Genomic DNA, 53,303 nt, shown 5'->3' with positions numbered 1-53,303 from the left:
CGCGCGCCTTCCAGGACGCGGGGGCTGAATGGCTGCATCTGGTGGACCTGAACGGCGCCTTTGCCGGCCAGCCGGTGAACGGCGCCGCGGTCGAGGCGATCCTTGCCGCCACCTCGATCCCGGCGCAGCTGGGAGGCGGCATCCGCGACATGGCCACCATCGAGGGCTGGATCGCGCGCGGCATCTCGCGGGTGATCCTTGGCACCGTCGCGGTCGAGGACCCGGCGCTGGTCAGGGCCGCCGCCGCGGCCTTTCCGGAACAGATCGCGGTCGGCATCGACGCGCGCCAGGGCCGCGTCGCCACCCGCGGCTGGGCCGAGGAAACCGACGTGATGGCCACCGACCTCGCGCGGCGCTTTCAGGACGCGGGCGTGGCGGCAATCATCTATACCGACATCGACCGCGACGGCGCCATGCAGGGGCCCAATATCGCCGCGACCGCGGCGCTGGCGCGGGCGGTGAACATCCCGGTCATCGCCTCGGGCGGGGTCAGCTCGCTGGCCGATCTCGTGGCGCTGCGCGACAGCGGCGCGATTGCCGGTGCGATTTCCGGCCGGGCGCTTTATGACGGGGCGATCGATCTGGCCGCGGCGCTGCGCGCGCTGGCCTGAGGGGGGGGCGAGATGCTGAAGACAAGGGTGATCCCCTGCCTGGACGTGGCCGAGGGCCGGGTGGTCAAGGGGGTGAATTTCGTCGATCTGATCGACGCGGGCGATCCGGTCGAGGCCGCGCGCGCCTATGACGCCGCCGGCGCCGACGAGATCTGCTTTCTCGACATCCACGCCACACATGAAAACCGCGGCACCATGTTCGATCTGGTTACCCGCACCGCCGAAGCCTGTTTCGTGCCGCTGACCGTGGGCGGCGGCGTGCGCAGCCATCAGGACGTGCGCGCGCTCTTGCTGGCCGGGGCCGACAAGGTCAGCTTCAATTCGGCCGCGGTGGCGAACCCCGACGTGATCTCCGATGCCGCCGACCGGTTCGGCAGCCAGTGCATCGTCTGCGCCATCGACGCCAAGACCGTGGCGCCGGGCAGATGGGAAATCTTCACCCATGGCGGCCGCAAGCCCACCGGCATCGACGCGGTGGAGTTTGCCCGCACCGTCGCCCGGAAAGGCGCGGGCGAGATCCTGCTGACCAGCATGGACCGCGACGGCACCAGGGCCGGTTTCAACATTCCGCTGACGCGCGCGGTGGCCGATGCGGTCTCCGTCCCGGTCATCGCCTCGGGCGGGGTCGGCACGCTGGAACATCTGGCCGAGGGCGTGCTGGAGGGCCATGCCAGCGCCGTGCTGGCGGCCTCGATCTTTCACTTCGGCACCCATTCCATCCGCGAGGCCAAGGAATACATGGCCGCCGCCGGCATCCCGGTGCGCCTGACATGAGCGGGCTGGCCAGTCTGGCCGCGACCATCGCGGCACGGAAGGACGCCGACCCCGACAGCAGCTGGACCGCAAAGCTGCTGGCCAGGGGGCCGGAAAAATGCGCCGAGAAATTCGGCGAGGAGGCCGTCGAGGCGATCATCGAGGCGGTCAGGGGCGACCGCGAGCGGCTGATCGGCGAGGCCGCGGATGCGCTTTACCACCTGCTGGTGATGCTGGCGGCGCGCGACATCACCCTGGCCGATGTCGAGGCGGAACTGGACCGCCGCGAGGGCCGCTCGGGCATCGCGGAAAAGGCCTCGCGCCCGGGCTGAGCCCGCGGCTCAGGGCGCGACCTGCACCACGCGGATCGCGCCGCCCTGGGCCGAGAGCGCGATCTCGCCCCCGGCCAGGCGCAGCGCGTCGCGGCCAAAGACCTCGCCCCGCCAGCCGCTGAGCGCCGGCAGGTCGCGCAGCCCCGAGGCGATGGCGTCCAGCTCCGACGCCGAGGCGATCAGCCGCGGCGCCACGCCGGCCTCGTCGGACTTGGCCTTCAGCAGCACGCGCAGCAATTCCGCCAGCGCGCCATTGCCGGGGCGGCCCGGCTCGTCGGGGGCGGCCTTCGGCGGGTCCTGGCATTCGATCCCGGCCTTGACCGCGGCCAGGATGCCATTCGCGATCTCGCCGCGCCGCGCATCGCGCAGCAAAAGCCGCGACTTGCCCAGATCCGCTTCGCTGAGCGGCCTGGTCGAGGCCAGTTCGATCAGCGCGTCATCCTTGAACACCCGGGCGCGGGGAATGTCGCGTTCCTGCGCGAAGGTCTCGCGAAAGCGCGCCAGTTCGCGCACCACCGCCAGAAAGCGCGGTGAGCCCGAGCGGGTGCGCACCCGTTCCCAGGCGTCATCCGGGCGGGTGACATAGGTCTCGGGTGAAAGCAGCACCGCGACCTCCTCGGCCAGCCAGGGCGCGCGCCCGGTCTTTTCCAGCTGCGCCGCGAGGAATTCGTAGATGGCGCGCAGATGCGTCACATCGGCCAGGGCATATTGCGCCTGTGCATCCGACAACGGCCGCAGCGACCAGTCGGTAAAGCGCGAGGACTTGTCCAGCGGCTGGCGGGCGATCTTCTTGACCAGGGTCTCATAGCCGACCTGCTCGCCAAAGCCGCAGACCATGGCGGCGATCTGGGTGTCGAACAGCGGGTCGGGAAACACCCCGGCATCGTGAAAAAAGATCTCGAGGTCCTGGCGCGCGGCATGGAACACCTTGACCGTCGCCTTGTGGCGAAACAGCTCGTAAAGCGGCTCAAGCGACAGGCCCTCGACCAGCGGATCGATCAGCACCGCCGGCCCGCCCGCGGCCTTGCCGGTGGCGGCCGAGGGCAGCGCCGCCTGGATCAGGCACAGTTTGGAATAATAGGTGCGCTCGCGCAGGAATTCCGTATCGAGCGTGACATAGGCCTCGGCCTTGGCCAGTTCGCAGAATGCGGCCAGTTCGGCCGTGGTGGCGATGGTGCGGATCTCGGGGGCGCGGTTCGGCAGGGCGTCGGCTGGCATCGTGTTCCTTCTGGGTGGCGGGTCCTCCGCCGGGCTGGGTGGCGGGTCCTCCGCCGGGCGATTCCCTTGCGGGATTATCGAAGCCGCGGCCAAGCGCAAGGCCTTGCAGGCGATCCTAGCACGGTTCGATGTCGCCCTGTGCCCGCATTGCCGCGAACCGGGCGACGAAACCGGCCAGGTCCCCGGCCGAGATCGCCTCGCGCAGCCCCGCCATCAGTTCCTGGAAATAATGCAGGTTGTGCCAGGTCAGCAGCATCCCCGAGATCATCTCGCCGGCACGAAAGACATGGTGCAGATAGGCGCGGGAATAGCCGGTGCAGGCCGGGCAGCTGCAGTCCGCGTCCAGCGGCCGCGGGTCCTCGGCATGGCGGGCGTTCTTGATGTTGACCTGGCCGCGCCGGGTCCAGGCCTGCCCCGTCCGCCCCGAGCGCGAGGGCAGCACGCAATCCATCATGTCGACGCCGCGCAGCACCGCGCCCACGATGTCGTCGGGCTTGCCCACGCCCATCAGATAGCGCGGCTTGTCCTCGGGAAGAAAGCCGGGGGCATAATCGAGGACGCCGAACATCGCCTCCTGCCCCTCGCCCACGGCCAGGCCGCCGATGGCATAGCCCTCAAAGCCGATGGATTTCAGCGCCGCGGCGGATTCCTCGCGCAATTCGCGGGTGACGCCGCCCTGCATGATGCCAAACAGCGCATGCCCCGGCCGGTCGCCAAAGGCGTCGCGGCTTCGCCCGGCCCAGCGCATCGACATGCGCATGGATGCCGCCACCTCCGCCTCGGTCGCCGGCAGCGCCGGGCATTCGTCAAAGGCCATGACGATGTCCGAACCCAGCAGGCGCTGGATCTGCATGCTGGTCTCGGGCGACAGGAAATGTTTCGAGCCGTCGACATGGCTGGAAAACGTCACGCCCTCTTCGCTCAGCTTGCGCAAGGATGACAGCGACATCACCTGAAATCCGCCCGAATCGGTCAGGATCGGCCGGTCCCAGTTCATGAACTGGTGCAGACCCCCAAGCCGCGCGATGCGTTCGGCGCCGGGGCGCAGCATCAGGTGATAGGTATTGCCCAAGAGGATGTCGGCGCCGGTGGCGCGCACCGATTCGGGCAGCATGGCCTTGACGGTGGCGGCGGTGCCCACGGGCATGAAGGCCGGGGTGCGGACATGGCCGCGCGGCGTGTCGATCACCCCGGCGCGGGCGCGCCCGTCGGTGGCCGAGACGGTAAACTGGAATCTGTCGCTCATCCCCGGCACATAGGCGCTTTGCGCGGCCAATGCAAAGCCGCCCTACGCCCCGGCGGCGCGCAACAGCCGGGCGCGCTGCGGCGGGATCGCCGCGATCTCGAGCCCGGTAAAGACATGCAGCGTCTCAAGCTGCCGGTCCACCACCGCATGGTCGCTGACCCAGCCGCCCATGGCCAGATAGCTGCGCAGCAGCGGCGGCATGGCGGCCAGCGCCCGGCGCGGGTCGGGCCGGCGCCGGCGCAGGATGCGCGCAAAGGGAAAGACCTGCGGCGCCTTCACTCGCGGCAGCCAGCAGCGCGGCGCCAGATGGCGTTCGCCCAGCATGGCAAAGGCATCCTCATAGCCCCGCGCATCCGTGCCGGCAAAGCTGGTGCAGCCAAACAGCATGGCGATGCCCTGCGCGTCCACCTGACGCGCCAGCGCCCCCCAGGCCAGGCGCAGGATGTCGGGATCGGACCATTCTGGATGGATGCAGAAACGCCCGATCTCGGCCATGCGGCCCGGGTAGGCGCGCAGTCCGGCCAGGTCGTAATGGCGGGCGGAATAGCTTTCCTCGATGGCCGTGCCGCCGGGCAGCGTCAGCATGCGGAAACAGGCGACCAGGCCGCCGCTGGCACTGTCGCGGATCAGCACATGCGTGCAGGCGGCGTCATGCTCGTCGGCATCGCGCCGATCGCCCGGCATGGCGCAGCGGCGCCGGCCCAGAAAGCACAGCCCGCGCAGGCGCTGCGCCTCGGCGATGTCGTCGCTGCCCGCCCGCAGGCTGATCTCGTAGCGTCCCTTGCGATAGGTCATCATCACCCGCCAGCCCGCGCCGCAGCGGCCGGCCTGGCCTTGCGACCGCGCGTGTCGCCCCTATCTTGAAACAACAGCATGGCAGAGAGAAGCGCGAAGATGTCAGGCAACATGAACCGAACCGATGCCGAATGGCGTGAACTTCTGGACCCCGAGACCTATCGCGTGACCCGACAGGCCGGGACCGAGCGGCCCTTCTCGCACCCCGGCTTTCCGCAGGGGCCGGGGCATTTCGTCTGCGCCTGCTGCGGTGCGCGGCTGTTCGACGGCGAGGCGAAATTCGAAAGCCACTGCGGCTGGCCCAGCTTCTCGCGCCCGGGCGGCGCCATGGACGAGCGCCGCGACGCCAGCCACGGCATGATCCGCACCGAGGTCCGCTGCCAGCATTGCGACGCGCATCTTGGCCATGTCTTTCCCGACGGCCCGCCGCCCACGGGGCTGCGCTACTGCATCAACGGCGTGGCGCTGCGCTTTGTCCCCGAGGGCTAGGCGCCTAGTCCGCCAGCAACTCGCCCGCCGAGACACGTCCGACATTGCCCAGCAGTTGCCGGATCAGGCCAAGGCTGGTCACGCCGGTCTCGGTCACGCGCCGCGACAGCACGACGACACGGCCGCGCTCAAGGCCAAAGCGCTCGACATTGCTGACCGTGCCGGCCGGGTCAAAGCTGATCGCGACCACCTGGCGGTCGATCTCGCGCGGCTCGCGCGCGCCGTAGAACTGCCAGCGCGAGCCGACGAAATACCAGGCCGAGCCGGTCAGCAGCCCCTGCGCCGAGGGCTTGCCGATCAGCCCCTCAAGCTCGGCCTGCGTGGTCCTGCCGACCACCACCTGCGCCATCTGCTCGTCTGGCGGGACATAGCCGTGGTTGCGATAGGTGGCCTGGCAGGCGGCAAGCCCAAATGGCGCGACCAATGCGAAACCCATGAGCTGGCGCCGGGAAATCTTCATCTGAACTCTGCCCTCATACGCGCCTGTTGACGCCGCGCAACCGGCTTAGCAAACTCATGCACCGCGCTCAAGAATATCCAGACCAAGGGCGGAGCCGCCCGCGAAAGGCCCCCATGACCGACAAGACCCCGCATCCGGCCCGGTTTCGCGTGGCGCATCTGAACCCGCGCCAGGCGACGGAATTCTCTCTGGCCCCCGACGGCGCCGCGCGCGCCGCCCTGGCCGCCCGCCTGGGCATCAAAGCCCTGCCCCGGCTCAGCTTTGCCGGCCAGATCCGCGCCGTCGAGGGCGACGCCTGGCAGGTCGCGGGCCAGCTTGAGGCGCGCGTCGTGCAGCCCTGCGTGGTGACGCTGGCCCCGGTCAGCACCGATCTGCACGAAAAGATCCACCGGACTTTCTCGCCCCATGTCACCATCCCCGAAGGCGACGAGGCCGAGATGCCCGATGACGAGCATGAGCCCCTGGGCCAGTTCATCGACCTCGCCGAGATTATGGCCGAGGAACTGATCCTGGCGCTGCCGCTCTATCCCCGTGCGGATGGCGCATCGCTGGCGCCCCCCCCGGCCGAGCAAGAGACCCGCAAGCCCTTCTCGGGGTTGGCCGACCTCTTGAAGGATTCGGGAAAAAAGCCGTAACCACCTAGGGACGCTGCCTTTCCTGCCAATCCTTCTCAAGCTGCGGTGCAAGGTTCAGCGGCGCCAGCATGCCCCGGCCCAGGACGTGATCGGCGGCTTTCTCGCCGGTCATGATCGCCGGCGCGTTCAGATTGCCGTTGGTCACCCGCGGAAACACCGAACTGTCGGCGACGCGCAGCGCCTCGGCGCCGATCACCCGCAGTTCCGGATCGACCACCGCCAGCGGATCCTCGGCGCGGCCGATGCGCGCCGTGCCACAGGGGTGAAAGGCCGATTCGGCATGGTCGCGGATGAAGGCGTCGATCTGGGCATCGCTCTCCACCGCCTCGCCGGGCTGGATCTCGCGGCCCTTGTAGGGGGCAAAGGCGGGCTGGGCAAAGATCTCGCGCGTCAGGCGCACGCAGGCGCGGAACTCGGCCCAGTCCTCGGCATGGGACATATAGTTGAAGCGGATCTCGGGTGCCGCCTTCGGATCGGCGGATTTCAGCCGCACCGTGCCGCGTGACTTGGATCGCATCGGCCCGACATGGACCTGGAAGCCGTGCCCCTCGGCGGCGGCCTTGCCGTCATAGCGCACCGCAAGCGGCAGGAAATGATACTGGATGTCGGGGTATTCCACCCCGGCGGCCGAGCGGATGAAGCCGCAACTCTCGAACTGGTTCGAGGCCCCGAGCCCGGCCCCGGTCGCCATCCACTGCGCCCCGATCGAGCCCTTGCCCCAAAGGTTCCAGTGCTTGTAAAGCGTGACCGGCTGCGTGGCGGTGAACTGCATGTAGACCTCGAGATGGTCCTGCAGATTGCCGCCGACCCCCGGCCGGTCCGCCCTGACCTCGATGCCCTGCGCGCGCAGATGCGCCGCAGGTCCGATGCCCGACAGCATCAGGATCTTTGGCGTCCCAATCGGCCCGGCCGAAAGTATTACCTCACGTTCGGCGCGAAACACATTGATGCCGCGGGTGTTTTTTACCTCGACCCCGGCGGCGCGCCCATCCTCGAACACCACGCGCTGCGCCAGGCCGCGACGCAGCCGCAACAGGCCGGTCTGTTGCGCCGGGCGCAGATAGGCATTGGCCGCCGACCAGCGCCGCCCCTCCCAGATCGTGGCCTCCATGGCGCCGAACCCTTCCTGGCGGGCGCCGTTGTAATCCTCGGTGGTGGGATAGCCGGCCTCGCGCCCGGCACGGATGAAGGCATTGAACAGCGGATTCTTGCGCGAGCCGCGCGTCACATGCAGCGGCCCCTCGGTGCCGCGATATTCGCTGACCGCGCCATGCGAGGTCTCCATGCGCATGAAATAGGGCAGCACATCGGCATAGGCCCAGCCCGCCGCGCCGGCCTCGGCCCAATGGTCGAAATCGCGCGCATGGCCGCGCACGAAGACCATGCCGTTGATCGAACTCGACCCGCCCAGCACCTTGCCGCGCGGCGTGACCAGCCGGCGCCCGCCCAGATGCGGCTCGGGCTCCGAGGAAAACCCCCAGTCATAGCGGCGCATGTTCATCGGATAGCTCAGCGCCGCCGGCATCTGGATGAAGGGGCCGACATCGCTGCCGCCATATTCGATCAGATCGACGCGCCTGCCGGCCATCACCAGCCGATAGGCCAGCGCACAACCGGCGGAGCCCGCGCCGACGATCACGTAATCGGGCGTCATGCCACCTCCTCCTGCGCTGGCGACTTCTTCGTTCTCCAAATACTCATGCCGGCGCTGGCACCGGCGCGGCGCCGCTCAATAGGGTGCATCGACGCCCCCCATGCCGACATAGACCGATTTCAGCTGCGTATAATGCTCGATCGCCGCGGCCGAATTCTCGCGCCCCAGACCCGACAGCTTGACGCCGCCAAAGGGCGCCTCGACCGGCGTCAGGTTATAGGCGTTGATCCAGGTGGTGCCGGCCTGCAGCGCCGCGGCGACCCGGTGCCCGCGCGCCAGGTCGCGGGTAAAGACCCCCGCCGCCAGGCCATAGGGGCTGGCATTGGCCCGCGCCAGGACCTCGGCCTCGCTGGCAAAACCCAGCACCGACATCACCGGGCCAAAGATCTCCTCGCGCACGATCCACATGTCGTCGTGCGCCGCGGAAAACACCGTCGGCGGGATGAACGCCCCCTCGCCCGCGCCGCCGCACAAGAGCTGCGCGCCCTCGGCCAGGCCCTTCGCGATGGCGTCGCGGATGCGGCCCGCCTGCGCCGGGCTGACGATCGGGCCGTGCTGGGTCGCCTCGTCCAGGGGATCGCCAATCCTGACCGCGGCCAGCCGCTCGGCCAACCGCGCCAGGAACGCCGGGCGGATGCCGTCCTGAACAAAGACCCGCGTGCCGTTCGAGCAGATCTGCCCCGAGGAATAGAAATTCGCCAGGATCGCCGCGCCCACCGCATCCTCGAGGCTGGCGTCGTCAAAGACGATCAGCGGCGACTTGCCGCCCAGTTCCATGGTGACATGGCGCATGCCCTGCGCCGCCGCGGCATAGACCCGCTGCCCGGTGGCGACCGAGCCGGTCAGCGACACCTTGGCCACGCGCGAATCGGCTACCAGCGCCGCGCCGACCGCGCCGCGCCCCTGCACGACGTTGAAGATGCCGGCGGGCAGCCCGGCCTCGGTCAGGATCGCCGCCAGTTGCAGCGCGCCCAGCGGCGTTTCCTCGCTGGGCTTGAAGACCATGGCATTGCCCATGGCCAGCGCCGGCGCCGCCTTCCAGCAGGCGATCTGGCTGGGATAGTTCCAGGCGCCGATGCCGGCGCAGACGCCCAGGGGCTCGCGGATGGTATAGACGAAATCGCCGCCCAGCGGGATGGTCTGCCCGGTCACCGTGGGCGCCAGCCCGGCGAAATATTCCAGCGCATCCGCGCCCGAGGGCCAGTCCGCCACTCGCGTCTCCTGGATCGGCTTGCCGGTGTCCAGCGTCTCGAGCCGCGCCAGTTCCTCGCCCCGCTCGCGGATGATCCGGGCGGCGCGCATCAGCACGCGGCCGCGCTCGACCGGGCGCAGCGCGGCCCAGGCGGGCTGGGCGGCGGCGGCGGCGGCGCAGGCAGCGGCCACCTGCGCCGGGCTGGCCTCGCGCAGCCGCGCGATCACCTCGCCGCTATGGGGGTAGTGCACCGGCAGATCCGCGCCCTCGCCCTCGACCGGGGCGCCGCCGATGTGAAGGCTGGCGACGGGTTGCGCATCGGGACGGGGAAGGATGCTCATGTCAGGGCCTTTTCCAGATAATCCAGGGTCATGCGTTCGGCGGTGGCGGCGTCGAGTTCGGGCGAAAGCGCCGCGCGCAGGTAAAGCCCGTCGATCAGCGCCCCCAGGGTGCTGGCGGTAGCCTCGGCCCGCGCCCCGACCAGCGGCCGCAGCGCCACCAGCAGATTCGAGCGCAGCCTGCGGTGATAGACACGCAACAGCCGCGCCGCCTCGGCATCGACCAGCGCCAGCGCATAGAAGTTCAGCCAGGCGGCGATGGTGGCATGTTCGAAATTCGCGCCGGCGAAACTGGCGCGGACGATGGCGAAAAGCCGCGCGCGCGGGTCAGGGTCAGCGACGCCCGCCAGCGCCGCCCGCGCCGCCAGCCCATACTGGCCCAGGATGTGCCGCATCGCAGCAAGAAAGATGCGTTCCTTTGCGCCGAAATAGTGATGCGCCAGCGCCGTGGACATGCCGGCCTGGCGCGCGATCTGCGCCACCGTCACGTCGAGCGAGCCTTTTTGCCCGACCACGGCGATAGTGGCGTTGATTAACGCCGCTTTTCGGATAGGTTCTGCACCGAGTCTGGGCATGGAATGGCCCCCGCTTCACCGTTTCGTCCCCGCCGGGCGCGGACGATCCGAATCTGCAGATCTTTGATTGACTCGTCAATCGACGAAACCTTTACTTGGTCATCGGCCAAAAGCACAAGGGGAAAAAGATGGAATTTCGCCGCACCTGCACAGGAATTGCGACCGCGCTGGCCGCGACGCTGGCCCTGACCGGCAGCGCCTGGGCCGCCGAGGACGCGACCTGCCGCAAGGTCATCTTCTCGGATGTCGGCTGGACCGACATCAGCGCGACCACGGCGCTTGCCTCGACCGTGCTGCAGGCCCTTGGCTATCAGACCGAGACCAAGATCCTGTCGCTGCCCGTGACCTATACCGCCATGGCCAAGGACGATGTCGATGTGTTCCTGGGCAACTGGATGCCCAGCCAGGAAAACGACATCAAACCCTATCGCGACGCCGGCACGGTCGATGTGCTGCGCACCAACCTGACCGGGGCGAAATACACCCTGGCCACCAACCAGGCCGGCGCCGATCTGGGCATCGACGACTATTCCAAGATCGCCGCGCACAAGAAGGAACTGGGCGGCAAGATCTATGGCATCGAGCCGGGCAATGACGGCAACCGCCTGCTGCTGGAAATGGTGGCCGAGAACAAGTTCGACCTCGGCACGTTCGAGATCGTGGAAAGCAGCGAACAGGGCATGCTGGCGCAGGTCGCGCGCGCCGACGGCGCCGGCAAGCCGGTGGTCTTTCTCGGCTGGGAACCGCATCCGATGAACAGCCAGTTCAAGATGACCTACCTGGCCGGCGGCGACGAGATCTTCGGCCCCGATTTCGGCGGCGCCCGCGTCGATACCAACGTGCGCGCAGATTACGTCGAAAAATGCCCCAATGTCGGCAAGTTCCTGCAGAACCTCGAGTTCACCCTGCCGATGGAGAACGAGGTCATGGGCCTGATCCTGAACGACGGCAAGCAGCCGGCGGATGCGGCCCTGACCTGGCTGAAGGCCAATCCCGAGGCGGCCACGCCCTGGATCGCCGGCGTGACCACCGTGGACGGCGGCGACGCGGCCGCGGCGCTGGCCAAGTTCCTGGGCTGACAGGGCGGCGGCAGGGGCTGCCCCCTGCCCGCGCAGCCGCCCGGACCCATCCCGGGTCCGGGCGATCACCGAAACGGCAAGGAGCCGGTTTCCCGCCCGCCGGGGCCCGGCCATCCCGACCCAGAACGGCAGCCAAGGACGCATGGACCAGCTCACCGCATTCCTGACCGATACCAAGATCCCCGTCGGCCGCACGGCCAAGGCGATCTTCGACTGGCTGAACGCCCATGCCGCGTTCGTCTTCGATTTCATCTCGCGCATGCTCGACGGGTTGATCAACGCCATCCTGACCTTGCTGGAACTGCCCGACCCGCTGATCTTCACCCTGCTGGCGGTGGCGCTGACCTGGGCGCTGCAGCGGCGCTGGCAGACCTGCCTGCTGGTGGCGCTCAGCCTGCTGTTCATCCTCAACCAGGGCTACTGGCTGGAGACCATGCAATCGCTGACCCTGGTGCTGTCGGCCTGCGTGGTCTGCATGACCCTGGGCGTGCCGATCGGCATCGCCGCCGCGCACCGGCCGCGGCTTTACGCCTGGCTGCGGCCGGTCCTTGATCTGATGCAGACGCTGCCGACCTTCGTCTATCTGATCCCGGCCATCGTGTTCTTCGGCATCGGCATGGTGCCGGGGCTGATCGCCACGGTGATCTTCGTGCTGCCGGCGCCGATCCGGCTGACCTATCTGGGCATCGTCTCGACCCCGCCGGCGCTGGCCGAGGCCGCGACCGCCTTCGGCGCCACGCCGCGCCAGCTTTTGTGGAAGGTCGAATTGCCCAGCGCCATGCCCCAGATCATGGCCGGGCTGAACCAGACGATCATGCTGTCGCTGTCGATGGTGGTGATCGCGGCGCTGGTTGGGGCCTCGGGCCTGGGGGTGCCGGTGGTCAGGGCGCTGAACAGCGTCAACACCGCGCTGGGTTTCGAAAGCGGTTTCATCATCGTCGTGGTCGCGATCATGCTCGACCGGATGATGCGGGTGAAAGGACACGGGGATGACTGAACACAATGCCGTGGAATTCGACAATGTCAGCATCGTCTTCGGCAACCGGCCGCAGACGGCACTGCCCTTGATGGACCAGGGCCTGGATCGCGGCCCGATCAAGGCCGAGACCGGCCAGGTCCTGGGCGTGCACGACTGCTCGCTTTGCGTGCGCGAGGGCGAGATCCTGGTGCTGATGGGGCTCTCGGGCTCGGGCAAGTCGACGCTGTTGCGGGCAGTGAACGGGCTCAACCCGGTCTGCCGCGGCGAGGTCAGGGTCTGGGACGGCAGTCGCATGACCCCGGTCAGCCAGGCGCGCGTCACCGAGCTGCGGCGGCTACGCCGCGAACGCGTCGCCATGGTGTTTCAGCAGTTCGGCCTGCTGCCCTGGCGCTCGGTGCGTGAAAACGCCGGCCTCGGGCTGGAACTGGCCGGCGTGCCGGCCGACCAGCGCCGCAAGCGGGTCGATGCGCAGCTGGCGACCGTGGGCCTTGCCGACTGGGCCGAGCGCAAGGTGGGCGAGCTCTCGGGCGGCATGCAGCAGCGCGTCGGCCTTGCCCGCGCCTTCGCCACCGAGGCGCCGATCCTGCTGCTGGACGAGCCCTTCTCGGCGCTGGATCCGCTGATCCGCACCCGGCTGCAGGACGAATTGCTGGCGCTGCAGGCGCAATTGCGCCGCACGATGATCTTCGTCAGCCACGACCTCGACGAGGCCTTCCGCGTCGGCAACCGCATCGCGCTGATGGAGGGCGGGCGCATCGTCCAGGTCGGCACCGCCCGCCAGATCATCGCCAATCCGGCGAATGGCTATGTGGCGGATTTCGTCGCCCACATGAACCCGCTGGCGGTGCTGACCGCCGAGGACGTGGCCGAGGCCGGCATGGCGCCGGGTGCGCCCATCGGCCTTGACACGCCGCTGCGCGAGGTCATCCGCCTGATGGCCGAGCGCCAAAGCGAGGCGCTGCCGTTGCCCGCCGGCCGGCAGGTGACGCGCCAGGGCGTCATGTCGCGGCTCGCCACCCGCCCCGCCGCCAGCGACGAGGCCGCGCGGGCGGGCTGAGCGGCCCTCAATTCTCGCGCGTGGCGGCGGGCGAGGGGGTCAGCGGCGCCCGCCGCAGCCGCGCCTCGCGCCAGGCCATGTAGCTGATCGCGGCGACCATCATCGCCCCGCCCACCAGCACCCAGATATCCACCGGCTCGGCAAAGACCAGCGCGCCCAGCAGGCTGGCCCAGATCAGCTGCAGAAAGATCACCGGCTGCGTCACCGTCAGCGGCGCCGCGGCAAAGGCGCGCGTCATCGCGTAATGTCCCGCCGTGGCCGAGGCGGCGGTGCCCGCCAGCACCGCGCATTGCCCCAATGTGGGCGGCACCCAGACCGCCACCGCCACCGGCGCCAGACCAAGGCAGACGGTCAGCGACATCATCGCCACCACCACCGCCGCCGGCACCAGCCCCGCCAGCCGCTTGGCCACCAGATAGGACGAGCCGAACATCACCGAGGCGCCCAGCTGTGCCATGTGCCCGGGCTCGAGCGGCCGCAGGCCGGGACGCAGCACCACCATGGCGCCCGCCAGCACCACCGCAATGGCCAGGCCGCGCCGCCAGGACAGCCGCTCGCCCAGAAACAGCACCGCGCCCAGCGCCACCACGATCGGGTTCAGGAAACCGATCGCGGTCACCTCGGCCACGGTGATGCGCGCCATGGCAAAGAACCACAGGATCACTGCCAGCGTATGCAGCGCCCCGCGCAGCACGAACAGCCGCCAGATCGGCGGCGCGAACCCCTGGCGCAACGCCGGCAGCAGCGCCGGCAGCAGCAGTACAAGGCCAAAGGCAAAGCGGATGAAGGCGCCCTCGGCCGCGGGCAGCGCCAGACCCAGCCAGCGCACCGTGCCGTTCACCGCGACAAAGCACAGCCCCGCGGTCAGCATCCACAGGATGCCGGCCAGATCGCCGCGCGTGCCGGAAGGATCCTGCTCCATGGCCCGAGACTTGCCCGAGGGCCGCGGCGGGCGCAAGCCTCAGCCGCCCAGCGCCAGCCCCAGCGCGATCGCCCACATCACCAGCCCCACCAGCAGGTCCAGCACCCGCCAGGCCAGCGGCCGCGCGAACAGCGGCGTCAGCACCCGCGCCCCGTAGCCCAGCGCGAAAAAGAACAGCACCGAACCCGAGACCGCCCCCAGGACAAAGCCCGGCTTGTCCTCCCATCCGGCCGAGATCGCACCCAGCAGCACCACCGTATCCAGCCAGACATGCGGATTGAGCCAGGTCAGCGCCGCCAGCACCCCCAGCGTCGCGGCCAGGCTGCCGGCCCCCTCGCCCAGCGCCAGCACGGCGCCGCCCCGCCAGGCGGCAAGAAAGGCCCGCCCGCCATAGGCGAGCAGAAAGACCACGCCGCCCCAGCGCATCGCCTGCAAGAACCACGGCGCCCGGCCCGCGATCGCCCCCGCCCCCAGCACACCGGCGCTGATCAGCAGCGCATCCGAAATGGCGCAGAACAGGCAGGTGGCCAGCACGTGATGACGCATCAGCCCCTGCTTCAGCACGAAAGCATTCTGCGCCCCGATGGCGACAATCAGCGACAGGCTGCTGCCCAGACCGGCAAGGTAGGCACTCATGGCAGTCTCCTTTCCGCCCTCTTGCCGGCGGTCGCGCCTTCAGGCAAATTAAAATTCATCATGTTTGTTAAGCCAGACTGAATGCTCGACTATCCCGCGCTCCTGGCCCTCAGCGAGATCACTCGCCGCGGCTCCTTCGAGGCGGCGGCCTCGGCGCTCGGCGTCACCCCCTCGGCGGTGTCGCAGCGCATCAAGGGACTCGAGGAACGGCTGGGCGAGGCGCTGATCCACCGCGGCCCGCCGGCGCGCGGCACCGCGCGCGGGCTGCGGCTGATGCAGCACCTGGACCAGGTGCGGCTGCTGGAACAGGCGCTGCAGGGCGACAGCGATCCGGCGCATCTGCGCCTTGCGGTGAATGCCGACAGCCTCGCGACCTGGTTCCCGCCGGTGATGGCCGCGCTCGATGTGACTTATGATCTGGTGGTGGACGACCAGGACTTCGCCCGCGACTGGCTCAGAAAGGGCGAGGTCGCGGCGGCGATCAGCTCCGACCCGGACCCGGTGCCGGGCTGCGACGCGCAGGCGCAGGGCCGGCTGATCCCCCTGGCCCCGGACCTGCCGCTCGACATCGCGCTCTACTGGCTTGTGCAGCGCGCGCTGGCCCCGGCGCTCGCGCCGCTGACCTGCGCAATACGCGAAAGGGCCGCAGCGGAACTGCGACCCTGATTTCTCTGTTCTTCAAATACTCCCGCCGGAGGCGGAACTTACAGCTGCGCCGCGACATCCTCGGGAATGTCGAAATTGCCGGTGACGTTCTGCACGTCGTCATCCTCCTCCAGCGCGTCGATCAGCTTCATCAGCTTCTGGGCGGTCTCGAGGTCGATCTCGGTCGGAGCCTGCGGCTTCCAGATCAGCTTGGCATGTTCGGATTCGCCAAGGCTCGCCTCCAGCGCGGTCGAGACCTCGGCCAGATCGCTGTCCGAAGTATAGATCCAGTGCCCGTCCTCGTCGCTTTCCACATCCTCGGCGCCCGCCTCAAGCGCGGCCATCATCACCGTGTCAGCGTCGCCGGCGCCGGCCGGATACATGATCTCGCCCTTGCGGTCGAACATGAAGCTGACCGAGCCGGTCTGCCCCAGATCGCCGCCATGCTTGGTGAAATAGCTGCGCACGTTCGAGGCGGTGCGATTGCGGTTGTCGGTCATCGCCTCGACAATGATGGCGATGCCGTTCGGGCCGTAGCCCTCATAACGGATCTCGTCATAGTTCTCGGCGTCGCCGCCCTGCGATTTCTTGATCGCCCGGTCGATCACGTCCTTGGGGACCGAGTTCGACTTGGCTTCCTTCACCGCCAGACGCAGACGCGGGTTCTTTTCGGGATCAGGGTCGCCCATCTTCGCGGCGACGGTGATCTCTTTGGCCAGTTTCGAAAACAGCTTCGAGCGCAGCTTGTCCTGCTTGCCCTTGCGATGCTGGATATTGGCCCATTTGCTATGGCCTGCCATGGTATGTCCCGGAATTTGGATATGTGAGGCGGCTTTTAGTCAGCCGGGGCCGGCACCGCAAGCTTTACCCCCGTCCCCCGGCGATTTCCGCCAGCACATACAGGCGCAAGGCGGTGGCCAGCCCCACTTCGGGGGGGCGGGCGGCGTCGATTGCGGCAATCAGCGCCGTCGCGGTCACGCCTTGCGCGCGGGCAATGCCGCGCAGCCCGGACCAGAAGGCATCCTCAAGGCTGACAGAGGTGCGATGCCCACCGATGGTGACGGATCGTTTCACCGGTGGCGACATCGCGGGCAGGTCAATCATCGCCGGTCTCGCGCCTGTGCTGGTCCAGATGGCGGGCGGCACGGGCGGCCGCATCCGTTTCGGCCAATTTCTCGGCCTTGCTTCGGCCGAATTTCGCGGCGTTCTGGTCGCCCTGTTTGCGGGCGCTGTCACGGGCGGCGCTTTTGCGCGCCGCCCGCAGGTTGATGATCTTGCCGCTATCGGCCAAGGATCAGTCCTCGGGACCGACCATCAGCTCCGGCCGCACCACGCGGTCGAAGGTCTCGCCATCGACAAAGCCCAGGGCAATCGCCTCTTCGCGCAGCGTCGTGCCGTTCTTGTGCGCGGTCTTGGCCACCTTGGTCGCATTGTCATAGCCGATGGTCGGGGCCAGCGCCGTCACCAGCATCAGCGATTCCTTCATCAGCCTGTCGATACGGGCGATATTGGCCTCGGTGCCGACGACCATATTGTCGGTGAAGGACCCCGCCGCGTCCCCCAGCAACTGCATGGATTGCAGCACGTTATAGGACATCATCGGGTTATAGACGTTCAGCTCGAAATGGCCCTGCGAACCGGCAAAACCGATCGCCGCGTCATTGCCCATGACATGGGCGCAAACCATGGTCAGCGCCTCGGCCTGGGTCGGGTTCACTTTGCCCGGCATGATCGAGGAGCCCGGCTCGTTCTCCGGCAGGATCAGTTCGCCCAGACCGGAGCGCGGACCCGAGCCCAGGAAACGTATGTCGTTGGCGATCTTGTAGAGCGAGGCCGCGACCGTCTTGAGCGCGCCGGAAAAGAACACCATCGCGTCATGCGCGGCCAGTGCCTCGAACTTGTTGGGCGCGGTGACGAAGGGCAGGCTGGTGATTTTCGCGATCTCGGCGGCGATGGCCTTGTCCCAGCCCTTTTTCGTGTTCAGGCCGGTACCGACGGCGGTGCCGCCCTGCGCCAGCTCATAGATGTCACCCAGCGCCAGCTTCACCCGCTCGATGCCCTTGGCGACCTGATGCGCGTAACCGCCGAATTCCTGACCCAGGGTCAGGGGCGTCGCGTCCTGCGTATGGGTGCGGCCGATCTTGATGATGTCCTTGAATTCATCCGCTTTCGCGGCCAGCGCCTTGTGCAGCTTTTCCAACCCCGGCAGCAGCACGTCGCGCGCCTGCATGGCAATCGCCACATGCATCGCGGTCGGGAAGGTGTCGTTCGAGGACTGACCCATGTTCACATGGTCGTTCGGATGCACGGGTTTCTTGGAGCCCAGCTCGCCGCCCAGAATCTCGATGGCGCGGTTCGAGATCACCTCGTTCGCGTTCATGTTCGACTGCGTGCCCGAGCCGGTCTGCCAGACCACCAGCGGGAAGTTGTCGTCGAACCTGCCGGCCACGACCTCGGAGGCCGCCTGCACCATCGCCTTGCCGATGGCGGGGTCCAGCTTGCCCGAGGCCATGTTCACCTCGGCCGCGGCCTGCTTGATCACGCCCAGCGCACGCACGATGGCGACCGGCTGTCTTTCCCAGCCGATGGGAAAGTTCTGGATCGAGCGTTGCGTCTGCGCGCCCCAATACTTGTCGCCGGGGACTTCCAGCGGGCCGAAGCTGTCGGTTTCGGTGCGGGTGGTCTTGGTCATGGCATGCTCCCTCACGGTGTCGTGGGGGTTCTAGGCCGGATGCGCGGGATTCGCAATCGGTATGCGATGGTATGCCACGCGCCGCGCCTATTTGCGCCATTTGTCGAGGCTGACAACCTCGCCGCCGCCCCTGGGCGTGTCATCGCCCGGCGTGTCGTCCCCGGGGCCGCCCTCGTCGTCGTCCTCTTCTTCCCCGTCCTCCTCGTCCTCTTCGTGGTTTTCAAAGCGCAGGCCGAACTCGACCGAGGGATCGACGAAGGTGCGCAAGGCGTCGAAGGGGATATAAAGCGGCTCGGGCGAGTCGCCGAAGTTCAGCGTGATGCGGAACCCTTCGGGCGTGACCTTCAGATCGTCGAACCAGTGCTGGATGACGATGGTCATTTCCTCGGGATAGCGGTCGCGCAGCCAGTCGGCCATCTCGACGCCGGGATCGCGGGTGTCGAAGGTGATGAAGAAGTGGTGATCGCCCGGCAGGCCTTCCTGTGCCACCGCCTGCAACACCTCGGCGATCAGCCGCTGCATGGCCCGGTGCATCATTCCGCCGTAATCGATTCCGCGTGCCATGGGGATCTCCGTCCTGCCTAGGCGGTCAGCATAGGGAATTGGCACGGGTTGAAAAGCCCCCTGGCGCCTGCCACGACCCCGGCCCGGCGGCAGCATGCCAAGACGCAAAACCCCGGTCAGAGGCACGGTTTTCCCGTATCAGAGGGGTGCTTCGGGATCTGGGGAAAATGGCGCGGTTGACGGGGCTCGAACCCGCGACCCCCGGCGTGACAGGCCGGTACTCTAACCAACTGAGCTACAACCGCGCATTGCCCGAGCGTTCGTCATGGTGGTGGCGCGGTTGACGGGGCTCGAACCCGCGACCCCCGGCGTGACAGGCCGGTACTCTAACCAACTGAGCTACAACCGCGCAGACCATATCCCCGGATCGCCGTCCGGGGTGCGAGGGGGTTTACGCAGGCCGGCGGGTGGCGTCAAGCCCGAACTTGCGCAAATTCCGTGCCGGGGCCCGCGCGGGGGCGGCCCGGCACGGGCCTCATGGCGCAGGCGCCTATTTGCGCACGGTTTTCTCGTCGAAATCCGGCAGGGCCTCAAGCTCGGCCTTGGTATAGTTGGTCAGGAAGAAGGTGTGCTCGCCCAGCGTCACCAGGTGAATCGCGTCCTTGCCCAGCAGCACCTTCTTGGCGCCGATGCCCAGAAAGCCGCCGATGTCGGCGACATAGCCGACCACCATGCCGGCATCGTCCAGAACGATGTCATTGACCTTGGCGATGTCGCGCCATTCCGCCGGACGCTCGGTCACGCTTGGCGCCACCCATTCGGTGCTCGAGGGCTGGTTGGTGGTCCAGATCCGCCGGCTGGTCACCCAGGAGCTGGTGACGCCCGGCGCCGCCTCGGAGATCGCCGGCGCCTTCACGTCGGGGGCCACGACCGGCGCCGCCGGGGCGGCGGAGGGCGCGGCATCGGCGGCGGCCTTCGCGGCATCGGGGGCGGCGGCCCCGGCCTCGGCTTCGCCCTCTGCCTCGGTTGCAGCTTCGGTCACAGCTTCGGTCACCGCGGTGGTCGTGGCCTGCCCGGCCTCGCCCGCGGCCTGCTCTGCCGCCTCGATTACCCGGCTGGCGGCGTTTTCGGCCGCACCTGCGGCATCCTGGACCTGTGCGGCGGGAGGTGCAGGCGGCGGTGTCGTCGCGCCTTGTGCAAGGGCAGCGCCGGCAAGCGCCAGCGTCGCGGCGGCGAGGGCAAGGGGCTTCATGGACTCGGGTCCTTTCCGGTTTTCTTGTTGCTGGCGACCATGCGCCGCCAGATCTCCGCCCAACGTCGGCGCCGGCGCCATCGTTCCCGCCGGAACGCAACATCGCACTCAGGATGCAAGAATCCGCCGCAGCGACGCGCCGCCGCCTGCCGGCGCACTGATGCGGCCGCCGCAGACCGGGCCGGGCGCGGCGGTGGTGCCCGGCCCCGAGGTCGGCAGCCCGCGCAGCACCCGCACCGCCAGCCAGCCGAAGGCCTGCGCCTCAAGCATGTCGCCATCCAGCCCCGCCGCCTCGACCGGGGCGACGCGGGCGGGCAGGCGCTGCGCCAGTGCTGCCATCATCGCCTGGTTGTGGCGCCCGCCGCCGCAAACCAGCAGCAGTTCCGGCGACCGCGGCAGGGCCGCGACGCCCGCGGCCACCGCCGCCGCCGCCGCATGGGTCAGCGTTGCGGCGGCATCCGCATCAGGCAGCGCCGCCACATCCGCCAGCAGGTCGGGAAAGGCGTCGCGGTCCAGCGATTTCGGCAGCGGCCGGGCAAAATGGGGATGCGCCAGAAAGCGCGCGATCACCGCACCATCGGGCCGGCCCGCCGCGGCCAGCCGCCCGCCCTCGTCCCGGAGTGTGTCGCGGCGCCGGCGCATCAGGTCGTTCAGCGGCGCATTGGCCGGGCCGGTATCGAAGGCGATGCAGGCGCCGGGCGCCTCGGGGGACGGCGCGGCAAGATCGACGAAGGTCAGGTTGCCGACGCCGCCAAGATTGAGAAAGGCCAGCGGCGCCCCTGGCAAAAGCCCCTGCCCCGCCGCCCATTCGGCGCAGGCCCAGTGAAAGAACGGCGCCAGCGGCGCGCCCTCGCCGCCCTGCCGCACATCCTCGCTGCGGAAATCCCAGACCACCGGCCGGCCCAGCCTTTGTGCCAGCGCCGCCCCGTCTCCGGCCTGATGCGTGCCGCGCCCCTGGGGATCATGCGCCAGCGTCTGGCCGTGATAGCCGATCAGTTCGGCCTCGGGGAAACCTTCGGCCAGGGCCGCATGGGCGGCGACCGACAGCGCGGCGGCCGCCGCCACATCCGGCCCGCCCGGCCACTGCCCCAGCGCCGCATGGAAAACTCCGGCCTCGTTGTCGCCATAGGCGCGATAGGCGCTGCGGCCAAAGCCTGCGATGCGCCGCCCGTCGGTCTCGATCAGCGCCGCGTCCACCCCGTCCAGCGAGGTTCCCGACATCATCCCCAGCGCCCGGATCATTCGCCTGTTCCCCTTTTGCCCGCACCCCGGTATATCCGCGCCATTCGAAAGGAACAGCCCATGACCTACCGTGCCAAATCCGACTTCCTGACCGTGATGGTGGAACGCGGCTATCTGGCGGACTGCACCGACCTGCAGGCCCTGGACGAAGCCCTGACCCAGGGGCCGGTGACGGCATATATCGGTTATGACGCGACCGCCGCCAGCCTGCATGTCGGGCATCTGCTGAATATCATGATGCTGCGCTGGTTCCAGAAGACCGGCAACCGCCCGATCACCCTGATGGGCGGCGGCACCACCAAGGTGGGCGACCCGAGCTTTCGCAGCGAGGAACGCCCGCTGCTGACGCCTGCGCAGATCGGTGACAATATCGCCGGCATGCAGCAGGTCTTTGCCCGCTACCTCGATTACGGCGCGGGCAAGGCCACGATGCTCAACAACGCCGAATGGCTGGACGGGCTGAACTATCTGGATTTCCTGCGCGACATCGGCCGGCATTTTTCCGTCAACCGCATGCTGTCCTTTGAATCGGTCAAGTCGCGGCTGGACCGCGAGCAGTCGCTGTCGTTTCTTGAATTCAACTACATGATCCTGCAGGCCTATGACTTTCTGGAACTGTATCGCCGCTACGATTGCCGGCTGCAGATGGGCGGCTCGGACCAGTGGGGCAATATCGTCAACGGCATCGACCTGACGCGGCGGGTGCTCGACGGCGAGATCTGGGGCCTGACCTCGCCCCTGCTGACCACCTCGGACGGGCGCAAGATGGGCAAGTCGGCGGGCGGCGCGGTCTGGCTGCGCGGCGAGATGCTGTCGCCTTACGAATTCTGGCAGTTCTGGCGCAACACCACCGATGCCGACGTGGGCCGGTTCCTGAAACTCTACACCGACCTGCCGGTTGCTGAATGCGAACGGCTGGGCGCACTTTCCGGCTCTGAGATCAATGCCGCCAAGATCATCCTTGCCAATGAGGTGACCGGGTTGCTGCACGGTGCCGATGCCGCCGCCCGCGCCGAGGCCACGGCACGCGAGGTCTTTGAACAGGGCGGCGCCGGGGGCGATCTGGAGATCGTGACCATCGGCCCGGAGGCGCTGCCCGTCTCGGTGGTGCAGCTCCTGGCGCAGACCGGCATCGCCGCCTCGGGCAAGGAGGCCAAGCGCCTGATCGCCGAGGGGGGGCTGCGGCTGAACAATGCCGCGGTCAGCGACCCGCAGCTGGCGGTGGACGCGGCGCTGATCGGCGCGGGGTTGAAGGTCTCGGTCGGCAAGAAGAAGCACCGCATGGTGCAGCTGGGCTAGGCCGGGTCGCCGTCACAGGCATTCCGGTCACAGGCTTTCTGCGCCGTCGATGACCAGCGCATGCCCGGTCATGAATGCCGAACGCGGCGAGGCCAGATAGAGAATGGCCTCGCCGATCTCCTCGGGCGTGCCGAAACGGCCCATGGGGATGGTGTCGCGGACGTATTTCTCCAGCGCTTCGCGGCCGCCCATCTGGCGCTCGAACCCGGCGTTGAACACGGTATCGACAAAGCCCGGGCACAGCGCGTTGCAACGCACGCCGGTGGCGGCGAAATCGGCGGCGATCTGGCGCACCATGGCGATCACCGCGTGTTTGGTGGTGCAATAGGCGATCATCTCGCGGTCGTATTGCACGCCCGAGTTCGACGAGGTGACGATGATCGAGCCGCGCCCTTGCGGCGCCATCACCGCCATGGCCGCCTTGGCGGCGACGAAATGCGCCCGCACGTTCAGGCGCCAGGACAGGTCCATCTGCTCGGCTCCGATCTGGTCCAGCCGTCCAGGCACCTGCACGCCGGCATGGGAATGCAGGATGTCGAGCCTTGCGTGGCGCCCGGCCGCCTGCGCAATCGCGCCCGCCAGCGCCGCATCGTCCAGCACGTCCAGCGCCTGCGCCTCGGCGCTGCCGCCGGCATGGGCGATCTCGGCCGCCACCGCCTCGGCGCGCGTGCCGGCAAGGTCGGTCACGATCACATGCGCCCCCTCGCGCGCCAGGGCAAGCGCCCCCGCCCGCCCGATGCCCGACCCTGCTGCCGTCACCAGCGCCACGTGATCGCGAAGTTCCATGTCCGAAGGCTCCTTGAGAGGTTTCAGCGGCTGCGCCGGCGCAGGATCGCCTGCGCGGTGACCAGGCTCAGCAGCGAGGCCGCCAGCACCAGCGTGCCGATGACGTTGATTTCCGGGGTCACGCCGCGACGGATCGAGGAGAACACATAGATCGGCAGCGTGGTCTCGGAACCGGCGACGAAGAAGGCGATGATGAAATCGTCGAAGCTGAAGGTGAAGGCCAGCAGAAAGCCCGCCATCACCGCCGGCGCGATCTGCGGCAGGGTGATCTGGACAAAGCTGCGCATCGGCGGCGCACCCAGATCGGCCGCCGCCTCGAGCAGGGCGCGGTCCATGCCCTGCAGCCGCGCCCGCACGATGACGATCACCAGCGACATGGTGAACAGCCCGTGCGCGGCGATCAGCGTGCCCTTGCCCAGTGCCAGCTGCGGACCCCGGGGGCCGAACAGCGCCGCCAGCATCGGGTTCAGCGCGTCAAAGACCATGACCAGCGCGATCAGCGTCGAGATGCCGATGACGATGCCCGGCACCATCACCGCCATGTAGATCAGCGCGTCATAAAGCGTGCGCAGCCGGCCCCGCACGCCCTGCAGCGCCACCGCCGCCAGCGTGCCGAACACCGTGGCCAGCGCCGCCGAGGTCAGCGCCACGGTCAGGCTGGTCCTGAAGGCGCCGATGACGAAGGGATTGTCCAGCGCCTTGGCATACCATTGCAGCGAAAAGCCGCTGAACTGCGCCGCATGCCGCCCGGCGTTGAAGGAAAACAGCGCGATCACCCCGATGGGGAAGTAAAGAAAGACATAGGCGAGGAACACATATAGCCGCATGATTCCCCCCTACATCAGCGAGACATCGTCGCGGCCGCCGCCCAGCCTGCGGATGGCGCGCAGGTAAAGCGTGACCGTGACCAGCATCACCAGCACCAGCGTCGCCGCCAGCGCCGCGCCAAAGGGCCAGTTGCGCGACTGCAGGAACAGGTCCACCAGCGCATTGCCGACAAAGAACACCTTGCCGCCCCCCAGCAGCTGCGGGATCAGGAACTCGCCCATCAAGAGGATGAAGACCAGCATCGAGCCGGTGGCGACGCCGGCGATCGACAGCGGCAGCGTCACCTGCAGAAAGCTGCGCCAGGGCGGGCTGCCCAGATCGGCCGCCGCCTCAAGCAGGCGCCGGTCCAGCTTGTCGAGCGTGACATAGATCGGGAACACCATCAGCGGCAGATAGCCATAGACGATGCCCACCATGACCGCGAAAGGGGTGTTGATGATGCGCGGCTTGGGCAGGCCCAGTTCCGCGATCAGCCGCGGCAGGCCGTTGCCGCCCAGGATCTGGATCCAAGCATAGGACCGGATCAGGATCGAGGTCCAGAACGGCACGATCACCAGGATCAGCAGCAGGGTGCGCCAGCGCGGATCGGCCTTGATCGCCAGGAAATAGGCCAGCGGATAGGCGATCAGGATGCACAGCACCGTGCCCAGCGGCGCCATCAGGATCGTGTTGCGGATCGGCGCCCAGCGCGCGCCGAGATTGGCGAAGTTGTCCAGCGTGAAGGCCGGGACATAGCCGCCCGCGGCCCCCCTTTCGCCAAAACTGACCACGACGACCACCAGCAGCGGCAGCACCAGCATGCACAAGAGCCATGCCGTGGCCGGCGCCAGAAACAGCACCGTGCGCAGCGACGGTCGCACCCCGCCCCCCTATGCCGACTTGAACCGCGCGAGGATCTCGGCGCGTTCGGGGTTGGTCAGCGTCACCGCGGCGCCGAATTCCAGCGCGTCCAGCAGGTCCTTGGCCGGGAACAGGATCTCGCTTTCGCGCATCTCGGGCGGCAGCAGCGCGTCCACGCGGCTGTCGCCGGTGGCATAGCCGTGATACATCGCCTCCTTCGCCGCCATCTTCGGCTCGAGCAGGAAGTCGATCAGCGCATAGGCCGCGTCGCGATGCGGCGCGCTGGCCGGGACGGTGAAGAAATCCGACCAGATCTCGCCGCCCTCGCGGCCAAGGATATAGACGATCTCGGGCATGTCGCGGTGCAGCTGCGTCGCGTCCCCGGTCCAGCACATCGACATGGTGGCATCGCCCGAACGCATCGAGGGCTGGTAGTCCGAGTTGATCGCGAACAGGTGCGGCTTGGATTCGATCAGCAGCCGCTCGGCATCGGCCAGTTCCTTCGGGTCGATCGAGTTGAAGGAATAGCCGAAATATTTCAGCGCATTGCCGATGGCGGTCAGCTGGTAGTCATGCACGATCACCCGGCCCGAAAGCTGGTCGCGCGTCAGATCCCAGAATTCGCGCCAGGTGGTCGGGCGCTCGCCCTCGTAATCGGCAGTGTTCAGGCAATAGCCGGTGGTGCCGACATTGCGCGGGATGCCGAAGGTCTTGCCGTCGATCACCCCGGGCGCGGCAAAGCGCGGATCCAGCGTCGCCGCGTCGAAATTCGGCAGCCGCGACAGGTCCAGTTCCTCGATGATCCCCTCGCCGGAATAGGTCGGGATGGTATAGTTCGTGGCCACCACCACGTCCCAGCCGGTGCCGCCGGCCTGCAGCTTGGCCAGCATCTCCTCGTTCGAGCCGAAGACGTTCATGTCCACGGCGCAGCCGGTGGCGGCGCGGAAGGCCTCGAGATTGGCGGGGTCGTGATAATTGGGCCAGGTGGCGATCACCACCTTGTCGCCGATGCTGCCCTGGGCGCGGGCGCGCCGCGCCAGGCCCGGCATGGCCCCGGCCATGACCGATGTGGCCAGGCCAAGCCCGGTCACCCCCAGGAAATGCCGGCGCGAGATCGAGCCCTTGCGATAGCTTTCAAGCCGGTCGAGGAATTCCTTCGCCGGAACATGGTCGCGATGATCTGCCATCTTCTTCCTCCCTGATGTCCTGTTCATGCCCGCGCCTCAGGCGCCCGTCAGCACCAGCGCCGCGCCGTCGCGCCAGGCCACCCTGACCGCGGTGCCCGCCCCCGGATTGCCCTCGGCGATGTCGGCCGCGCGCGGCACCACCGCGACGAGATGCTCGATCGCCGCCGAGCGCAGGTGGTATTCGACATGCTCGCCCAGAAAGATGCGGTGCGTGACCCGCATCCCATGGCCCTCGCCGTCCGGCCCGTCCGGCAGCACCCGGATCTCCTCGGGGCGCAGCGACAGCGTGACCGCGGTGCCCTCGGCCACGCCGGTGCCGGCGCGCGCCAGAAAGCGCAAGCCCCCCGGCCCCTCGGCCAGCACCTGCCCGCCGCTGTGTCCCAGCGCCCGCGCGGCGATGAAATTCGAACGGCCGATGAAATCGGCGACGTAAAGGCTTTGCGGCCGGTCATACAATTCCTCGGGCGTGCCGATCTGGGCGATGCGGCCGCGGTGCATGATGCAGACCCGGTCCGACATCGACAGCGCCTCCTCCTGGTCGTGGGTGACCAGCAGGAAGGTGATGCCCAGTTCGCGCTGCAGCGACTTCAGCTCGATCTGCATGTCCGCGCGCAGCTTCTTGTCCAGCGCCGCCATCGGCTCGTCCAGCAGCAGGATCTTGGGCTCGTTGACGATGGCGCGGGCCAGGGCGACGCGCTGCTGCTGGCCACCCGACATTTCCCAGATGCGGCGCTGGGCAAAACCCTCGAGGCGCACCATCTGCAGCGCGCGCGCCACCCGCGTCTCGATCTCGGGCCGCGCCAGGCGCGGGCGGCGCTGGTTCAGCCCGTAGGCGACGTTGCGCGCCACATCCATGTGCGGAAACAGCGCATATTGCTGAAACACCATGTTCACCGGGCGCTGATGCGCCGGCACGCCGCTGACCACGCGCCCGTCGATCAGCACGTCGCCCTCGCTGGGTTGTTCAAATCCCGCGATCATGCGCAGCGCCGTGGTCTTGCCGCAGCCCGACGGCCCGAGAAAGGACAGAAACTCGCCCGGCAGGATCGCCAGGTCCAGCCCCTGCGCCGCCACCACCGCGCCAAAGCGCTTGGTGACGTTGCGAAGCTCGGCGATCGGTGGGTTTTCCATGCAGGATCGTGCCATCTATTGCTTGTCTCCGAAAAATGCTAGGAAATACCCGGTGTGCTGTATATATCGCAAAAGGCATAGAGGATAACAGGATGACGACAGCCGGGCAGGGTCAACCGGGCATTGTGCTGCTGGGCCAGGCGGTGGACGCCCTGGGCGGTGCCGGCTTCTGCCCGGCGCTGACCGCCTGGCTGCAATCGGTGACGCCCTATTCCTTCACCGTGGTCTTCGGCTATATGGGCGAGCGGCGGCCGCTTGACATCCATGACGACTTTCCGCCCTCGCGCCGGCGGGTCTTTGTCAGCGACTATCAGGAGGGGCCCTATCTGCTGGACCCGTTCTGCCTCAGCGCGCTGCGCCCGGTGCCGCCGGGGCTTTACCGGCTGAAGACGCTGGCGCCGGACCGTTTCTATCAGGGCGAATATTTCCGCACCTATTACCAGCGCACCGAGATCGCCGAGGAGATCGGCTATTTCGCGCAGATGCCCGGGGACTGCCATGTGGTGCTGTCGCTGATGCGCGAGGAAAGGGTGTTCAGCCAGCCCGAGTTCCGCCGCCTTGCCGCGCTGGCGCCGCTGGTCACCGCCCTGATGCGCCGGCAATGGGCCGGGCTGGCGCAGGATTTCGCCGCCTGCGACAGCGACCGCCCGGAACCGGCCGGCGAGGCGCTGGAACGCCTGACGCCGCGCGAGCGCGAGATCGTGGCCTATGTCCTCAAGGGCTATTCCGCCGAGGCGACCGGGCAGGCGCTGGGCATCGCCACCGGCACGGTGCGCATCCATCGCCGCAATATCTACGCGAAACTCGGCATTTCGTCACAGCGTGAACTGTTCGCGCGCTTCCTGGCCAGCATGGGATGACCCCGATGGCTCGGATGCCGGGAATGACACACCCCGGTCGACGCTCTGCCCGGCGACCTTGCGGGCGGCGCAAGATTCTCCTAAATCTTGGGAAATACGGAAAGGACCCGCCATGGCGATGGAAGCCCAGGACATAGAAGCGCTGATCCGCGCAGCCTTCCCCCAAGCCAAGATCACCATCACCGATCTTGCCGGAGACGGAAACCACTATGCCGCCGAGGTGATCGACGAAAGCTTTCGGGGCCAGAACCGTGTGCAGCAGCAACGCGCCGTCTATGCGGCGCTGCAGGGCAAGATGGCAGGGCCGAACGGGGCGCTGCACGCGCTTGCATTGACCACCAAAGCGCCCGAGTGAAGGCAACCACCGGCGCGGCAGCGACCGCGCCCCAGGAAGGAAACAGCAGAAATGACCGACACGCGCCAGCAGATCCAGGAAACCATCGATGGCAATGATGTCGTCCTGTTCATGAAGGGCACCCGGGATATGCCGCAATGCGGCTTCTCAAGCCGCATCGCGGGCGTCCTGAACTACATGAACGTGCAGTATCGCGACGTGAACGTGCTGGCCGACGAGGCCGTGCGCCAGGGCATCAAGGATTTTTCGGACTGGCCGACGATCCCGCAGCTTTACGTCAAGGGCGAATTCGTCGGCGGCTGCGACATCGTGACCGAGATGACGCTCTCGGGCGAGCTGGACCAGCTTTTCGACAAGGCCGGCGTCACCTATGACAAGGACGCGGCGAACAAGATCCGCGAAGCCAACGCCTGAGAAGCATGCACCTGACCGGCACCCCGCCCGCCCGGAGGCCACCTTCGGGCGGGCGCTAACTGCCCCGGCCGCGCAGCCGCGCGGCCAGCGTCACGCCGATGGCCAGGGCCGCGACCAGCGGTGCGAGCTTCGTGACCCGCCCGCCCACCGGGTCCGTCCCCTCTTCCGCCGATTGCACCGACTCGGGCCGAGCGCCCGCCGCACCTTCGGCAAAGGCGCTGGCCTTGCGCGGCCCGCCGCGGCCCGCCTGCGCGGCACGGCGCAGCGTCGCATCCGCGGCCTTGCCGACCGCGGCTTTGGCGGCGGTCTGCAGCCGGGCAGAAAGCTCGTCCTTCAGTTCCTGGCTGGCGGGCATGGCATGGCGCGAGTGCCGCGCCAGCGCTAGCAGCAGCAGACCGCCCAGCAGAAATGCCGCACCGATCGCCAGCGAGGCGCCCAGCGCCCCCCAGCCCAGGTGATGCGCCAGCCAGACCCACAGCGCCGCCAGCAGGAAACCGGCGCCCATGAGCAGCGCCAGCGCCGCGCCGGCGACCAGCCCGCCGCGGCGCAGCCGGTCGTTCAGCGCCAGTTGCAGATTGCGGGCATAATCCAGCATGGCTCAGCGGCGCGACATGGCCAGGCCCAGCAGAAAGCCGAGCCCGGCGGCGACGCCCAGCGCCTGCGCCGGATGGCGGCGCACCAAAGCGGAAAGGTCGTCGTAATATTCGCCGGCATGGCGCGCGGCATCGTCCAGGCGCCGCTCGCCGCGGTGATAGATCCGCTCGGCCTCGCTGCGGGCGCGCTCGGCATAGTCGCGGCCGCGTTCGCGCGCGCCCTCCAGCGCCTCGGCCGCCTCGTCGGCGGCGTGGCGGGCGTGCCGGCTCAGATCTTCGGCCAGCCCCTGGGCGCGGGCCCTGATCTCGTCGGCGGTGGTCTCGGGTTTCGCCATGGCTTGTCCTTTCGCGCGATCGGGTGGTTCACCTCAGGGCAACGGCGCGGCGGGCGATTCCGTTCCCGCCCGCCGCCGGCACGCGACCCGATGCCGCAGCCGCCCCGCCGCTACAGCACCTTGTCAAAGACCGGCTGCAGCCGCGCCAGCGTGCCCTCGACATCCTTCAGCTTGTCGAGGCCGAAAAGCCCGATGCGAAAGCTGCGAAACGCCTCGCCCTCGCCGACCTGCAGGGGCACGCCGGCGGCAATCTGCACCCCCTCGGCGAGGAACTTGCGGCCGCTTTGTACCTCGGGGTCCGGTGTGTGGCAGACGACGACGCCCGGCGCGGCAAAGCCCTCGGCCGCGACCGAGCGCAGCCCGCGCCGCGCCAGATCCGCGCGCACGGCATTGCCCAGCGCCCATTGCGCCGCGCGCGCCGCCTCAAAGCCCATGGCGCGGGTCTCGGCCATGGCGGCGTGCAGGCCCATCAGCGCATCCGTGGGCAGGGTGGCGTGATAGGCATGACCGCCGTCCTCATAGGCCTTGGCGATGGCGCGCCATTTCTTCAGGTCCAGCGCGAAGCTGTTGCTGCTCGTCGCCTCGAGCCGTTCCAGCCCGCGGGCCGAGAACATCACCATCCCCGCCGAGGGCGAGGCCGACCAGCCCTTTTGCGGCGCCGAGATCAGCACATCGACCCCCGTGGCCCGCATGTCCACCCAGACCGCACCCGAGGCGATGCAGTCAAGCACCATGATCGCGCCGACCTCATGCGCCGCCGAGGCCAGGGCGGTGATGTAATCGTCGGGCAGGATCATGCCGGATGCGGTTTCCACATGCGGGGCGAACACCGCCTCGGGACGCGTCTCGCGGATCTTCGCCACCACCTCGTCGATGGCCGCCGGGGCAAAGGGGGCGCGGGCGTCGTTGCCGGTCTGGCGCGCCAGCATCACCGTGGTCTCGCGCGTGAAACCGCCGGCGTCGAAGATCTGGCTCCAGCGAAAGCTGAAAAAACCGTTCCTGACGATCAGCGCATGGGCGTCGCGGCCGAACTGGCGCGCCACGGCCTCCATGGCGCAGGTGCCACCGCCGGGCACCAGCGCCGCCGCCTCGGCGTGATAGACCTCGCAGAGCGTGGCCAGAATCTCGCGCATGGCGGCCTGGAACTTCTGCGACATGTGGTTGAGCGAGCGATCCGTGAAGACGACCGAGAATTCCTGCAGGCCCTCGGGGTCGACGTCGGGGCGAAGTCCGGGCATGAGAGGTCCTTTCATCTGCTGTGCCAGGCGCAGCATAGCCCTGCGCCGCCGCCCCGGCCAGAGGCCGCGGGCCGCCCCCCTTGCCGGATCGGCCGCGCCCCACTAGTTTTGCAACTGGACAATCAACAGGCCATTCATGCGTATCGGCATACTCAAATGCGGCCAGTCGCCCGAAGTTCTTCGCGGCGATCTGGGCGATTATGACACCATGTTCGAACAGCTCCTTGCCGGGCGGGGCTTCGAATTCACCAGCTATCACGTCGAGGAAATGCAGTTCCCCACCGGCGTGCACGACGCCGAAGGCTGGCTTCTGACCGGCTCGCGCCACGGGGTCTATGAGGATCTCGCCTTCATCCCGCCGCTCGAGGATTTCATCCGCGCCGCCTACGCCGCGCATGTGCCGATGGTCGGCATCTGCTTTGGCCACCAGATCATCGCCCAGGCGCTGGGCGGCGAGGTGGTCAAATATCCCGAGGGCTGGGCAGTGGGCGCCCAGGACTATGATTTCGAGGGCGAGAATATGACGCTGAACGCCTGGCACCAGGACCAGGTAGTGCGCCCCCCCGCGGGCGCCCGCGTCGTCGCCAGCAACGCATTTTGCGAGAACGCCGCGCTGGTCTATGACGACCGCGCCTTCACCGTGCAGGCGCATCCCGAATTCGGCGACGCCTTCGTGGCCGGGCTGATCGGCCACCGCGCCAAGGGCAAGGTGCCCGAGCCGCTGCTTGCGGGCGCACGCGCCCGCATGGGCGGCCAGCGGCAGTCCTCGGGCATCGCCGACCGCATCGAGGCATTCTTCAAGGCGCCGCGCGCGGCCGCCGGGCAAAGGCAGGGGGTCGCATGAAACCGCACTGGATCGAAGACGCCCCGCAGGCCGCCCGCGACTATGTCGCCGGCCGCCGCCTGGACGAGGTGGAATGCATCGTCGGCGACATCGCCGGCGTGGCGCGCGGCAAGGCCATGCCGGCGTCGAAATTCGCGCATCAGGAACAGTTCTTCCTGCCGAATTCCATCTTCCTGCAGACGATCACCGGCGAATGGGCCGACAACCCCTCGGGGGCATTCACCGAGCCGGACATGATCCTGACGCCGGATTTCTCGACCGCGACCGCGGCGCCATGGAATGCGGATGTGACGCTGCAGGTGATCCACGATGTCACCGACCAATCCGGCAGGCCGGTCCCGGTCGCGCCGCGCAATGTGCTGAAACATGTGGTCGAGCTTTACCGGCAAAAGGGCTGGCGCCCGATCGTCGCGCCCGAGATGGAATTCTTTCTGGTCGCGCGCAATATCGACCCGAACCAGCCGATCGAGCCGCCGATGGGCCGCTCGGGGCGGCGCGCGGCGGCGAAACAGGCCTATTCGCTGTCGGCGGTGGACGAATACGGCAAGGTGATCGACGACATCTACGATTTCGCCGAGGCGCAGGGCTTTGAAATCGACGGCATCCTGCAGGAGGGTGGCGCCGGCCAGGTCGAGATCAATCTCGCCCATGGCGACCCGGTGCATCTGGCCGACCAGATCTTTTACTTCAAGCGCCTGATCCGCGAGGCGGCGCTGCGTCAGGACTGTTTCGCCACCTTCATGGCCAAGCCGATCGAGGGCGAGCCGGGCAGCGCCATGCACATCCACCATTCCGTGGTGGGCATCGAGGACGGCCGCAACATCTTCTCCGACGCCCGGGGCCACGAGACTCCGGCCTTCATGCATTTCATCGCCGGCATGCAGAGGCACCTGCCGGCGGCGGTGGCGCTGCTGGCGCCCTATGTCAACAGCTATCGCCGCTATGTCCCTGATTTCGCGGCGCCGATCAATCTGGAATGGGGGCGCGACAACCGCACCACCGGGCTGCGGGTTCCCATCTCGGGTCCCGAGGCGCGGCGGGTGGAAAACCGGCTGGCGGGCATGGACTGCAACCCCTATCTCGGCCTCGCCGCCAGCCTCGCCTGCGGCTATCTGGGCCTGATCGAGGGCGAAAAGCCGCGCCCGGAATGCATGGGCGACGCCTATAACATGGCCGAGGATGAATTGCCCTACAACCTTGGCGACGCGCTCGACCTGATGGACGAGAGCGAGCCCATGCGCGAGGTGCTGGGCGCCGAGTTCTTTGCCGTCTATCAGGCGGTCAAACGCAACGAATACAAGGAGTTCCTGCAGGTCATCAGCCCCTGGGAACGTGAACATCTGCTCTTGAACGTATGAATCTGCTGTTTTCGAACGACCGGCCGGGGGAATATCCCCCCAGCCTCTATGCCGCGGCCCGCGATCCCCTGCCCGCCTTTCCCGAACTGCGCGGCGAGGCGCGCGCCGATGTCGCGATCGTCGGCGCGGGCTATACCGGCCTTTCCGCCGCGCTGCATCTGGCCGAGGCCGGGCTGTCGGTCATCGTGCTCGAGGCGCATCGCGTGGGCTTTGGCGCCTCGGGGCGCAATGGCGGCCAGCTTGGCTCGGGCCAGCGGCTCGAGGTGGACGAGCTCGAACGCATGGCCGGACGCGAGGCCGCCCGCCGCCTGTGGGACATGGCCGAAGAGGCCAAGGCCCTGACCCGCGCCCTCGCCGCCCGCGCCGGTGTGCCGGTCGCGGACGGCATCGCCCATGCCTTTCGCAAGCCGGCGGAACTTGACCACGCCCGCGCAATGGGCGAACGGCTGGCGCGCGAATATGGCTACGACCGCATCGAGGCCCTGGACCGCGACGCCTTTCGCGCCCTGGTGCCCTCGGAGGCCTATGTCGCCGGGGAACTGGACCACGGCGCCGGGCATCTGCAGCCGCTGAACCTGGCGCTGGGCATGGCGCGGCTGGCTGCGGCCGCCGGCGCGGACATCCGCGAACTGAGCCATGTCCACCACATCCGCCACGCGCGCCGCGCCGGCGAGCAGACGGCGGTGCAGACCGGCAAGGGCCGGGTGCTTTGCGATCACGTCATCCTGGCCGGCAATGGCTATCTGGGCAATCTGGACGGCCATGTTGCGGCGCGCGTCATGCCGATCAACAATTTCATCGTCGCGACCGAGCCGCTGGGGGCGCGCGCCGCAGGGGTGCTGACCCGCAACATCGGCGTGCATGACACGAAATTCGTGGTGAACTACTGGCGGCTCGACCCCGAGGGGCGGCTGATCTTCGGCGGCGGCGAGAATGTCAGCTACCGCTTTCCCGCCGACATCGCCGCCAAGGTCAGAAAGCCGCTGCTGCAGATCTATCCCGGCCTTGCCGATGTGGCGCTGACGCACGCCTGGGGCGGCACGCTGGCCATCACCATGAACCGCATGCCCTGTTTCGCGCGGCCCGCGCCGAACTGCCTGTCGGCCAGCGGATTCTCAGGCCATGGCGTGGCGCTGGCGACGCTCTCGGGCAAGCTGATGGCGCAGGCGGTGCAGGGCCAGGCGGCGGGCTTCGACACCATGGCCGTCCTGCCCTCGCGCCCGTTTCCGGGCGGCGCCATGCTGCGCTGGCCGCTGCTGGTCGCCGGCATGGGCTGGTATTCGCTGCGCGACCGGCTGGGGCGCTAGCGCTTGCCGGCCAGATCGGTCTTGCGCCGCGCCCGGGCGCGGGCGATGCGTTCGGCCATCTGCCGTTCGCGGCGCCGGTGATAGGCGCGGATCAGCGGCACGGTCAGGTAATGCGCCGAGACCGCCACGATCAGCCCCGGGATGATGCCGCCGACCAGATAGGGCAGGAATATCTGCTCGTTGAACTGCCAGAGCTGTTCCCAATGCGCCTCGCGCTCGGCGCTGAGCGGCGCCAGCAGGTTGTTCCACAGCTCGCCCCCCGCGCGCGAGAACTCCTGATAGATCAGATGCGGGGTGAACTTGCCCTCGACCCCCAGCATGCGCCGCCCGAGGCCCACCGAGGTCAGGGCGATGAAGGGCGTGGTCAGCGGGTTGCCGACGAATGTGCCCAGCAGCGCCGCAAGGATATTGCCGCGGATCAGCCAGGCCAGCGCCGCCGCGCCCATGAAGTGAAAGCCGAAGAGCGGGGTGAAGGAAATGAAGATGCCGCAGGCCCAGCCCCGCGCCACGCGATGCGGCTGGTCGGGCAGCCGGCGCAACCGATGCATGACGTATTTTGTCGCCCGCCGCCAGCCCGAGCGCGGATAGAACATCTCGGTCCACATCTGGGCATAGCTCATCGGCTTGCGTCGCTTGAACATCGCGCGCGCCTCAGCTTACGTGCGCCAGCGGATCGCGGATGCGCGACACCTGCGCCACGTCGCTTTCGGCGTCCAGGGCCGTGATCAGCGTGTGCAGATGCTCGCTGTCGCGCAGCTCGACCTCGACCCGCAGGCGGTAGAAATCCGGCTTGCGGTCCATGAATTCCAGATCCGAGATATTCGCTCCCTGCTGGCCGATCAGCGTGCAGATGCGGCCCAGAACCCCGGCATCATGGCGAATGGTCAGCGAGAGCGTGGTGGAGTAGGCGGGCGGATGCTGGCCTTCGCGCCAGTGCAGATCGACCCAGCGCTCGGGGCTGCTCTCGAACTCGGCCAGCACCGGGCAGTCGATGGCATGGATGACCACGCCCTTGCCGCGATAGGTGATGCCGACGATGCGCTCGCCCGGCAGGGGGGTGCAGCAGGGGGCGCGGGTGAATTCCTGATCGGCCTCGAGGCCCGCAACGCCGCTTTTCGCGTCGATCTCGCTGCGCCTGGCGGCCAGGTCGGGATAGAGCACGCCCAGCACCTCATGGGCCGAAATCTCGGCGCTGCCGATGCGCGCCAGCAATTCGTCCGTGTCGGGCAGCGCCATGGTGCGCGCCGCCGTGCGCAGCGCCTTGTCGCTGACCTTGCGGCCGACATGTTCAAAGGCCACGCGCACCAGCTCCGATCCCAGCCGGATGAAGCGCGTGCGATCCTCTTGCCGCAGGCTGCGCCGGATCGCCGCCTTGGCACGGCCGGTCACCACGATGTCGAGCCATGTGGCCTGCGGCCGCTGCCCCGATGCGGCGATGATGTCCACCGACTGCCCGTTCTTCAGCCGCGTCCACAGGGGCACGCGGATGCCGTCCACCTTGGCGCCGACACAGGAATTGCCCAGCCGGGTGTGGATGGCATAGGCGAAATCCAAGGGCGTCGCCCCTTTCGGCAGCGGGATCACGTCGCCCTTGGGCGAAAAGCAGAAGACCTGGTCGGAATACATCTCGAGCTTGACATGCTCGAGGAACTCGTCGTGGTCCTCCTCGCCGAAACGCTCGGTCAGGCTCGCGATCCATTCGCCGGGATCGACGGCAAAGGGGTTTTCCGTGCGCACGCCGTCGCGATAGGCCCAATGCGCGGCCACGCCCGCCTCGGCCACCTCATGCATCTGCCGGGTGCGGATCTGCACCTCGACGCGCTTGCCGTCGCGCCCCGAGACGGTGGTGTGGATCGAACGATAGCCGTTGGCCTTGGGCTGGCTGATGTAATCCTTGAACCGCCCCGGCACCGCGCGCCAGCGGTGATGGATCACCCCCAGGGTGCGATAGCAATCCGCCTCGCTGCGGGTGATGATGCGAAAGCCGTAGATGTCTGACAGGCGCGAAAAGGACAGCTGCTTTTCCTGCATCTTGCGCCAGATGCTGAACGGGCGCTTGGCGCGGCCATAGACATCGGCCTCGATGCCCTCGCGTTCCAGTTCGGCGCGGATGTCGGCGGTGATCTTGGGGATCACGTCGCCCGATTCGCGCTGCAGGTTGACGAAACGGCGGATGATCGAATTGCGCGCCTCGGGGTTGATGACCTTGAAAGCCAGATCCTCAAGTTCCTCGCGCATCCATTGCATGCCCATGCGCCCGGCAAGGGGCGCAAAGATGTCCATGGTCTCGCGTGCCTTCTGCACCTGCTTTTCCGGCCGCATCGAGCGGATGGTGCGCATGTTGTGCAACCGGTCGGCCAGCTTGACCAGGATCACGCGCAGGTCGCGGGACATGGCCATGAACAGCTTGCGGAAATTCTCGGCCTGCTTGGAATGCGCGCCCGACAGTTGCAGGTTGGTCAGCTTGGTGACGCCATCGACCAGTTCCGCAATCTCGCGCCCGAAGATCTGCGAGACCTCGCCCCAGGTCGAGCGCGTGTCCTCGATCGTGTCGTGCAGCAGCGCGGTGACGATGGTGGCGTCGTCCAGCCGCATCTCGGTCAGGATGGCGGCGACGGCGACGGGATGGGTGAAATAGGGCTCGCCCGAGTGGCGGAACTGGCCCTCGTGCATGCGACGCCCATAGTCATAGGCGTCGCGGATCAGTTCGGCATTGGTGCGCGGGTTGTAGTTGCGGATCAGCGCGATCAGGTCTTCGACGTCGATCATGTTCTGCCGAAGACCCTGTGCTCAGTTCCTGCCTTGCGCTTCCATCATCATGCGCAGCATGCGCTCTTCCGATTCCTCGTCGGCGGGTTTCGGACGGTCGATCTCGGCGCCCAGAAGCAGCGCCACCGCGTCCTCTTCGGGCTCGTCGACCTCGATCTGGGTCTGGCTGGATTCGATCATCCGCTCGCGCAGGTCGTCCACCGGCTGCGTCTCGTCGGCGATCTCGCGCAGCGCCACGACGGGGTTCTTGTCGTTATCGCGGTCGATGGTCAGCGGGCTGCCCGAAGCGATCTCTCGCGCGCGATGGGCGGCCAGCATCACCAGGTCAAAACGGTTCGGAACCTTGTCGACGCAATCTTCGACTGTCACGCGGGCCATCGGTCACCTTATCGGCTGGAATCGGGGTAGCAGGGCGAAGCCGGATATTTGACCGCCTGGCGCGGGAATGTCAAGCGCTTGCCGGGCGCATGCCGGCCAGCGCCGCCGGCGGCAGCGCGCGCAGCATCTCGGCCACGCTCAGGCCAAGGCGCGGGTGCCGCCAGAGCGGCGCCACCTCGGCCAGGGGCGCCAGCACGAAGCCGCGATCCTGCAGGCGCGGATGCGGCAGGATCAGGCCCGGGGGCGCCTGCCGCGCCTGGGCCTCGGGCGGCAGGGCACGCCAGCGGTCCTGGGTCGCGGCGTCGGGCCAGACCTGATCGCCCAGCGCCAGCAGGTCAAGATCCAGCACCCGCGCCTGCCAGCGCGCGCCGTCGCGGCTGCGGCCCAGTTCCGCCTCGATGCGGTGCAGCTGGGCCAGCACTTCCGCCGCCGGCAGCCGGCACTGCAGCCGCACGGCGGCATTCAGGAACTCGGGTCCCGAGCCCGGGGGATGGGCCGGCGTGTGCCAGAACCGGCTGACGGCGGCAAGGCGCAAGCCGGGAATTTCTTGCATGCGCCGCAGGGCAAGGCGCAGACTGTCCAAAGGGATACCTGCCGAACTAGGCAGGTTTGCACCCAGCGCGACCAGGGCTAAGTTCGCATTCGCACATTCGTTTTCGGTCATATTGGGGGGTATCGTGTTTTACAAGGACGACCGGCTGGCTTTGTTCATCGACGGGTCGAATCTGTATGCCGCGGCCAAGTCGCTGGGCTTCGACATAGACTACAAGCTGCTGCGCCAGGAGTTCGAGCGCCGCGGCAAGCTGGTCCGCGCCTATTACTATACGGCGCTGCTGGAAAACGAGGATTATTCTCCGATCCGCCCCCTGGTCGACTGGCTGAACTACAACGGCTTCACCATGGTGACCAAGCCGGCACGGGAATACACCGACGGCATGGGCCGGCGCAAGGTCAAGGGCAACATGGATGTCGAACTGGTGATCAACGCCATGGAACTGGCGCCGCGCCTCGACCACGCGGTGCTGTTTTCCGGCGACGGCGACTTCCGGCCGCTGGTCGAGGCGCTGCAGCGCCAGGCGGTGCGGGTCTCGGTGGTCTCGACCATGCGCAGCCAGCCGCCGATGATCGCCGATGAATTGCGCCGCCAGGCCGACAATTTCATCGAACTGGACGCGCTGCGCGAAATCATCGGCCGCCCCCCACGCGAGACGCCGCCGCCGCCGCAGGAAGGCTGACCCCCGTCCTGACCCCCGTCCTGACCCCCATCCTGGCCCCCGTGATGGCCAGGCCGCTGCCCCTTTCCCGGTCCCGGCCGCGCCGATTTCGCGGGCCGTCCCGGCGATCCGCGTTGAAAGCCCGCGCCGCCCTGGCGTAAGAGACGCGCCAGGATGCCGCGAAAGGACCGACCGATGGGCGCCGCCCCGATGTTCAGCCCGGGCTTTCAGCCCCGTTCCGACCTGGCGGTGCTTGTCGCCGCGGACGGCCGCTATCTGCCATATGCCGCGACGCCGGCGCTGGCGCTGGCAGCGCAGCCGGGACGCGACCATGACGTGCTGATCGCCGGTCCCGAGCCCGTCCCCCTTCCCGCCGCGCTGCAAGAGGCCGGCATCAGCCATGTCGCGGCCCGCGACGCGGCGCTGCTGGACGCGCTGCCGCTGGACGCGCGCCGTTCGCTGGCGACCTACATGGCGCTGTTTCTCGGCCAGGCGCTCGCCAGGCATTACCGCCGCATCCTGGTGATCGACGCCGACATCCTGTTTCTGCGCGGCGATCCGGCGCGGCTCATGCGCGCCGACATGCTGGGTCGGGCGGTGGCGGCGGTGCGCGACAACCGGCAATGGCGCAGCCCGCTGCGCCGGGTGCAGGAATACAGGACCCTGCGCGAGCCGGCGCAGCCCTATTTCAACGCCGGCGTGGTGATGATCGACACCGCCGCCTTCCTGGCCGCGGACCTGCCGGCGCAGGCGGCGCGGATCGCCCGCCGCCACCCGGCGGCGCTGTCCAGCATGGACCAGTCGCTGCTCAACATCGCGCTCAGGGGCGACTGGGCCGAGATCAGCCCGCTGTGGAACTGGCAGTTCACCAGTGCCTCGGCGCATCTGACCAGCATGGCCGATCCCTGCCTGATCCACTTCATCGGCTCGCGCAAGCCCTGGCTGGCCAAATCGCGCGGCGTGGTGCCGATGCGCATGCGCGCCGCCTTTGCCGAGACCCTGACCCGGCATTTTCCCGACCACCCGGTGGTCCCCGAGGCCAGCCAGCGCCACTGGCCGCAGGCCGCAGCGGTGCGCAGCGCGCTGTTTCGCCAATGGCGCGCCGCCGGGGCGATGACGCGCTATCTGAACCGCTTTCCCGACGAATACACCCTGGTCGACCCCCGCGGCTGAGATCAGCGCTCGGTCAGCTTCAGCTCGATGCGGCGGTTCTGCGCCCGCGCCCCGGGCGTGTCGCCCAGGGCCACCGGCCGGGTGTCGGCAAAGCCCGCGGGCACCAGCCGGCTGGCCGGAAAGCCCAGATCCTCGACCATATAGCGCACCACCGCCAGCGCCCGCGCCTGGCTCAGCTCCCAGTTGTCGCGATAGCGCCCCTGCCCCGACAACGGCTGGCTGTCGGTATGGCCGTCGACGCGGATGATCCAGTCGATCTCGGGCGGGATCTCGGTCGCAACCTGTTCCAGCATGCCGGCGACATTGGCCAGCTCGGCCCGTCCCTCGGGCGACAGCGTGGCGTCGCCCGGCCCGAACAGCACCTCAGAGGAGAGCGCGAATCGGTCGCCCACCACCCGCACGCCTTGCCGACCGGCAAGGATCTGCGACATGCGCCCGAAGAACTCCGAGCGGTATCGCGCCAGGTCGCGGGCCTCGGCCTCGGCCTTGCGGCGCGCCGCTTCCTCAAGGCCGCGCTGCTTGCGCTCGGCCTCGGTGGCGCGCAGCAGCGCCAGGTTCAGCTGCCGGCCCAGATCCTCGGCGCGCAGATCGGCGGCCTTGCCGGCGGCGCCGGTGGCATCCAGCACCGCGCGCAGGCTGCCAAGCTGTTCGTTCAGCCGCGCGACCTGCTGGTTCAGCGCCGCGACCCGGCGCTGGTCCTCGGCCGAAAGCGCCTCTTGTTGCGAAAGTTTCTGCTGCGCCAGCGCCAGAAGCCCGGCCTGTTTCTCGGCCTCGCTCGCGGTTCTTTCGCCAAGGTCCTGGCGCGCGGCCTCGGCCGCGGCCAGCAGGGTCAGGGTCTCTTCGGCCTTCTTGCGCTGCGCCTCGAGTTGCAGCGTCGCCGCATCCAGTTCCGCGTCCGAGCGCGCCAGCCGCGCCCGCAGCGCCTCGGCGGCCGCGGCATCGGTCAGCCGCGCCGCCTCGGCCGCGTCCAGCCGGCTCTGGCGGTCGGCATCGCGCCGGCGCAGATCGGCCAGCAGCGCCTCCAGCGCCTCGCGCCGGGCGGCGGCAAGGCGCGCGGCCTCGGCCTGGGCATCGACCTCGGTGCGGGCGCCGGCCAGCGCCTGCTGCGACAGACGCAGCCGCTCGCGCAGGGTGCCAAGATCGCCTTCCAGCGCCGCGCCGCGGTCCTTCGCGGTGGACAGCGCGGTGCTGAGCTCGGCCACCCTCGCGCCCAGCTGGTCCAGCTCGCTGTCCTGGGTGGTGATCTGGTCGCGCAGCACCGACTGCACCAGCAGGAAGATGGTCAGCACGAACATCATCACCATCAGCAGCGCGGTCATCGCATCGACGAATCCCGGCCAGATCGTGGCGGAAAAGCGGTTGCCGGTGCCGCGGCTAAGCCCCATCGCCGCGCTCCAGGCTGCGGATGGCGCGGGTCAGCGCCGCCATGTCGGCGCGCAGTTCCGCCACCAGCCCGTCGCGGCCGCTGGCCGCCTCCTCAAGCAGCCGCCCAAGCTGCACGTCGATCGAGCGCAGCCGCATGCGCGCCTCGGGGTCGTCCTGGGCCCCGGGCCGGCCCTCGGCCAGTTCGACCAGCCGCGCCTGCCCGTCGGCCAGCCGGTCCAGCCCGCGCATGAGCCCCGCGGCGGCCTCGGGCCGCGGCGCGGCGGCAAGCGCGATCAGGCGCTCCTGTCCCTCGGCCAGCTGCTGCAAGGTCGCGGCCAGCCCGGGGTCGTGGCGCGGCGCCGAGAGATCCGCCAGCGCCGCCTGCAGGGACGCCAGCGCCGCGGCACTGGCACCGCGCTCGGCCTCAAGCGTGGCGCCCAGCCGGTCGCGGTCCGCGCCCAGAAGCCCGGCCAGATCCTCGACCCCGCGCGCCAGCGCCAGGGCGCGCCGGTCCGCGGCCGAGGCCTCCTCGTCGCGCAGGATGTCGCGGCGGGTGTAGAATTCCTGCAGCCCCGCCATCTGCGCCTCGATGCGCTCGGCAAATCCCGCCAGCGCCGCCTCGCCCAGGCCCGGGCCCTCGGCGCCGCCCAGGCCGATGCGGGTAAAGCCCGACATCCATTCCTCAAGCTCGCGGTAGAAGCGGTTCTGGCCATGGGTCACGAACAGTTCCAAAAGCCCCACCACCAGCGAGCCCGCCAGCCCCAGAAGCGAGCTGGAAAACGCCGTTGCCATGCCGCCCAACTGCGATTCCAGCCCGGTCATCAGCTTGTTGAACACCTCGATCCCGGTCTCGCCATCCTTGGGCGAGAGCGCGCGGATGGTGTCGACCACCGCCGGCACCGTGGTCGCCAGCCCATAGAACGTGCCCAGAAGCCCCAGAAAGATCAGCAGGTTGGCCAGATAGCGGGTGATGTCGCGCGCCTCGTCGATGCGCGTCGCCACCGATTCGAGGATCGAGCGCGAGGATTCCGTCGAGATCGCCCCGCCCGCCGGCCCGCGCTGGCCCAGAAGCGCCGCCAGGGGCGCCAAGAGCCGCGGCGCGTCGTCGGTTGCCACCTCGGCGCTGGCGTGTTCGGCGGCATGGCGGCGGCGGGCGGCGAAACGCTCGATCCAGCTGACCGATTTCACCAGTTCCGCCAGCTGCCAGAAACAGCCCAGCACGCCCATGACAAAGACCGCAAGGATCAGCCCGTTCAGCCATTCGTTCGAGGCAAAGATCGACAGGATGCGGCCATAGGCGAACCATGCCCCCGCGACGACCAGCGCCAGCACCACCAGCATGAACAGGATCTGGCGCACCGGCTGCGAGAACTGCGGCTGCGCCGGCCCGCTGCCGGCGGCGGAAGGGCCGCGCGTCGCCGCCAGCCTTGCGGCGCGACCCCTGTGGCTGCCGGTCAGGGCGGGCGGGTCACCGGGCGTTTCGTCTTCTGGCGTATCGTCTTTTGGCGTTTCGTCTTCTGGCCGGGACAATCAGCACCTCCGCTTGCCTGCGTCTGCGGCCCGACCTTAGGGCCTCGGCCCGTGGCTGCCAAGCCGTCCGCCGCATCAGGGCCGCGGCATCAGGGCCTGGACGCGGCGCACCAGTTCGGCGATGGCCCGGTCCTCGACGCCGATCTGCGCCAGATGCCGGGCGGTGTTGAACAGATATTCGGCATTGGCGCCGCGCTCGCCGCGGGCGCTGGCGATGATGCGGGCCTGGTCATCGGCGCCGATGCCGCCGGCATACTGGTCATGGTCGTGGCGGATGACATAGGCCAGCGCGCTGACCCCGCGCCCGTCGCGCAGCCGCAGCGGCAGCGCACATTCGGCATAGGCATTGGTGGTCAGTTCACGCGCGCGCAGCCCGGCCAGCACCGCCGCCCAGTCGGGCGCGGCCACGCGCAGCGCCAGCCCGTCGCAATGCGCCCCCGCCCGCGCGTCCAGCCCCAGCACCAGCCCCGGCGCCGCGCGCGTGCCGCGATAGACCACCGAGCGCAGGCAAAAGCTGCGGGCATAGCCCTGCAGCCGGGCGCCGACCGTCTCGGCCACGGCAAATCCCGGGTCCCACATCAGCGAGCCATAGGCAAAGACCCAATGCTGCGGCGCGTCCTCCATCGCCTTCCTCCGCGGCGCTTGCCACTTTCCGACGGCCCAGACTTAGGGCAGGCTTGCGCCGAGGCCAAGCCGCCAATGCCGGAGGAAATCCATGCGCCGCCTGTTTCTGCTGCTGATCCTGCCCCTGCTGGTCCTTTCGGGACTGTGGCTGGGCGCGGAAAGCCTGCTGGTGCGCGGGCTGCGCGGCGGCGTCGGGGACGAGCCGGCGCTGCAGGCCGCCGCCATCACGCCGCTGCGCGATCCGCGCCGCTTTGGCGCCCGCATCGACGACCTGCGCTGGCAGGGGCAGGACCTGGGACTGAGGTTGCCGCAGGCGACGCTCTGGGTCTCGCCGCGCCACCCGACCGAGATGCGGCTGGCACTGCCGCCGCAGGCCGGGCTGGAACTGCGCGGCAGGGCCATGGCGCTGGGGCTTGAGGATGCCGGGGCGCGGCTGCGCCTGCGGCCGCTGCAGGGGCTGGAGGTCGCCTCGGCGCATCTGCTCGCGGGCCCGCTGACGCTGGACGGCGCGCCGCTGGCCGCGGGGCTGCGCGCAGATGCGACTGCCGCCGCGCCGGGCGGGGACGCGCCGGCCGGTGCTGGTTCCGCCTATGATCTGGACATCGCCCTGACCGCGCTGGACCTGAACGCGCTGGCGCCCGGGCTGCGCCTGCCGGGGCTTCTGGACCTGGCCGCGAGCGGCCGTGCCTGGCTGGACCGCCCGCCCGCGGCCATGGGGCAGGACGGTGACCGCCCGCTGCTTGCGGGGCTGCGCATCGACGACAGCGAACTGACCCTGGGCGGGCTGCGCCTGCGCGCCAGCGGCTGGCTGCAGCCCGATGCCCAGGGCCGGCTCGAGGGGCAGATCGCGCTCTACTCGCCGGATTCGCGGCAACTGCTGGCGCTTGCCGCCAATTCGGGGCTGATCCCGCCGGGCATGGTCAGCTTTGCCGGCAACATGATGGAAAGCATCTCTTCCATGCCCATCGTCTCGGCGCGCATGCGCTTTCGCGCCCCTGCCCCGGGCGAGCTGCGCCTGCCGCTGAGCTTTGCCGAGGGTCGGGCCAGCCTTGGGCCGCTGCCGCTGGGGGCGGCGCCGATGTTCCCGCGCTAGGCGGGCTTCGCCGGTTCCGCCGCGCCGGCGCCGCGGCCGAAATCGGGCGCCGCCGTGTCCTGGCCGGCCTCGATGATGCCGCGGCGGATGGCGCGGGTGCGGGTGAAATAATCGTGCAGATGCGGCCCGTCGCCCATGCGGATGGCGCGCTGCAGCACGAAAAGCTCTTCGGTAAAGCGGCCGAGGATGTCGAGCACCGCTTCCTTGTTCTGCAGGAACACGTCGCGCCACATCGTCGGATCGGATGCGGCGATGCGGGTAAAGTCGCGAAAGCCGGCGGCGGAATACTTGATGATCTCGCTTTCCGTCACCCGCTTGAGGTGATCGGCCACCCCCACCATCGTATAGGCGATCAGATGCGGCGTGTGGCTGGTCACCGCCAGCACCATGTCGTGATGTGCGGCATCCATCTGCTCGACATTGGCGCCCATGGCGCGCACCAGCCCGGCGAGCCGCGCCACCGCCGCCTCGTCCCCGCCCTCGGGGGGGGTCAGAAGCCACCAGCGGTTGCGAAACAGCGCCGCAAAGCCCGAGCGCGGCCCGGAATGTTCGGTGCCGGCCAGCGGATGGCCGGGGATGAAATGCACCCCCGCCGGGACATGCGGCGCCACCGCCGCGATCACCGCCTGCTTGACCGAGCCCACGTCGGTCACGGTGGCCCCGGGCATCAGATGCGGGGCGATCTCGGCCGCGACAGCGCCCATGGCGCCCACCGGCACCGCCAGCACCACCAGATCGGCGCCGGCGACCGCCTCGGCCGCGGTCTCGGTGACGCGGCCAACGAGGCCGATCTCGCGCGCGGTGGCGCGGGTCTCGGGGCTGCGGGCATGGCCCACCACCTCGCCCGCCAGCCCGGCCTCGCGCATGGCGAGCGACATCGAGCCCGCGATCAGCCCCAGCCCGATCAGCGCCACGCGCTCATAGATCACGGCCATCAGCTGGCCTCCGCGCGGTCGGTCATGAAGCGGCCGATGGCATGGGCGACGCGCCGGCACGAGGCCTCGTCGCCAATGGTGATGCGCAGGCATTGCGGCAGGCCATAGCCGGCGACGCGGCGCACGATCAGCCCCTGCGCCTGCAGATGGGCGTCGCAGGCCGCGGCGGTCTCGGCATCGGCCAGGCGCGCCAGGATGAAATTGGCGCAAGACGTGTCCGAGGGCACGCCCCGTTCCGCCAGCGCCTCGGCCAGCCAGGCGCGCATGCGGGCGTTCTCGGCCTGACAGCGGGCGACATGGTCGCGGTCGCGCACCGCGGCCTCGGCAGCCTCGAGCGCGGCGGTGGACAGGTTGAACGGGCCGCGGATGCGGTTGAGCACGCCGATGACCCCGGATGCGCCATAGCCCCAGCCGACCCGCAGCCCGCCAAGGCCGTAGATCTTGGAAAACGTCCGGGTCATGAACACATTGGGCAGGCGCGTCGCCAGTTCTGCGCCGCCGTCATAGCCCTCGACATATTCGGCATAGGCGGCATCGACCACCACCAGCGCCTGCGGCACGGCGCGCGCCAGGCGCTCGATCTCGGGCAGGCCGATCATCGTGCCGGTCGGGTTGTTGGGATTGGCCAGAAACACCAGCCGCGTCGCGGGGCTCGCCCCGGCGATCAGCGCGTCGATGTCGGTCACCCGCTCGCGCTCGGCCACCTGCACCGGCGCAGCGCCGGCGGCATGGGCCGAGATGCGATACATCAGAAAGCCGTGTTCGGTGAACAGCACCTCGGTCCCCGGCCCGGCATAGGCCTGGCACAGGAAATGGATGATCTCGTCCGAGCCGACGCCGCAGATGATGCGTTCGGGGTCCAGCCCGTGCACCTCGCCGATGGCGGCGCGCAGGCTGGCGTGGTCGGTATTGGGATAGCGGTGCAGGGCATGGCTGGCGCGGATCACCGCCTCGCGCGCCCGGTCCGAGGGGCCGAAGGGGTTTTCGTTCGAGGAAAGCTTCACGGCGTTCTCGATGCCCGCGACGCTGGAGGCGCCGCCGACATAGGGCGCGATCTCCATGATGCCGGGTTGCGGGGCGATGGTCGTCTGGTTTTGCGACATGGCGGGCCTCTTGCAAGCCCGGCCGTCTTAGCGTCCGCGGCATGGCTTGGAAAGCCTCGTCGCGGCACGCAAGGGCCCCGCGGCGGCGCGCGGTGCCCTGCGGTCACGCAGCGGCGCGGCCTACTTGGCCACCGTCACCTTCAGCATGTAGTCGGGATCGATCACCGCGCCATTGGCGGCGGGATCGCCCTTCTTGATCGCGTTCAGCACGTCCCAGCCGTCGACCAGCTGGCCCACCACGGTGTAGTTGCCGTCAAGGAACTCGGCCGGGGCGAGGTCGATGAAGAACTGGCTGTTGGCGCTGTCGGGGTCCTGCGAACGCGCCATGCCGACGGTGCCGCGCTGAAAGCTCACGTCGTTGAACTCGGCCTTCAGGTCGGGCAGGTCCGAACCGCCCATGCCGGCGCGCGCGGTATCGCCGCCCTGCTTGCCGAATTGCACGTCGCCGGTCTGGGCCATGAAGCCGTCGATGACGCGGTGAAACACCACCCCGTCATAGGCGCCGTCCTGGGCCAGCGCCACCAGGCGCTCGACATGTTTGGGCGCCTTGTCGGCGTAAAGGTCCAGGACGATCTTGCCCTTGGCGGCGCCCTTGGCGTCGGCGACCTCGATCACCAGATTCGGCCCCGGTCCGTCGGTGACGCCTGCCAGCCCCTCGGCCTGGGCGGCGCCGGCGGCCAGCAGCAGCACGGGGATCAGGGCTTTACTGGACATCGGCCGCCACCTTCACCGAGATCATCCGGTCCGGGTTCGCCGGCGGCTCGCCGCGGGCGATCGCGTCCACCGCCTCCATGCCCGAGATCACCCTGCCATAGACGGTATATTGCCCGTTCAGGAAATGATTGTCCTTGAAGTTGATGAAGAACTGGCTGTTGGCGCTGTTCGGGTTCATCGACCGCGCCGCGCCCAGCGTGCCGCGGTCATGCGGCAGTCGCGAGAATTCCGCCGGCAGGTCCGGCAGGTCCGACCCGCCCGTGCCGGCGCGGCCGGGGTTGTAGTTGTTTTCCATGTTGGCGTGTTCCACATCGCCGGTCTGGGCCATGAAGCCCTCGATCACCCGGTGGAAGGCCACGTTGTCGTATTTGCCGGCGCGGGCCAGTTCCTTCATGCGCTCGGCATGTTTGGGCGCGACATCGGGCAGCAGTTCGATCACCACCGGGCCGTCCTTCAGCTCGATGATGACAGTGTTCTCGGGGTCCTTGATCTCGGCCATCGGGGCCTCCTCTCCAGTGTTTCGGCCACAGCCTTACGCATTTCGCGACCGCCGCACAACGTCGCGCTTGTCCGGGGCGGGTTTGCCGGCACAGGTTGACGGGAATGTAATCATGCGGGAAACACCGCACACGGCTGCGTGAGCCCAACAGGAAAGGATGCGACATGGCGGATTTCAACACGATCGACGACCTCGATCTTGCGGGCAAGGTTGTTCTGGTCCGCGTGGACGTGAACGTGCCGGTCGAAAACGGTCAGGTCAGCGACGCCACCCGCATCGACAAGATCGTGCCGACCGTCAAGGACATCCAGGGCCGCGGCGGCATCCCGGTGCTGCTGGCGCATTTCGACCGCCCCAAGGGCAAGCGCGTCGATGGCATGAGCCTGAAGATCGTGCTGCCCGCCCTTTCCGCCGCCCTGGGCCAGCCGGTGAAATTCGCCGATGAGGCCATCGGCGGCCCGGCCAAGCGCGCCGTGGCCGATCTGGTGCCGGGCGATGTGCTGCTGCTGGAAAACACCCGCTTCTATGCCGGAGAGGAGACGAATGACGCCACATTCGCCGCCTCGCTGGCGGCGCTGGGCCAGGTCTATGTGAATGACGCCTTCTCGGCGGCGCATCGCGCGCATGCCTCGACCGAGGGCATCGCCCGGCTGCTGCCCGCCGCCGCCGGCCGGCTGATGGAGGCCGAGCTGAACGCGCTGGACGCGGCGCTTGGCACGCCGCAGCGCCCGGTGGTCGCGGTGGTCGGCGGCGCCAAGGTCTCGACCAAGCTCGATCTGCTGGGCAACCTGATCGAGAAGGTGGACCACCTGGTGATCGGCGGCGGCATGGCCAATACCTTTCTCGTGGCCGAAGGGGTCGAGGTCGGCACCTCGCTGGCCGAGCGCGACATGGCCGAGACCGCGCGCAGCATCCTTGCCCGCGCCGGCAAGGCGGGCTGCCAGATCCATCTGCCGGCCGATGTCGTGGTGGCGCGCGAATTCAGGGCCGGCGCCGCGGCCGAGACCGTGCCGGCCAATGCCTGCCCCGGTGATGCGATGATCCTCGACGCCGGGCCGCAGACCGTGGCGGCGATCCACAAGGTCTTCGAGAGCTGCCGGACGCTGATCTGGAACGGCCCCTTGGGCGCCTTCGAGATCGCGCCCTTCGACGCCGCGACCAATGCCGCCGCGCAAGAGGCGGCGCGGCTGACGCGCGCCGGCGGGCTGATCTCGGTCGCGGGTGGCGGCGACACGGTCTCGGCGCTGAACCGCGCCGGGGTCGCGGGCGATTTCACCTTCATCTCGACCGCCGGCGGCGCCTTCCTCGAATGGATGGAGGGCAAGGAACTGCCCGGCGTCGCGGCGCTGCGCAAGCGCTGAGGCGCGTTCAGCCGGTCTGGGCCGGCTGCACCGCTGCGGGCGGGGCCGGCGGCGGGTTGCGCTCGATATCGGTCTTTTCGGTGTCGAGCGACAGCACGACAAGGAATCCGGCGATGGCCGCCACCACGGCCAGCCCCAGAACGACAAAGAACGGGCGGTTCTGGCGGACCTGTTCATGGATGGTGGCGGGATCTTCGTTTGCCATGGCAACGCCTCCCTGGATGATGCCGGGTCAACGTGCCAGGGCGCCGGCGGGTTCCCGTTAGCGCAATCCCGATTGCCCTTGTCATAGGGTCTGCTAAGCAACGCGCCAGCAGACATGGAGCCCTCGATGCAGATGACCGATACCGTTCGCAAGATCCTCGCCAATTACGAGGGCGAGACGCCCGGCGTGAAAGCCCAGCTGGCGCGCATGCTGATGACCGGCAAGCTGGCCGGCACCGGCAAGATGATCATCCTGCCCGTGGACCAGGGCTTTGAACACGGTCCGGCGCGCAGCTTTGCCCCGAATGCCGCGGGCTATGATCCGCATTATCACTACCAGCTGGCGATCGACGCCGGGCTGAACGCCTATGCCGCGCCGCTGGGCATGATCGAGGCGGGCGCCGATACCTTTGCCGGCCAGATCCCGACCATCCTCAAGGTGAACTCGGCCAATTCGCTGATGTCGAACACCGCGGGCAAGAACCAGGCGATCACAGCATCGGTGGATGACGCGCTGCGGCTGGGCTGCTCGGCCATCGGCTTCACCATCTATCCGGGTTCGGACATGGCGCTCGACATGATCGAAGAGATCGTCGAGATGCGCAAGGAAGCCGCCGCCAAGGGCGTGGCGACCGTGGTCTGGTCCTATCCGCGCGGCGAGGCGATCACCAAGGACGGCGAGACCGCCATCGACATCGCCGCCTATGCCGCGCAGATCGCGGCCCTGATCGGCGCACATGTCATCAAGATCAAGCTCTCGACCGACCATCTGATGCTGGCCGAGGCCAAGAAGGTCTACGAGGACAAGAAGATCGACATCTCGACCCAGGCAAAGCGCGTCGCGCATTGCATGCAGTCGGCCTTCAACGGCCGGCGCATCGTCGTCTTCTCGGGCGGCGCGGCCAAGGGGTCGGAAGCGGTCTATGACGACGCGCGCGCCATCCGTGACGGCGGCGGCAACGGCTCGATCATCGGCCGCAACAGCTTCCAGCGCTCGCGCGAGGATGCGCTGGCGATGCTGCAAAAGCTGGTCGACATCTATCTGGGCAAGGCCTGATCCCAAGGTTTCGTGGGGCGCTGCCCGACACCCCGGGATCTTCAAGCAAGAAAGAACGGGGCGGCCGTTTCAGGGCGCCCTTTTCCTTTTCGGGCAGATTGCCTAGGTTCTGCGCGACAGGTTGAGGGATGGGTGCATGTCGTTTTTTTCGAAACTGCGCGATCGTCTGACGCGGTCCTCGTCGAAGATCGGCGCGGGGCTGGATGACATCGTGTCTGAGGGCGCGGCCGAGGAAACACCGGCACCGACACCCGCCCCGCTCGAGCCCGCGCCGGCCCCAGTTCCGGCCTCCGAGGCCCGTCCGGGCATGCTGGGCCGGCTGTTCGGCCGCGGCACCGAAAGCGCCGAGCCCCGGCGCGAACTTGACGACGACATGCTGGAGGAGCTTGAGGAAATGCTCATCCAGTCGGACATGGGGGTCGAGACCGCGCTGCGCGTCACCGCCAATATCGCCGAGGGCCGCCTCGGCCGGCGCGTCTCGGCAAGCGAGCTCAAGGAACTGCTGGCCGATGAGGTCGCCCGCATCATGACCCCGGTGGCCAGGCCGCTGCCGATCTATCCCAGGCGCCCGCAGGTGGTGCTGGTGGTGGGCGTGAACGGCTCGGGCAAGACCACGACCATCGGCAAGCTGGCCAGCCAGTTCAAGGCCGCCGGCAAGAATGTGGTCATCGCCGCCGGCGACACTTTCCGCGCCGCCGCGGTCGAACAGCTGCAGGTCTGGGGGAGCCGCGCCGGCGTGCCGGTGATGACCGCGCCCGAGGGCAGCGACCCGGCAAGCCTTGCCTTCGACGCCATGACCCGCGCCGAGGCCGAGGGGGCGGACCTGCTGATGATCGACACCGCCGGCCGGCTGCAGAACCGCCAGGACCTGATGGAGGAACTGGCCAAGATCGTGCGCGTCATTCGCAAGAAGGACCCCTCGGCGCCGCACAACACGCTTTTGGTGCTGGACGCGACCACCGGCCAGAACGCGCTGTCGCAGGTCGAGACCTTTCGCAAGCTGGCCGATGTCTCGGGGCTGGTGATGACCAAGCTCGACGGCACGGCGCGCGGCGGGGTGCTGGTGGCGCTGGCCGACCGTTTCGGCCTGCCGATCCACGCCATCGGCGTCGGCGAACAGATCGACGATCTGGACGCGTTCGACGCCCGCGACTTTGCCCGCGCCCTGGTGGGTCTGGGCGACTGAACCCGCTTCTTCGTTCCTCAAATACTCATGCGGCCGTGCCGCCCGCGCGGCGTCGTGGTCTAGTCGCGCCAGTAGTTGTTGGCGGCGGCGACGGTCTGGAAATGCGTGGCGATCACCTGCGACGAGGCGATCAGCTGCTCGCTGTCCTGCTCATAGGCGGCGCGCAGCTTGCCGCGGATCTCGGCCGAGGGCTGCGTCGCCTTGACGCCGAGGCGGGCCAGCTTGGTGGCCAGTTCGAACCCTTCCTGCGGGGTTGCGGTCCTGAGGGTGGGAAGCCAGCTCTCGGCCATGGTCGGATCCTTTCAGCTGAGGTGAACACCAGCGCAGCTTAGCAAGGGAAATTTCCGCCGCAACCCGGGCCGTGTCCCGGGTGATGGTGTAGGAGGCCGCGCGCGGAGCCCCCGGCGTAGCGCAAGCCGCGCGGGCGGGCGCGACGCTGGCGGCCATCGTCGATCTTCGAAGCAGGTTCGGGTTGTGAGACCTGCAACCTGAACGGAGATGACGATGAACGGCGATAGAATGGCGCTGATCGAACTGGTTGGGAAGCGGGCCGATGGCGATCTCGTGTGCGAGATGCTGGCCTTCGCGGCCGAGCGGATCATGGAATTGGAAGTCGAGGCCCGGACCGGCGCGGCAAAGGGGGCACGCTCGCCCCTGCGCGAGGTGCAGCGCAACGGCTATCGCGAGCGGTCGACGGATACGTCGGCGGGACACCCGGGCGGGCAGGATCGCGCTGGAGTTCCCGAAGCTGCGCAAGGGCAGCTATCTGCCGAGCTTCCTCGAGCCGCGCCGCACGGCCAAGAAGGCGCTCGTGGCGGTGATCCGAGGCAGGCTCACGTTCAGGGCATTTTGAACCGCCCCGGGTTTACCGGAGAGTTTCTGGTTCAATGATTAGGCTGCCTTTTGGGCAGCATTCAAGGTTTCGTAGAAGGCCTCCTCTGCTTCGATTGGCGTGACATAACCGATGGCGCTGTGCAGGCGGGCATTGTTATACCAGTCAACCCATTTCGCTACGCGGACCTTCGGTTCAGGGTTTCCCACTCGACCTGGCCAACGGATTTCCAGGGACCGAGGAACTTGATGACCTCGGTCTTGAACATATGAAGGGGACCGTGGCCCCAGTGGGGCCGCGTAAGCCCCGGAATGGATGATGCTTTCCGCCAGGGCCCTCGCCATGGTCCTCGGACCGATGGCGGACCATGGCTCGATCAAAACTGTCCCCGACGCTGCCGACCGAGTTGTCGATGCCTGCCTCGGCCAAGCGCTCGGGTCACGTCCGTCAAGGTGGTGTAAATTCCTGGATGGCCTGAGGGCATGATCAGGCGGCTTTCGTGGTTATGCTGAGAGAGGAGGTGCCGGTTTCTGAGACAGGGGCATAAGGTGGATCGACCGATGAAAAGGACGATCCAGCATGAAG

The 53,303-nt window shown here is 68.5% G+C and carries 59 protein-coding genes, 2 tRNA genes and 2 pseudogenes (1 of these 63 running past the window's edge); 23 read left to right on the top strand and 40 right to left on the bottom strand.

What is annotated here, in order from left to right:
• The 3 genes in view from hisA to WMK75_RS03325 are tightly spaced (at most 12 nt apart) and all read left to right on the top strand, a layout consistent with a single transcriptional unit that may run on beyond the window.
• On the top strand, positions 1-611 hold the 3' portion of the coding sequence (hisA, locus tag WMK75_RS03335) for a 1-(5-phosphoribosyl)-5-[(5-phosphoribosylamino)methylideneamino]imidazole-4-carboxamide isomerase (RefSeq protein WP_347266235.1). Its footprint begins 106 nt before the window's first position; the window shows 611 of its 717 coding nt (coding positions 107-717); its start codon lies off the left edge, out of view; the stop codon is at positions 609-611.
• A 12-nt stretch (positions 612-623) separates the two neighbouring features.
• Entirely contained in the window at positions 624-1,385 is a 762-nt protein-coding gene (hisF, locus tag WMK75_RS03330) for an imidazole glycerol phosphate synthase subunit HisF (RefSeq protein WP_347266234.1), read from the top strand.
• A complete protein-coding gene (locus WMK75_RS03325; RefSeq protein WP_347266233.1) occupies positions 1,382-1,696 on the top strand; it encodes a phosphoribosyl-ATP diphosphatase in 315 nt (104 codons plus the stop codon). The genes hisF and WMK75_RS03325 overlap by 4 nt, the downstream gene beginning before the upstream one ends.
• 9 nt (positions 1,697-1,705) lie before the next feature.
• Here the strand turns inward: WMK75_RS03325 and rnd are convergent, their stop codons facing one another.
• The 3 genes from rnd to WMK75_RS03310 form a co-directional block, all read right to left on the bottom strand.
• On the bottom strand, positions 1,706-2,878 hold the full coding sequence (rnd, locus tag WMK75_RS03320; RefSeq protein WP_347266303.1) for a ribonuclease D: 1,173 nt from the start codon (positions 2,876-2,878) through the stop codon (positions 1,706-1,708).
• A 151-nt stretch (positions 2,879-3,029) separates the two neighbouring features.
• Entirely contained in the window at positions 3,030-4,160 is a 1,131-nt protein-coding gene (gene tgt / locus WMK75_RS03315) for a tRNA guanosine(34) transglycosylase Tgt (protein ID WP_347266232.1), read from the bottom strand.
• A gap of 42 nt (positions 4,161-4,202) precedes the next feature.
• Positions 4,203-4,958, bottom strand: coding sequence for a GNAT family N-acyltransferase (locus WMK75_RS03310; RefSeq protein WP_347266231.1), 756 nt, complete (start codon positions 4,956-4,958; stop codon positions 4,203-4,205).
• Positions 4,959-5,066: 108 nt separating this feature from the next.
• Between WMK75_RS03310 and msrB the strand changes: the two genes are divergently transcribed.
• On the top strand, positions 5,067-5,444 hold the full coding sequence (gene msrB, locus WMK75_RS03305) for a peptide-methionine (R)-S-oxide reductase MsrB (RefSeq protein WP_347266230.1): 378 nt from the start codon (positions 5,067-5,069) through the stop codon (positions 5,442-5,444).
• Positions 5,445-5,448: 4 nt separating this feature from the next.
• On the opposite strand, the gene bamE is transcribed toward msrB, so the two are convergent.
• On the bottom strand, positions 5,449-5,904 hold the full coding sequence (gene bamE, locus WMK75_RS03300) for an outer membrane protein assembly factor BamE (RefSeq protein ID WP_347266229.1): 456 nt from the start codon (positions 5,902-5,904) through the stop codon (positions 5,449-5,451).
• A gap of 113 nt (positions 5,905-6,017) precedes the next feature.
• Here bamE and WMK75_RS03295 point away from each other — a divergent pair, with 113 nt between their 5' ends.
• Positions 6,018-6,539, top strand: a complete 522-nt coding sequence (locus WMK75_RS03295) for a DUF177 domain-containing protein (protein ID WP_347266228.1) — start codon at positions 6,018-6,020, stop codon at positions 6,537-6,539.
• 4 nt (positions 6,540-6,543) lie between these two features.
• Here WMK75_RS03295 and betA read toward each other — a convergent pair whose 3' ends face one another.
• From betA to betI, 3 genes are all read right to left on the bottom strand, one after another.
• Entirely contained in the window at positions 6,544-8,193 is a 1,650-nt protein-coding gene (gene betA, locus WMK75_RS03290; RefSeq protein WP_347266227.1) for a choline dehydrogenase, read from the bottom strand.
• A gap of 75 nt (positions 8,194-8,268) precedes the next feature.
• Positions 8,269-9,726, bottom strand: a complete 1,458-nt coding sequence (betB, locus tag WMK75_RS03285; RefSeq protein WP_347266226.1) for a betaine-aldehyde dehydrogenase — start codon at positions 9,724-9,726, stop codon at positions 8,269-8,271.
• Positions 9,723-10,298: a transcriptional regulator BetI gene (betI, locus tag WMK75_RS03280; RefSeq protein WP_347266225.1), complete on the bottom strand. Its 576-nt coding sequence runs from the start codon at positions 10,296-10,298 to the stop codon at positions 9,723-9,725. The genes betB and betI overlap by 4 nt, the downstream gene beginning before the upstream one ends.
• Positions 10,299-10,426: 128 nt before the next feature.
• Between betI and choX the strand changes: the two genes are divergently transcribed.
• From choX to choV, 3 genes are all read left to right on the top strand, one after another.
• Complete coding sequence (gene choX / locus WMK75_RS03275) at positions 10,427-11,377, top strand: choline ABC transporter substrate-binding protein (RefSeq protein ID WP_347266224.1); 951 nt, start codon at positions 10,427-10,429, stop codon at positions 11,375-11,377.
• 142 nt (positions 11,378-11,519) lie between these two features.
• Positions 11,520-12,374, top strand: coding sequence for a choline ABC transporter permease subunit (gene choW, locus WMK75_RS03270; RefSeq protein WP_347266223.1), 855 nt, complete (start codon positions 11,520-11,522; stop codon positions 12,372-12,374).
• Positions 12,367-13,413, top strand: a complete 1,047-nt coding sequence (gene choV / locus WMK75_RS03265; protein WP_347266222.1) for a choline ABC transporter ATP-binding protein — start codon at positions 12,367-12,369, stop codon at positions 13,411-13,413. The genes choW and choV overlap by 8 nt, the downstream gene beginning before the upstream one ends.
• A gap of 7 nt (positions 13,414-13,420) precedes the next feature.
• Here choV and WMK75_RS03260 read toward each other — a convergent pair whose 3' ends face one another.
• Entirely contained in the window at positions 13,421-14,335 is a 915-nt protein-coding gene (locus WMK75_RS03260; protein ID WP_347266221.1) for a DMT family transporter, read from the bottom strand.
• 39 nt (positions 14,336-14,374) lie between these two features.
• Complete coding sequence (locus tag WMK75_RS03255) at positions 14,375-14,971, bottom strand: LysE/ArgO family amino acid transporter (protein ID WP_347266220.1); 597 nt, start codon at positions 14,969-14,971, stop codon at positions 14,375-14,377.
• An 81-nt stretch (positions 14,972-15,052) separates the two neighbouring features.
• On the opposite strand from WMK75_RS03255, the gene WMK75_RS03250 reads away from it, so the two are divergent.
• Positions 15,053-15,637, top strand: a complete 585-nt coding sequence (locus WMK75_RS03250; RefSeq protein WP_347266219.1) for a LysR family transcriptional regulator — start codon at positions 15,053-15,055, stop codon at positions 15,635-15,637.
• A gap of 38 nt (positions 15,638-15,675) precedes the next feature.
• Here WMK75_RS03250 and WMK75_RS03245 read toward each other — a convergent pair whose 3' ends face one another.
• The 9 genes from WMK75_RS03245 to WMK75_RS03205 all read right to left on the bottom strand — a co-directional run bounded on the left by WMK75_RS03245 (position 15,676) and on the right by WMK75_RS03205 (position 21,306).
• The gene (locus tag WMK75_RS03245; RefSeq protein WP_347266218.1) at positions 15,676-16,416 is read right to left on the bottom strand and encodes a YebC/PmpR family DNA-binding transcriptional regulator; all 741 of its coding nucleotides are present in this window, start codon (positions 16,414-16,416) and stop codon (positions 15,676-15,678) included.
• A gap of 64 nt (positions 16,417-16,480) precedes the next feature.
• The gene (locus tag WMK75_RS03240) at positions 16,481-16,720 is read right to left on the bottom strand and encodes a ribbon-helix-helix domain-containing protein (RefSeq protein ID WP_347266217.1); all 240 of its coding nucleotides are present in this window, start codon (positions 16,718-16,720) and stop codon (positions 16,481-16,483) included.
• Entirely contained in the window at positions 16,713-16,907 is a 195-nt protein-coding gene (locus WMK75_RS03235) for a DUF4169 family protein (RefSeq protein WP_347266216.1), read from the bottom strand. Before WMK75_RS03235 ends, WMK75_RS03240 begins: the two co-directional genes overlap by 8 nt.
• Before the next feature lie 3 nt (positions 16,908-16,910).
• Entirely contained in the window at positions 16,911-18,308 is a 1,398-nt protein-coding gene (gene fumC, locus WMK75_RS03230; RefSeq protein WP_347266215.1) for a class II fumarate hydratase, read from the bottom strand.
• An 87-nt stretch (positions 18,309-18,395) separates the two neighbouring features.
• Positions 18,396-18,872, bottom strand: coding sequence for a ClpXP protease specificity-enhancing factor SspB (locus WMK75_RS03225; RefSeq protein WP_347266214.1), 477 nt, complete (start codon positions 18,870-18,872; stop codon positions 18,396-18,398).
• A gap of 168 nt (positions 18,873-19,040) precedes the next feature.
• Positions 19,041-19,117, bottom strand: a tRNA-Asp gene (locus WMK75_RS03220).
• A 27-nt stretch (positions 19,118-19,144) separates the two neighbouring features.
• Positions 19,145-19,221: transfer RNA gene (locus WMK75_RS03215), tRNA-Asp, on the bottom strand.
• A 141-nt stretch (positions 19,222-19,362) separates the two neighbouring features.
• A complete protein-coding gene (locus WMK75_RS03210; RefSeq protein ID WP_347266213.1) occupies positions 19,363-20,064 on the bottom strand; it encodes a PRC-barrel domain-containing protein in 702 nt (233 codons plus the stop codon).
• A 108-nt stretch (positions 20,065-20,172) separates the two neighbouring features.
• Positions 20,173-21,306: an anhydro-N-acetylmuramic acid kinase gene (locus tag WMK75_RS03205; protein WP_347266212.1), complete on the bottom strand. Its 1,134-nt coding sequence runs from the start codon at positions 21,304-21,306 to the stop codon at positions 20,173-20,175.
• Positions 21,307-21,366: 60 nt separating this feature from the next.
• Here WMK75_RS03205 and tyrS point away from each other — a divergent pair, with 60 nt between their 5' ends.
• Entirely contained in the window at positions 21,367-22,605 is a 1,239-nt protein-coding gene (tyrS, locus tag WMK75_RS03200) for a tyrosine--tRNA ligase (protein WP_347266211.1), read from the top strand.
• 27 nt (positions 22,606-22,632) lie between these two features.
• Here tyrS and WMK75_RS03195 read toward each other — a convergent pair whose 3' ends face one another.
• Genes WMK75_RS03195 through WMK75_RS03175 form a run of 5 tightly spaced genes read right to left on the bottom strand, consistent with a single transcriptional unit; the run spans position 22,633 to position 27,377 of the window.
• Complete coding sequence (locus tag WMK75_RS03195; protein ID WP_347266210.1) at positions 22,633-23,391, bottom strand: SDR family oxidoreductase; 759 nt, start codon at positions 23,389-23,391, stop codon at positions 22,633-22,635.
• Positions 23,392-23,414: 23 nt separating this feature from the next.
• Complete coding sequence (locus tag WMK75_RS03190; RefSeq protein ID WP_347266209.1) at positions 23,415-24,218, bottom strand: ABC transporter permease; 804 nt, start codon at positions 24,216-24,218, stop codon at positions 23,415-23,417.
• Between the two features lie 9 nt (positions 24,219-24,227).
• Complete coding sequence (locus WMK75_RS03185) at positions 24,228-25,079, bottom strand: ABC transporter permease (protein WP_347266208.1); 852 nt, start codon at positions 25,077-25,079, stop codon at positions 24,228-24,230.
• Between the two features lie 9 nt (positions 25,080-25,088).
• The gene (locus WMK75_RS03180; RefSeq protein WP_347266207.1) at positions 25,089-26,246 is read right to left on the bottom strand and encodes a spermidine/putrescine ABC transporter substrate-binding protein; all 1,158 of its coding nucleotides are present in this window, start codon (positions 26,244-26,246) and stop codon (positions 25,089-25,091) included.
• Between the two features lie 36 nt (positions 26,247-26,282).
• On the bottom strand, positions 26,283-27,377 hold the full coding sequence (locus WMK75_RS03175; protein ID WP_347266206.1) for an ABC transporter ATP-binding protein: 1,095 nt from the start codon (positions 27,375-27,377) through the stop codon (positions 26,283-26,285).
• A 92-nt stretch (positions 27,378-27,469) separates the two neighbouring features.
• Here WMK75_RS03175 and WMK75_RS03170 point away from each other — a divergent pair, with 92 nt between their 5' ends.
• The 3 genes from WMK75_RS03170 (at position 27,470) to grxD (ending at position 29,006) form a co-directional block, all read left to right on the top strand.
• Complete coding sequence (locus WMK75_RS03170; RefSeq protein ID WP_347266205.1) at positions 27,470-28,237, top strand: LuxR C-terminal-related transcriptional regulator; 768 nt, start codon at positions 27,470-27,472, stop codon at positions 28,235-28,237.
• Positions 28,238-28,349: 112 nt separating this feature from the next.
• Positions 28,350-28,592: a BolA family transcriptional regulator gene (locus tag WMK75_RS03165; protein ID WP_347266204.1), complete on the top strand. Its 243-nt coding sequence runs from the start codon at positions 28,350-28,352 to the stop codon at positions 28,590-28,592.
• A 51-nt stretch (positions 28,593-28,643) separates the two neighbouring features.
• Positions 28,644-29,006 (top strand): Grx4 family monothiol glutaredoxin, encoded by a 363-nt coding sequence (gene grxD, locus WMK75_RS03160; protein WP_347266203.1) that lies wholly within the window; start codon positions 28,644-28,646, stop codon positions 29,004-29,006.
• Positions 29,007-29,061: 55 nt separating this feature from the next.
• Here grxD and WMK75_RS03155 read toward each other — a convergent pair whose 3' ends face one another.
• From WMK75_RS03155 to WMK75_RS03145, 3 genes are all read right to left on the bottom strand, one after another.
• Complete coding sequence (locus WMK75_RS03155; RefSeq protein ID WP_347266202.1) at positions 29,062-29,601, bottom strand: phage holin family protein; 540 nt, start codon at positions 29,599-29,601, stop codon at positions 29,062-29,064.
• Between the two features lie 3 nt (positions 29,602-29,604).
• The gene (locus WMK75_RS03150; RefSeq protein WP_347266201.1) at positions 29,605-29,934 is read right to left on the bottom strand and encodes a DUF883 domain-containing protein; all 330 of its coding nucleotides are present in this window, start codon (positions 29,932-29,934) and stop codon (positions 29,605-29,607) included.
• A 110-nt stretch (positions 29,935-30,044) separates the two neighbouring features.
• Positions 30,045-31,172, bottom strand: coding sequence for an aminotransferase class V-fold PLP-dependent enzyme (locus WMK75_RS03145; protein WP_347266200.1), 1,128 nt, complete (start codon positions 31,170-31,172; stop codon positions 30,045-30,047).
• 136 nt (positions 31,173-31,308) lie between these two features.
• On the opposite strand from WMK75_RS03145, the gene WMK75_RS03140 reads away from it, so the two are divergent.
• From WMK75_RS03140 to WMK75_RS03130, 3 genes are read left to right on the top strand one after another with little or no spacing between them, the layout of a single operon-like run.
• Positions 31,309-32,016, top strand: a complete 708-nt coding sequence (locus tag WMK75_RS03140; RefSeq protein ID WP_347266199.1) for a type 1 glutamine amidotransferase — start codon at positions 31,309-31,311, stop codon at positions 32,014-32,016.
• A complete protein-coding gene (locus tag WMK75_RS03135; RefSeq protein ID WP_347266198.1) occupies positions 32,013-33,374 on the top strand; it encodes a glutamine synthetase family protein in 1,362 nt (453 codons plus the stop codon). Before WMK75_RS03140 ends, WMK75_RS03135 begins: the two co-directional genes overlap by 4 nt.
• Positions 33,371-34,681, top strand: coding sequence for an FAD-binding oxidoreductase (locus WMK75_RS03130; RefSeq protein WP_347266197.1), 1,311 nt, complete (start codon positions 33,371-33,373; stop codon positions 34,679-34,681). Before WMK75_RS03135 ends, WMK75_RS03130 begins: the two co-directional genes overlap by 4 nt.
• Here WMK75_RS03130 and WMK75_RS03125 read toward each other — a convergent pair.
• From WMK75_RS03125 to folK, 4 genes are all read right to left on the bottom strand, one after another.
• Positions 34,678-35,322, bottom strand: coding sequence for a DUF2062 domain-containing protein (locus tag WMK75_RS03125; RefSeq protein WP_347266196.1), 645 nt, complete (start codon positions 35,320-35,322; stop codon positions 34,678-34,680). The two genes, WMK75_RS03130 and WMK75_RS03125, sit on opposite strands and share 4 nt — an antisense overlap.
• Positions 35,323-35,332: 10 nt before the next feature.
• Positions 35,333-37,450, bottom strand: coding sequence for a bifunctional (p)ppGpp synthetase/guanosine-3',5'-bis(diphosphate) 3'-pyrophosphohydrolase (locus WMK75_RS03120; protein ID WP_347266195.1), 2,118 nt, complete (start codon positions 37,448-37,450; stop codon positions 35,333-35,335).
• Positions 37,451-37,471: 21 nt separating this feature from the next.
• On the bottom strand, positions 37,472-37,828 hold the full coding sequence (rpoZ, locus tag WMK75_RS03115) for a DNA-directed RNA polymerase subunit omega (RefSeq protein ID WP_347266194.1): 357 nt from the start codon (positions 37,826-37,828) through the stop codon (positions 37,472-37,474).
• A gap of 70 nt (positions 37,829-37,898) precedes the next feature.
• Entirely contained in the window at positions 37,899-38,492 is a 594-nt protein-coding gene (folK, locus tag WMK75_RS03110; RefSeq protein ID WP_347266193.1) for a 2-amino-4-hydroxy-6-hydroxymethyldihydropteridine diphosphokinase, read from the bottom strand.
• Between the two features lie 13 nt (positions 38,493-38,505).
• Between folK and WMK75_RS03105 the strand changes: the two genes are divergently transcribed.
• Together WMK75_RS03105 and WMK75_RS03100 are read left to right on the top strand one after the other, a co-directional pair.
• Entirely contained in the window at positions 38,506-39,063 is a 558-nt protein-coding gene (locus tag WMK75_RS03105) for an NYN domain-containing protein (RefSeq protein ID WP_347266192.1), read from the top strand.
• A 174-nt stretch (positions 39,064-39,237) separates the two neighbouring features.
• Positions 39,238-40,215, top strand: coding sequence for a glycosyltransferase (locus WMK75_RS03100; protein ID WP_347266191.1), 978 nt, complete (start codon positions 39,238-39,240; stop codon positions 40,213-40,215).
• Between the two features lie 2 nt (positions 40,216-40,217).
• Here the strand turns inward: WMK75_RS03100 and WMK75_RS03095 are convergent, their stop codons facing one another.
• The 3 genes from WMK75_RS03095 to WMK75_RS03085 all read right to left on the bottom strand — a co-directional run bounded on the left by WMK75_RS03095 (position 40,218) and on the right by WMK75_RS03085 (position 43,734).
• A complete protein-coding gene (locus tag WMK75_RS03095; RefSeq protein ID WP_347266190.1) occupies positions 40,218-41,600 on the bottom strand; it encodes a peptidoglycan -binding protein in 1,383 nt (460 codons plus the stop codon).
• Positions 41,590-42,921: a hypothetical protein gene (locus WMK75_RS03090; protein ID WP_347266302.1), complete on the bottom strand. Its 1,332-nt coding sequence runs from the start codon at positions 42,919-42,921 to the stop codon at positions 41,590-41,592. The genes WMK75_RS03095 and WMK75_RS03090 overlap by 11 nt, the downstream gene beginning before the upstream one ends.
• A 264-nt stretch (positions 42,922-43,185) precedes the next feature.
• Positions 43,186-43,734 (bottom strand): gamma-glutamylcyclotransferase, encoded by a 549-nt coding sequence (locus WMK75_RS03085; protein WP_347266189.1) that lies wholly within the window; start codon positions 43,732-43,734, stop codon positions 43,186-43,188.
• Between the two features lie 91 nt (positions 43,735-43,825).
• On the opposite strand from WMK75_RS03085, the gene WMK75_RS03080 reads away from it, so the two are divergent.
• Entirely contained in the window at positions 43,826-44,827 is a 1,002-nt protein-coding gene (locus tag WMK75_RS03080; RefSeq protein WP_347266188.1) for a DUF2125 domain-containing protein, read from the top strand.
• Here WMK75_RS03080 and WMK75_RS03075 read toward each other — a convergent pair.
• The 4 genes from WMK75_RS03075 to WMK75_RS03060 all read right to left on the bottom strand — a co-directional run bounded on the left by WMK75_RS03075 (position 44,824) and on the right by WMK75_RS03060 (position 48,078).
• Positions 44,824-45,762 carry a prephenate/arogenate dehydrogenase family protein gene (locus tag WMK75_RS03075; protein WP_347266187.1) on the bottom strand — a complete coding sequence of 313 codons (939 nt, stop codon included), beginning with the start codon at positions 45,760-45,762 and terminating at the stop codon, positions 44,824-44,826. The two genes, WMK75_RS03080 and WMK75_RS03075, sit on opposite strands and share 4 nt — an antisense overlap.
• Positions 45,762-46,865, bottom strand: a complete 1,104-nt coding sequence (gene hisC, locus WMK75_RS03070) for a histidinol-phosphate transaminase (protein WP_347266186.1) — start codon at positions 46,863-46,865, stop codon at positions 45,762-45,764. Before hisC ends, WMK75_RS03075 begins: the two co-directional genes overlap by 1 nt.
• 120 nt (positions 46,866-46,985) lie before the next feature.
• Positions 46,986-47,579, bottom strand: a complete 594-nt coding sequence (locus tag WMK75_RS03065; RefSeq protein WP_347266185.1) for a peptidylprolyl isomerase — start codon at positions 47,577-47,579, stop codon at positions 46,986-46,988.
• The gene (locus WMK75_RS03060) at positions 47,569-48,078 is read right to left on the bottom strand and encodes a peptidylprolyl isomerase (RefSeq protein ID WP_347266184.1); all 510 of its coding nucleotides are present in this window, start codon (positions 48,076-48,078) and stop codon (positions 47,569-47,571) included. Before WMK75_RS03060 ends, WMK75_RS03065 begins: the two co-directional genes overlap by 11 nt.
• A 164-nt stretch (positions 48,079-48,242) precedes the next feature.
• Between WMK75_RS03060 and WMK75_RS03055 the strand changes: the two genes are divergently transcribed.
• Complete coding sequence (locus WMK75_RS03055) at positions 48,243-49,439, top strand: phosphoglycerate kinase (RefSeq protein WP_347266183.1); 1,197 nt, start codon at positions 48,243-48,245, stop codon at positions 49,437-49,439.
• Between the two features lie 7 nt (positions 49,440-49,446).
• Here the strand turns inward: WMK75_RS03055 and WMK75_RS03050 are convergent, their stop codons facing one another.
• On the bottom strand, positions 49,447-49,644 hold the full coding sequence (locus WMK75_RS03050; protein ID WP_347266182.1) for a hypothetical protein: 198 nt from the start codon (positions 49,642-49,644) through the stop codon (positions 49,447-49,449).
• Positions 49,645-49,770: 126 nt separating this feature from the next.
• Between WMK75_RS03050 and WMK75_RS03045 the strand changes: the two genes are divergently transcribed.
• Both WMK75_RS03045 and ftsY read left to right on the top strand, forming a co-directional pair.
• A complete protein-coding gene (locus WMK75_RS03045; protein ID WP_347266181.1) occupies positions 49,771-50,700 on the top strand; it encodes a class I fructose-bisphosphate aldolase in 930 nt (309 codons plus the stop codon).
• Between the two features lie 136 nt (positions 50,701-50,836).
• A complete protein-coding gene (gene ftsY, locus WMK75_RS03040) occupies positions 50,837-51,886 on the top strand; it encodes a signal recognition particle-docking protein FtsY (protein WP_347266180.1) in 1,050 nt (349 codons plus the stop codon).
• Between the two features lie 59 nt (positions 51,887-51,945).
• On the opposite strand, the gene WMK75_RS03035 is transcribed toward ftsY, so the two are convergent.
• On the bottom strand, positions 51,946-52,176 hold the full coding sequence (locus tag WMK75_RS03035) for a hexameric tyrosine-coordinated heme protein (protein ID WP_347266179.1): 231 nt from the start codon (positions 52,174-52,176) through the stop codon (positions 51,946-51,948).
• A gap of 214 nt (positions 52,177-52,390) precedes the next feature.
• Between WMK75_RS03035 and WMK75_RS03030 the strand changes: the two are divergent.
• Positions 52,391-52,735, top strand: a pseudogene (locus WMK75_RS03030) (transposase); the annotation flags it as partial.
• A gap of 42 nt (positions 52,736-52,777) precedes the next feature.
• Here the strand turns inward: WMK75_RS03030 and WMK75_RS03025 are convergent.
• Positions 52,778-53,153 (bottom strand): annotated as a pseudogene (locus tag WMK75_RS03025) (integrase core domain-containing protein); the annotation flags it as partial.
• Positions 53,154-53,303: the final 150 nt, after the last annotated feature.

The organism is Paracoccus sp. (in: a-proteobacteria), from assembly GCF_039808215.1.
In the GTDB taxonomy this organism is placed as follows: Bacteria; Pseudomonadota; Alphaproteobacteria; order Rhodobacterales; family Rhodobacteraceae; genus Paracoccus.
Note: the sequence above shows the minus strand (reverse complement) of the source record. Positions and strands in the feature narration are given on the sequence as shown.

Coding starts and splice junctions, on each gene's coding strand:
- WMK75_RS03260 (WP_347266221.1), bottom strand. CDS start 14,335: ATGGAGCAGGATCCTTCCGGCACGCGCGGCGATCTGGCCGGCATCCTG.
- WMK75_RS03080 (WP_347266188.1), top strand. CDS start 43,826: ATGCGCCGCCTGTTTCTGCTGCTGATCCTGCCCCTGCTGGTCCTTTCG.
- WMK75_RS03310 (WP_347266231.1), bottom strand. CDS start 4,958: ATGATGACCTATCGCAAGGGACGCTACGAGATCAGCCTGCGGGCGGGC.
- WMK75_RS03145 (WP_347266200.1), bottom strand. CDS start 31,172: ATGCCCGGACTTCGCCCCGACGTCGACCCCGAGGGCCTGCAGGAATTC.
- WMK75_RS03240 (WP_347266217.1), bottom strand. CDS start 16,720: ATGATTGACCTGCCCGCGATGTCGCCACCGGTGAAACGATCCGTCACC.
- WMK75_RS03225 (WP_347266214.1), bottom strand. CDS start 18,872: ATGGCACGCGGAATCGATTACGGCGGAATGATGCACCGGGCCATGCAG.
- rpoZ (WP_347266194.1), bottom strand. CDS start 37,828: ATGGCCCGCGTGACAGTCGAAGATTGCGTCGACAAGGTTCCGAACCGT.
- WMK75_RS03055 (WP_347266183.1), top strand. CDS start 48,243: ATGGCGGATTTCAACACGATCGACGACCTCGATCTTGCGGGCAAGGTT.
- WMK75_RS03135 (WP_347266198.1), top strand. CDS start 32,013: ATGAAACCGCACTGGATCGAAGACGCCCCGCAGGCCGCCCGCGACTAT.
- WMK75_RS03210 (WP_347266213.1), bottom strand. CDS start 20,064: ATGAAGCCCCTTGCCCTCGCCGCCGCGACGCTGGCGCTTGCCGGCGCT.
- choW (WP_347266223.1), top strand. CDS start 11,520: ATGGACCAGCTCACCGCATTCCTGACCGATACCAAGATCCCCGTCGGC.
- msrB (WP_347266230.1), top strand. CDS start 5,067: ATGAACCGAACCGATGCCGAATGGCGTGAACTTCTGGACCCCGAGACC.
- grxD (WP_347266203.1), top strand. CDS start 28,644: ATGACCGACACGCGCCAGCAGATCCAGGAAACCATCGATGGCAATGAT.
- choX (WP_347266224.1), top strand. CDS start 10,427: ATGGAATTTCGCCGCACCTGCACAGGAATTGCGACCGCGCTGGCCGCG.
- betI (WP_347266225.1), bottom strand. CDS start 10,298: ATGCCCAGACTCGGTGCAGAACCTATCCGAAAAGCGGCGTTAATCAAC.
- WMK75_RS03150 (WP_347266201.1), bottom strand. CDS start 29,934: ATGGCGAAACCCGAGACCACCGCCGACGAGATCAGGGCCCGCGCCCAG.
- tgt (WP_347266232.1), bottom strand. CDS start 4,160: ATGAGCGACAGATTCCAGTTTACCGTCTCGGCCACCGACGGGCGCGCC.
- WMK75_RS03245 (WP_347266218.1), bottom strand. CDS start 16,416: ATGGCAGGCCATAGCAAATGGGCCAATATCCAGCATCGCAAGGGCAAG.
- WMK75_RS03130 (WP_347266197.1), top strand. CDS start 33,371: ATGAATCTGCTGTTTTCGAACGACCGGCCGGGGGAATATCCCCCCAGC.
- fumC (WP_347266215.1), bottom strand. CDS start 18,308: ATGACCAAGACCACCCGCACCGAAACCGACAGCTTCGGCCCGCTGGAA.
- bamE (WP_347266229.1), bottom strand. CDS start 5,904: ATGAAGATTTCCCGGCGCCAGCTCATGGGTTTCGCATTGGTCGCGCCA.
- WMK75_RS03090 (WP_347266302.1), bottom strand. CDS start 42,921: ATGCTGGTGGTGCTGGCGCTGGTCGTCGCGGGGGCATGGTTCGCCTAT.
- WMK75_RS03195 (WP_347266210.1), bottom strand. CDS start 23,391: ATGGAACTTCGCGATCACGTGGCGCTGGTGACGGCAGCAGGGTCGGGC.
- WMK75_RS03050 (WP_347266182.1), bottom strand. CDS start 49,644: ATGGCAAACGAAGATCCCGCCACCATCCATGAACAGGTCCGCCAGAAC.
- WMK75_RS03100 (WP_347266191.1), top strand. CDS start 39,238: ATGGGCGCCGCCCCGATGTTCAGCCCGGGCTTTCAGCCCCGTTCCGAC.
- betA (WP_347266227.1), bottom strand. CDS start 8,193: ATGACGCCCGATTACGTGATCGTCGGCGCGGGCTCCGCCGGTTGTGCG.
- WMK75_RS03085 (WP_347266189.1), bottom strand. CDS start 43,734: ATGGAGGACGCGCCGCAGCATTGGGTCTTTGCCTATGGCTCGCTGATG.
- WMK75_RS03325 (WP_347266233.1), top strand. CDS start 1,382: ATGAGCGGGCTGGCCAGTCTGGCCGCGACCATCGCGGCACGGAAGGAC.
- WMK75_RS03060 (WP_347266184.1), bottom strand. CDS start 48,078: ATGGCCGAGATCAAGGACCCCGAGAACACTGTCATCATCGAGCTGAAG.
- WMK75_RS03065 (WP_347266185.1), bottom strand. CDS start 47,579: ATGTCCAGTAAAGCCCTGATCCCCGTGCTGCTGCTGGCCGCCGGCGCC.
- WMK75_RS03075 (WP_347266187.1), bottom strand. CDS start 45,762: ATGGCCGTGATCTATGAGCGCGTGGCGCTGATCGGGCTGGGGCTGATC.
- choV (WP_347266222.1), top strand. CDS start 12,367: ATGACTGAACACAATGCCGTGGAATTCGACAATGTCAGCATCGTCTTC.
- WMK75_RS03165 (WP_347266204.1), top strand. CDS start 28,350: ATGGCGATGGAAGCCCAGGACATAGAAGCGCTGATCCGCGCAGCCTTC.
- hisF (WP_347266234.1), top strand. CDS start 624: ATGCTGAAGACAAGGGTGATCCCCTGCCTGGACGTGGCCGAGGGCCGG.
- WMK75_RS03035 (WP_347266179.1), bottom strand. CDS start 52,176: ATGGCCGAGAGCTGGCTTCCCACCCTCAGGACCGCAACCCCGCAGGAA.
- WMK75_RS03125 (WP_347266196.1), bottom strand. CDS start 35,322: ATGTTCAAGCGACGCAAGCCGATGAGCTATGCCCAGATGTGGACCGAG.
- WMK75_RS03170 (WP_347266205.1), top strand. CDS start 27,470: ATGACGACAGCCGGGCAGGGTCAACCGGGCATTGTGCTGCTGGGCCAG.
- tyrS (WP_347266211.1), top strand. CDS start 21,367: ATGACCTACCGTGCCAAATCCGACTTCCTGACCGTGATGGTGGAACGC.
- WMK75_RS03120 (WP_347266195.1), bottom strand. CDS start 37,450: ATGATCGACGTCGAAGACCTGATCGCGCTGATCCGCAACTACAACCCG.
- WMK75_RS03140 (WP_347266199.1), top strand. CDS start 31,309: ATGCGTATCGGCATACTCAAATGCGGCCAGTCGCCCGAAGTTCTTCGC.
- folK (WP_347266193.1), bottom strand. CDS start 38,492: ATGACCGAAAACGAATGTGCGAATGCGAACTTAGCCCTGGTCGCGCTG.
- betB (WP_347266226.1), bottom strand. CDS start 9,726: ATGAGCATCCTTCCCCGTCCCGATGCGCAACCCGTCGCCAGCCTTCAC.
- WMK75_RS03045 (WP_347266181.1), top strand. CDS start 49,771: ATGCAGATGACCGATACCGTTCGCAAGATCCTCGCCAATTACGAGGGC.
- WMK75_RS03255 (WP_347266220.1), bottom strand. CDS start 14,971: ATGAGTGCCTACCTTGCCGGTCTGGGCAGCAGCCTGTCGCTGATTGTC.
- WMK75_RS03095 (WP_347266190.1), bottom strand. CDS start 41,600: ATGGGGCTTAGCCGCGGCACCGGCAACCGCTTTTCCGCCACGATCTGG.
- WMK75_RS03190 (WP_347266209.1), bottom strand. CDS start 24,218: ATGCGGCTATATGTGTTCCTCGCCTATGTCTTTCTTTACTTCCCCATC.
- WMK75_RS03155 (WP_347266202.1), bottom strand. CDS start 29,601: ATGCTGGATTATGCCCGCAATCTGCAACTGGCGCTGAACGACCGGCTG.
- hisC (WP_347266186.1), bottom strand. CDS start 46,865: ATGTCGCAAAACCAGACGACCATCGCCCCGCAACCCGGCATCATGGAG.
- ftsY (WP_347266180.1), top strand. CDS start 50,837: ATGTCGTTTTTTTCGAAACTGCGCGATCGTCTGACGCGGTCCTCGTCG.
- WMK75_RS03175 (WP_347266206.1), bottom strand. CDS start 27,377: ATGGAAAACCCACCGATCGCCGAGCTTCGCAACGTCACCAAGCGCTTT.
- WMK75_RS03205 (WP_347266212.1), bottom strand. CDS start 21,306: ATGATCCGGGCGCTGGGGATGATGTCGGGAACCTCGCTGGACGGGGTG.
- WMK75_RS03180 (WP_347266207.1), bottom strand. CDS start 26,246: ATGGCAGATCATCGCGACCATGTTCCGGCGAAGGAATTCCTCGACCGG.
- WMK75_RS03250 (WP_347266219.1), top strand. CDS start 15,053: ATGCTCGACTATCCCGCGCTCCTGGCCCTCAGCGAGATCACTCGCCGC.
- WMK75_RS03295 (WP_347266228.1), top strand. CDS start 6,018: ATGACCGACAAGACCCCGCATCCGGCCCGGTTTCGCGTGGCGCATCTG.